This is a genomic window from Ruegeria sp. BHSC026 (assembly GCF_059613065.1).
Map to the genome: position 1 here is coordinate 1 of NZ_JBXWRV010000012.1, position 56,989 is coordinate 56,989.

The 56,989-nt window shown below is 63.3% G+C and carries 55 protein-coding genes (1 of these 55 cut by a window edge); 27 read left to right on the forward strand and 28 right to left on the reverse strand.

Going from position 1 to position 56,989, the window contains the following annotated elements:
* Positions 1–489, reverse strand: a 489-nt coding sequence (locus tag AC2FME_RS13955) for a TRAP transporter small permease subunit (RefSeq protein WP_496800744.1), incomplete at its 3' end; no start/stop codon positions are given.
* Between the two features lie 57 nt (positions 490–546).
* The gene (locus AC2FME_RS13960; RefSeq protein WP_496687122.1) at positions 547–1,563 is read right to left on the reverse strand and encodes a C4-dicarboxylate TRAP transporter substrate-binding protein; all 1,017 of its coding nucleotides are present in this window, start codon (positions 1,561–1,563) and stop codon (positions 547–549) included.
* A gap of 429 nt (positions 1,564–1,992) precedes the next feature.
* Here AC2FME_RS13960 and acs point away from each other — a divergent pair, with 429 nt between their 5' ends.
* The 9 genes from acs (at position 1,993) to AC2FME_RS14005 (ending at position 12,123) form a co-directional block, all read left to right on the forward strand.
* The gene (acs, locus tag AC2FME_RS13965; protein ID WP_496687121.1) at positions 1,993–3,957 is read left to right on the forward strand and encodes an acetate--CoA ligase; all 1,965 of its coding nucleotides are present in this window, start codon (positions 1,993–1,995) and stop codon (positions 3,955–3,957) included.
* Between the two features lie 7 nt (positions 3,958–3,964).
* Positions 3,965–4,648, forward strand: a complete 684-nt coding sequence (locus tag AC2FME_RS13970) for an adenylate kinase (protein ID WP_496679711.1) — start codon at positions 3,965–3,967, stop codon at positions 4,646–4,648.
* A 170-nt stretch (positions 4,649–4,818) separates the two neighbouring features.
* Entirely contained in the window at positions 4,819–5,103 is a 285-nt protein-coding gene (locus AC2FME_RS13975) for a DUF4212 domain-containing protein (RefSeq protein ID WP_496679710.1), read from the forward strand.
* Positions 5,104–5,118: 15 nt separating this feature from the next.
* Positions 5,119–6,903, forward strand: coding sequence for a sodium:solute symporter family protein (locus AC2FME_RS13980; protein WP_496679709.1), 1,785 nt, complete (start codon positions 5,119–5,121; stop codon positions 6,901–6,903).
* Positions 6,904–7,011: 108 nt separating this feature from the next.
* A complete protein-coding gene (locus tag AC2FME_RS13985; RefSeq protein ID WP_496800745.1) occupies positions 7,012–8,835 on the forward strand; it encodes a DUF294 nucleotidyltransferase-like domain-containing protein in 1,824 nt (607 codons plus the stop codon).
* A 30-nt stretch (positions 8,836–8,865) separates the two neighbouring features.
* Positions 8,866–9,384: a hypothetical protein gene (locus AC2FME_RS13990; RefSeq protein ID WP_496800746.1), complete on the forward strand. Its 519-nt coding sequence runs from the start codon at positions 8,866–8,868 to the stop codon at positions 9,382–9,384.
* A gap of 2 nt (positions 9,385–9,386) precedes the next feature.
* A complete protein-coding gene (locus tag AC2FME_RS13995; protein ID WP_496679704.1) occupies positions 9,387–10,799 on the forward strand; it encodes a 3'-5' exonuclease in 1,413 nt (470 codons plus the stop codon).
* A gap of 86 nt (positions 10,800–10,885) precedes the next feature.
* Positions 10,886–11,386: a flavin reductase family protein gene (locus AC2FME_RS14000; protein WP_496795908.1), complete on the forward strand. Its 501-nt coding sequence runs from the start codon at positions 10,886–10,888 to the stop codon at positions 11,384–11,386.
* Between the two features lie 41 nt (positions 11,387–11,427).
* On the forward strand, positions 11,428–12,123 hold the full coding sequence (locus AC2FME_RS14005; protein ID WP_496800747.1) for a sulfotransferase family 2 domain-containing protein: 696 nt from the start codon (positions 11,428–11,430) through the stop codon (positions 12,121–12,123).
* 37 nt (positions 12,124–12,160) lie between these two features.
* Here AC2FME_RS14005 and AC2FME_RS14010 read toward each other — a convergent pair whose 3' ends face one another.
* Genes AC2FME_RS14010 through AC2FME_RS14025 form a run of 4 tightly spaced genes read right to left on the reverse strand, consistent with a single transcriptional unit; the run spans position 12,161 to position 14,587 of the window.
* Positions 12,161–12,640 (reverse strand): DUF6505 family protein, encoded by a 480-nt coding sequence (locus AC2FME_RS14010; protein ID WP_170437244.1) that lies wholly within the window; start codon positions 12,638–12,640, stop codon positions 12,161–12,163.
* Complete coding sequence (locus AC2FME_RS14015) at positions 12,637–13,335, reverse strand: biotin/lipoate--protein ligase family protein (protein ID WP_496800748.1); 699 nt, start codon at positions 13,333–13,335, stop codon at positions 12,637–12,639. Before AC2FME_RS14015 ends, AC2FME_RS14010 begins: the two co-directional genes overlap by 4 nt.
* A complete protein-coding gene (locus tag AC2FME_RS14020; protein ID WP_496800749.1) occupies positions 13,332–14,393 on the reverse strand; it encodes an Mrp/NBP35 family ATP-binding protein in 1,062 nt (353 codons plus the stop codon). Before AC2FME_RS14020 ends, AC2FME_RS14015 begins: the two co-directional genes overlap by 4 nt.
* Positions 14,390–14,587, reverse strand: a complete 198-nt coding sequence (locus AC2FME_RS14025) for a DUF6494 family protein (RefSeq protein WP_496800750.1) — start codon at positions 14,585–14,587, stop codon at positions 14,390–14,392. The genes AC2FME_RS14020 and AC2FME_RS14025 overlap by 4 nt, the downstream gene beginning before the upstream one ends.
* Before the next feature lie 64 nt (positions 14,588–14,651).
* Between AC2FME_RS14025 and AC2FME_RS14030 the strand changes: the two genes are divergently transcribed.
* Positions 14,652–15,380, forward strand: coding sequence for a c-type cytochrome (locus tag AC2FME_RS14030; protein WP_496687114.1), 729 nt, complete (start codon positions 14,652–14,654; stop codon positions 15,378–15,380).
* Here AC2FME_RS14030 and AC2FME_RS14035 read toward each other — a convergent pair.
* Positions 15,374–17,329, reverse strand: a complete 1,956-nt coding sequence (locus tag AC2FME_RS14035; RefSeq protein WP_496800751.1) for a 4Fe-4S binding protein — start codon at positions 17,327–17,329, stop codon at positions 15,374–15,376. The genes AC2FME_RS14030 and AC2FME_RS14035 overlap by 7 nt on opposite strands.
* A 252-nt stretch (positions 17,330–17,581) precedes the next feature.
* On the opposite strand from AC2FME_RS14035, the gene AC2FME_RS14040 reads away from it, so the two are divergent.
* The 9 genes from AC2FME_RS14040 to AC2FME_RS14080 all read left to right on the forward strand — a co-directional run bounded on the left by AC2FME_RS14040 (position 17,582) and on the right by AC2FME_RS14080 (position 26,746).
* Positions 17,582–18,136 carry a DUF3305 domain-containing protein gene (locus AC2FME_RS14040; protein WP_496800752.1) on the forward strand — a complete coding sequence of 185 codons (555 nt, stop codon included), beginning with the start codon at positions 17,582–17,584 and terminating at the stop codon, positions 18,134–18,136.
* Entirely contained in the window at positions 18,133–18,702 is a 570-nt protein-coding gene (locus AC2FME_RS14045) for a DUF3306 domain-containing protein (RefSeq protein ID WP_496800753.1), read from the forward strand. The genes AC2FME_RS14040 and AC2FME_RS14045 overlap by 4 nt, the downstream gene beginning before the upstream one ends.
* Positions 18,703–18,706: 4 nt before the next feature.
* Positions 18,707–19,318, forward strand: a complete 612-nt coding sequence (locus AC2FME_RS14050; protein WP_496800754.1) for a TorD/DmsD family molecular chaperone — start codon at positions 18,707–18,709, stop codon at positions 19,316–19,318.
* A 61-nt stretch (positions 19,319–19,379) separates the two neighbouring features.
* Positions 19,380–19,568: a twin-arginine translocation signal domain-containing protein gene (locus AC2FME_RS14055; protein WP_496679683.1), complete on the forward strand. Its 189-nt coding sequence runs from the start codon at positions 19,380–19,382 to the stop codon at positions 19,566–19,568.
* A 129-nt stretch (positions 19,569–19,697) separates the two neighbouring features.
* Positions 19,698–22,592, forward strand: coding sequence for a formate dehydrogenase subunit alpha (locus AC2FME_RS14060; protein WP_496800755.1), 2,895 nt, complete (start codon positions 19,698–19,700; stop codon positions 22,590–22,592).
* 11 nt (positions 22,593–22,603) lie between these two features.
* Complete coding sequence (gene fdh3B, locus AC2FME_RS14065) at positions 22,604–23,197, forward strand: formate dehydrogenase FDH3 subunit beta (RefSeq protein WP_005983764.1); 594 nt, start codon at positions 22,604–22,606, stop codon at positions 23,195–23,197.
* Between the two features lie 71 nt (positions 23,198–23,268).
* Entirely contained in the window at positions 23,269–24,477 is a 1,209-nt protein-coding gene (locus tag AC2FME_RS14070) for a formate dehydrogenase subunit gamma (protein WP_496800756.1), read from the forward strand.
* On the forward strand, positions 24,478–25,740 hold the full coding sequence (locus AC2FME_RS14075) for a c-type cytochrome (RefSeq protein ID WP_496800757.1): 1,263 nt from the start codon (positions 24,478–24,480) through the stop codon (positions 25,738–25,740).
* A gap of 133 nt (positions 25,741–25,873) precedes the next feature.
* Positions 25,874–26,746, forward strand: a complete 873-nt coding sequence (locus tag AC2FME_RS14080) for a substrate-binding domain-containing protein (protein WP_496679677.1) — start codon at positions 25,874–25,876, stop codon at positions 26,744–26,746.
* Between the two features lie 7 nt (positions 26,747–26,753).
* On the opposite strand, the gene AC2FME_RS14085 is transcribed toward AC2FME_RS14080, so the two are convergent.
* From AC2FME_RS14085 to AC2FME_RS14130, 10 genes are all read right to left on the reverse strand, one after another.
* On the reverse strand, positions 26,754–27,569 hold the full coding sequence (locus AC2FME_RS14085; protein WP_496687105.1) for an ABC transporter substrate-binding protein: 816 nt from the start codon (positions 27,567–27,569) through the stop codon (positions 26,754–26,756).
* Positions 27,570–27,588: 19 nt separating this feature from the next.
* Positions 27,589–28,323 (reverse strand): ATP-binding cassette domain-containing protein, encoded by a 735-nt coding sequence (locus AC2FME_RS14090; RefSeq protein ID WP_496800758.1) that lies wholly within the window; start codon positions 28,321–28,323, stop codon positions 27,589–27,591.
* Positions 28,316–29,029, reverse strand: coding sequence for an ABC transporter permease (locus AC2FME_RS14095; RefSeq protein WP_496800759.1), 714 nt, complete (start codon positions 29,027–29,029; stop codon positions 28,316–28,318). Before AC2FME_RS14095 ends, AC2FME_RS14090 begins: the two co-directional genes overlap by 8 nt.
* Positions 29,030–29,183: 154 nt before the next feature.
* Positions 29,184–30,173, reverse strand: a complete 990-nt coding sequence (locus AC2FME_RS14100) for an ABC transporter substrate-binding protein (RefSeq protein WP_496800760.1) — start codon at positions 30,171–30,173, stop codon at positions 29,184–29,186.
* A gap of 53 nt (positions 30,174–30,226) precedes the next feature.
* A complete protein-coding gene (locus AC2FME_RS14105; protein WP_170403663.1) occupies positions 30,227–31,072 on the reverse strand; it encodes an ABC transporter permease in 846 nt (281 codons plus the stop codon).
* Positions 31,069–31,986 carry an ABC transporter permease gene (locus tag AC2FME_RS14110; RefSeq protein ID WP_496800761.1) on the reverse strand — a complete coding sequence of 306 codons (918 nt, stop codon included), beginning with the start codon at positions 31,984–31,986 and terminating at the stop codon, positions 31,069–31,071. Before AC2FME_RS14110 ends, AC2FME_RS14105 begins: the two co-directional genes overlap by 4 nt.
* Complete coding sequence (locus AC2FME_RS14115) at positions 31,983–32,414, reverse strand: GNAT family N-acetyltransferase (protein ID WP_496687101.1); 432 nt, start codon at positions 32,412–32,414, stop codon at positions 31,983–31,985. The genes AC2FME_RS14110 and AC2FME_RS14115 overlap by 4 nt, the downstream gene beginning before the upstream one ends.
* A complete protein-coding gene (locus tag AC2FME_RS14120) occupies positions 32,414–33,211 on the reverse strand; it encodes an ABC transporter ATP-binding protein (protein WP_496710881.1) in 798 nt (265 codons plus the stop codon). Before AC2FME_RS14120 ends, AC2FME_RS14115 begins: the two co-directional genes overlap by 1 nt.
* A gap of 50 nt (positions 33,212–33,261) precedes the next feature.
* Positions 33,262–34,716, reverse strand: a complete 1,455-nt coding sequence (gene hydA / locus AC2FME_RS14125; RefSeq protein ID WP_496679661.1) for a dihydropyrimidinase — start codon at positions 34,714–34,716, stop codon at positions 33,262–33,264.
* Between the two features lie 72 nt (positions 34,717–34,788).
* Positions 34,789–36,039: a Zn-dependent hydrolase gene (locus AC2FME_RS14130; protein ID WP_170538339.1), complete on the reverse strand. Its 1,251-nt coding sequence runs from the start codon at positions 36,037–36,039 to the stop codon at positions 34,789–34,791.
* Between the two features lie 171 nt (positions 36,040–36,210).
* Here AC2FME_RS14130 and AC2FME_RS14135 point away from each other — a divergent pair, with 171 nt between their 5' ends.
* Positions 36,211–36,819, forward strand: a complete 609-nt coding sequence (locus AC2FME_RS14135; RefSeq protein WP_496800762.1) for a TetR family transcriptional regulator C-terminal domain-containing protein — start codon at positions 36,211–36,213, stop codon at positions 36,817–36,819.
* A gap of 43 nt (positions 36,820–36,862) precedes the next feature.
* On the opposite strand, the gene preA is transcribed toward AC2FME_RS14135, so the two are convergent.
* From preA to AC2FME_RS14150, 3 genes are all read right to left on the reverse strand, one after another.
* Positions 36,863–38,167 (reverse strand): NAD-dependent dihydropyrimidine dehydrogenase subunit PreA, encoded by a 1,305-nt coding sequence (preA, locus tag AC2FME_RS14140; protein ID WP_496800763.1) that lies wholly within the window; start codon positions 38,165–38,167, stop codon positions 36,863–36,865.
* Between the two features lie 69 nt (positions 38,168–38,236).
* Positions 38,237–39,571, reverse strand: a complete 1,335-nt coding sequence (locus AC2FME_RS14145; protein WP_496795892.1) for an NAD(P)-dependent oxidoreductase — start codon at positions 39,569–39,571, stop codon at positions 38,237–38,239.
* A 160-nt stretch (positions 39,572–39,731) separates the two neighbouring features.
* Positions 39,732–40,364: a cupin domain-containing protein gene (locus AC2FME_RS14150; protein WP_496800791.1), complete on the reverse strand. Its 633-nt coding sequence runs from the start codon at positions 40,362–40,364 to the stop codon at positions 39,732–39,734.
* A gap of 151 nt (positions 40,365–40,515) precedes the next feature.
* Between AC2FME_RS14150 and AC2FME_RS14155 the strand changes: the two genes are divergently transcribed.
* From AC2FME_RS14155 to AC2FME_RS14165, 3 genes are all read left to right on the forward strand, one after another.
* Positions 40,516–41,511, forward strand: coding sequence for a GT-B fold glycosyltransferase domain-containing protein (locus AC2FME_RS14155; RefSeq protein WP_496800764.1), 996 nt, complete (start codon positions 40,516–40,518; stop codon positions 41,509–41,511).
* 72 nt (positions 41,512–41,583) lie between these two features.
* Positions 41,584–42,876, forward strand: a complete 1,293-nt coding sequence (locus AC2FME_RS14160; RefSeq protein WP_496679651.1) for an O-acetylhomoserine aminocarboxypropyltransferase/cysteine synthase family protein — start codon at positions 41,584–41,586, stop codon at positions 42,874–42,876.
* Between the two features lie 6 nt (positions 42,877–42,882).
* Positions 42,883–43,593 (forward strand): GNAT family N-acetyltransferase, encoded by a 711-nt coding sequence (locus AC2FME_RS14165; RefSeq protein ID WP_496800765.1) that lies wholly within the window; start codon positions 42,883–42,885, stop codon positions 43,591–43,593.
* Between the two features lie 2 nt (positions 43,594–43,595).
* Here the strand turns inward: AC2FME_RS14165 and AC2FME_RS14170 are convergent, their stop codons facing one another.
* Positions 43,596–44,291, reverse strand: coding sequence for an SIMPL domain-containing protein (locus AC2FME_RS14170; RefSeq protein WP_496800766.1), 696 nt, complete (start codon positions 44,289–44,291; stop codon positions 43,596–43,598).
* Positions 44,292–44,455: 164 nt separating this feature from the next.
* On the opposite strand from AC2FME_RS14170, the gene AC2FME_RS14175 reads away from it, so the two are divergent.
* A complete protein-coding gene (locus AC2FME_RS14175) occupies positions 44,456–46,525 on the forward strand; it encodes a hypothetical protein (protein WP_496800767.1) in 2,070 nt (689 codons plus the stop codon).
* A 54-nt stretch (positions 46,526–46,579) separates the two neighbouring features.
* Here the strand turns inward: AC2FME_RS14175 and hppD are convergent, their stop codons facing one another.
* Positions 46,580–47,677, reverse strand: coding sequence for a 4-hydroxyphenylpyruvate dioxygenase (hppD, locus tag AC2FME_RS14180; RefSeq protein WP_496679642.1), 1,098 nt, complete (start codon positions 47,675–47,677; stop codon positions 46,580–46,582).
* A gap of 146 nt (positions 47,678–47,823) precedes the next feature.
* Here hppD and AC2FME_RS14185 point away from each other — a divergent pair, with 146 nt between their 5' ends.
* Together AC2FME_RS14185 and AC2FME_RS14190 are read left to right on the forward strand one after the other, a co-directional pair.
* Positions 47,824–48,279: an Lrp/AsnC family transcriptional regulator gene (locus tag AC2FME_RS14185; RefSeq protein ID WP_496679641.1), complete on the forward strand. Its 456-nt coding sequence runs from the start codon at positions 47,824–47,826 to the stop codon at positions 48,277–48,279.
* 19 nt (positions 48,280–48,298) lie between these two features.
* Entirely contained in the window at positions 48,299–50,176 is a 1,878-nt protein-coding gene (locus AC2FME_RS14190; protein ID WP_496679638.1) for a monovalent cation:proton antiporter-2 (CPA2) family protein, read from the forward strand.
* Between the two features lie 28 nt (positions 50,177–50,204).
* Here AC2FME_RS14190 and cobT read toward each other — a convergent pair whose 3' ends face one another.
* Complete coding sequence (gene cobT / locus AC2FME_RS14195) at positions 50,205–51,218, reverse strand: nicotinate-nucleotide--dimethylbenzimidazole phosphoribosyltransferase (protein WP_496800768.1); 1,014 nt, start codon at positions 51,216–51,218, stop codon at positions 50,205–50,207.
* A 79-nt stretch (positions 51,219–51,297) separates the two neighbouring features.
* Between cobT and cobS the strand changes: the two genes are divergently transcribed.
* On the forward strand, positions 51,298–52,062 hold the full coding sequence (cobS, locus tag AC2FME_RS14200; RefSeq protein WP_496800769.1) for an adenosylcobinamide-GDP ribazoletransferase: 765 nt from the start codon (positions 51,298–51,300) through the stop codon (positions 52,060–52,062).
* On the opposite strand, the gene AC2FME_RS14205 is transcribed toward cobS, so the two are convergent.
* From AC2FME_RS14205 to AC2FME_RS14225, 5 genes are all read right to left on the reverse strand, one after another.
* On the reverse strand, positions 52,059–52,820 hold the full coding sequence (locus AC2FME_RS14205; protein ID WP_496741846.1) for an ion channel: 762 nt from the start codon (positions 52,818–52,820) through the stop codon (positions 52,059–52,061). The genes cobS and AC2FME_RS14205 overlap by 4 nt on opposite strands.
* Before the next feature lie 122 nt (positions 52,821–52,942).
* On the reverse strand, positions 52,943–53,452 hold the full coding sequence (locus AC2FME_RS14210) for a CarD family transcriptional regulator (protein ID WP_149775807.1): 510 nt from the start codon (positions 53,450–53,452) through the stop codon (positions 52,943–52,945).
* 268 nt (positions 53,453–53,720) lie between these two features.
* Positions 53,721–54,059, reverse strand: a complete 339-nt coding sequence (fdxA, locus tag AC2FME_RS14215) for a ferredoxin FdxA (protein WP_149775806.1) — start codon at positions 54,057–54,059, stop codon at positions 53,721–53,723.
* Between the two features lie 65 nt (positions 54,060–54,124).
* Positions 54,125–54,496 (reverse strand): RNA-binding S4 domain-containing protein, encoded by a 372-nt coding sequence (locus AC2FME_RS14220; RefSeq protein ID WP_496800770.1) that lies wholly within the window; start codon positions 54,494–54,496, stop codon positions 54,125–54,127.
* Positions 54,497–54,502: 6 nt separating this feature from the next.
* On the reverse strand, positions 54,503–56,989 hold the 3' portion of the coding sequence (locus AC2FME_RS14225) for a helicase-related protein (protein WP_496800771.1). 336 nt of this gene lie beyond the right edge of the window; the window shows 2,487 of its 2,823 coding nt (coding positions 337–2,823); its start codon lies off the right edge, out of view; its stop codon occupies positions 54,503–54,505.

Here is a 56,989-nt window from a genome sequence, read left to right on the forward strand (position 1 = left end):
GAGGACGGAAAACGCAACGGGCGCCAACAGCTTGGCGGGCCAGATCGGGATACCGATGTCGATTGAACTGTCGCGGCTCCACATCGGGACGCCGAAATCGAAGGACCGGTCGAAATGCGCCCAACTGCCCCAGACCAGCGCCACCATAAGGACAAGGATCAGAACAACCGAGACGAGTTCGAACAGCCACAGTGCACGACCGTGCAGGCGCGCAATGACGATGTCCATTCGGATATGCCCGCCCTCTCGCTGCACATACGAGATCCCAAGGAAGGCAATCAGCGGCATGGCCTGCTCGATCCAGTCGACATAGCCCGGCAAGGGGGCATTGACCGCGTTTCGGCCGCTGACGGAAATCACGGCCAGTACCATCAATCCGAACACGGCAACCCCACTGAGCAAGGCCAGAAAACGTTCGAGTTTCAGCAAATGCCGGTCAAGACGACTAAGCAAACTGCCGTCTTCCAGCACGGTGGCCTGTCCTGCCATCCGGTCGTCCCCTATCTGGAAAAAAACCGGGGGCCGATGCGCCCCCGGTCAGTGGTGTCAGTTGCCGCCGCGCTGCTGCTTGAGCGTGGATTGCACCAGGTCATACAGCTCTTGCGCCGGAAGGCCCTGGGCCGACATGTCGGCGATCCACTGTTCGCGGATCGGGTCGGCCGCCTTGGCCCGGAACTCGGCCAGAACCGCGTCGTCGATCATCACCTTCTGCACGCCCTTTTCTTCCAGAACGCTGTCCCATTTCTTGAGCAACTCGCCATAGTTCGCGAGATAATGCGCAATGGCTTCGTCGATCGAGCTGTCCAGAGCCTCGCGATGTTCCGACGGCAGCGCCTCGTAGGCGTCGATATTCACCACGACCGGGCAATTCACCGTGCCCGGGTTCAGGTTCGCGGTCCACCAGTCCGCCTCGTTGATGGTGCCGAAGGACAGATGCGCATGCTGGGCGAAGGCCACGGTATCGACGACGCCGGACTGCATCGCGTTGTAGGCTTCGGTAGCGGGCACCGACGTGGGCACCGCGCCTACCGACTCGAACGCGTTGCCGATGCCACCGGTCGCGCGCACGCGCATGCCTTCAAACTCAGACAGCTCATCCCGTGGCTCACCCTTGCCGACCAGATTGTACTGCGGCATCGGCGAGGTCATTAGGATGCGTGCATTCCACTGTGCCATCTCGTCCTTGACCGCAGGGTGGTCATAGACCGCATGGCTGACCGCGACCTCTTCGTCCAGCGTGTTCACACCCAGGAACGGCAGTTCCAGCACCGTGATCGCGCGGTTCTTGTCGCGGTGATAACCCGCGCAGAACTGGGCCATCTCGAAGGCGCCGATCTCGATCCCGTCCAAGTTTTCCCTGGGTTTGGACAGGCCACCATAGCTGACGTTGATGGTAAAGGCGCCATCGGTCTTCTCGCTGACCAGTTCGGCCAGCTTTTCCACATGTTCGGTGAAAGCACGGCGCTTGCCCCAGACCGACGCGTTCCATTCCGTCGCGGCCGCTTCGGTCACGAAAGACACGGCCAAGGCGGCGATCGCCGCGCCGCTCAACATCTTGTTCATCATAATCTCTCCCTTTGGCACACCCCCTCCCGGGGCGCTTGGGGTCAAGCTAGCGCCAACATGTGAATGTGCCAAGCCCCCGTTCCGACCAGCGCTCCAACAGTCGGGCAATGGACACGCCGTGCGGGAATTGCACCGGGGCAGGCTTCCCCATGACGGGAAGAAACTGCACGATGACATCGTTTACAAAATCACGGAGAAAATTTCGTTGTTTTACAGATACCCAGATCTTGGGAACATAGACAATTTTTACAATTCGCAACTGTATCGAGAAATTTGTTTACAAACAAATCCAAGGATTACGGCAATTTATTTCTTTCTTTTCGTGATGCCGTATTATCCATCGCGGGGAAGAAGCGGATCGACGATGCCCAAGGAAGGGGCAAACTTGATCCATCGAAGTATCCAGTCAGAGGGAGGAGCCTCAGTATGACCAGCGCTGCCCAGGCAGAAACCAAGGTTTATCCGCCATCCGCCGAAACCGTAGCCCGCGCCCATGTGGACGCCGAAAAATACGCCCGGATGTATGAGGAGTCGGTCAGCGACCCCGAGGCATTCTGGGGCGAGCACGGCAAGCGGATCGATTGGATCAAGCCCTATTCCAAGGTCAAGGACGTCAACTACGATTTCGGCTCGGTCAAGATCAACTGGTTCGCTGACGGCACGCTGAACGTCTCGGCCAACTGCCTGGACCGACACCTCAAGACCCGGGGCGATCAGACCGCGATCATCTGGGAACCGGACGATCCGAATGACGAAGCCCAGCACATCACCTATGCCGAGCTGCACCGCCGCACCTGCCGGATGGCCAACATTCTGGAGTCGATGGGCGTGCGCAAGGGCGACCGGGTGGTGATCTATCTGCCGATGATCCCCGAGGCCGCCTATGCCATGCTGGCCTGCGCCCGCATCGGCGCGATCCACTCGATCGTGTTTGCCGGCTTCTCGCCCGACGCGCTGGCGGCCCGGGTCAATGGCTGTGACGCCAAGGTCATCATCACCGCCGACGAGGCGCCGCGCGGTGGCCGCAAGACCCCGCTGAAGTCGAATGCCGACGCTGCCCTGCTGCACTGCAAGGACACGGTGAAGTGCCTGGTGGTCAAGCGCACCGGTGGCCAGACCACCTGGATCGAGGGGCGCGACTTTGACTACAACGAAATGGCGCTGGAGGCCGACGATTACTGTGCCCCGGCCGAGATGAACGCCGAAGATCCCCTGTTCATCCTCTACACCTCGGGCTCGACCGGCCAGCCCAAAGGCGTGGTGCATACCACCGGCGGCTATCTGGTCTATGCCTCGATGACGCATGAGATCACCTTCGATTGCCATGACGGCGACATCTATTGGTGTACGGCGGACGTGGGCTGGGTCACCGGGCACAGCTATATCGTCTATGGCCCGCTGGCCAATGGCGCGACCACGCTGATGTTCGAAGGCGTGCCGACCTATCCCGACGCCTCGCGGTTCTGGCAGGTCTGCGAAAAGCACAAGGTCAACCAGTTCTACACCGCCCCCACCGCGATCCGCGCGCTAATGGGTCAGGGCAACGAGTTCGTCGAGAAATGCGACCTGTCCAGCCTGCGCATCTTGGGAACCGTGGGCGAGCCGATCAACCCCGAGGCCTGGACCTGGTACCACGAGGTCGTCGGCAAGGGGAAATGCCCGATCGTGGACACCTGGTGGCAGACCGAGACCGGCGGCCACATGATGACCCCCCTGCCCGGCGCGCATGCGACCAAACCCGGGTCGGCGATGAAACCTTTCTTTGGTGTTCAGCCCGTCGTGCTGGACCCGCAGTCTGGCGTCGAGATCACCGGCAACGGGGTCGAAGGCGTGCTGTGCATCAAGGACAGCTGGCCGGGCCAGATGCGTACCGTCTGGGGCGATCATGAGCGGTTCGAGAAGACCTATTTCTCGGACTACAAGGGCTATTACTTTACCGGTGACGGCTGCCGCCGCGACGAGGACGGGGATTACTGGATCACCGGCCGCGTCGATGACGTGATCAACGTCTCGGGCCACCGCATGGGCACCGCCGAGGTCGAAAGCGCGCTGGTGGCGCACCCGGCCGTGGCCGAAGCCGCCGTGGTGGGCTATCCACACGACATCAAGGGACAGGGCATCTATTGCTACGTCACCCTGATGAACGATCGCGAGCCCACGGAGGAGCTGCGCAAGGAGTTGCGCCAGTGGGTCCGCACGGAGATCGGCCCGATCGCCAGCCCCGACGTAATCCAGTGGGCCCCGGGCCTGCCCAAGACGCGCTCGGGCAAGATCATGCGCCGCATCCTGCGCAAGATCGCCGAAAACGACTTTGGTTCGCTAGGCGACACCTCGACCCTGGCCGATCCTTCGGTGGTCGAAGATCTGATCGAAAACCGGGCCAACAAGTGAGGGCATGATGCAGGCTGATACGATCACCAAGCCCGCCGTCCTGATCCTTCTCGGCCCTCCGGGCGCCGGGAAGGGCACGCAGGCCCGCATGCTCGAAGATAAATTCGGTCTGGTGCAACTCAGCACCGGCGACCTGCTGCGCGCCGCCGTGGCCGCCGGAACCGAGGCTGGCAAGGCCGCCAAGGCGGTGATGGAGGCCGGTGGCCTGGTCAGCGACGACATCGTCATCGCGATCCTGCGCGACCGTCTGGCCGAACCCGACTGCGCGCGCGGTGTCATCCTTGACGGCTTTCCGCGCACCACGGTTCAGGCCGAGTCGCTGGACAAGCTGCTGTCGGAAAACGGCCAGAAGGTGAACGCGGCCATCAGCCTCGAGGTCGAGGACGCCGAGATGGTGACCCGTATCGCCGGCCGCTATACCTGCGCCAATTGCGGCGAGGGCTATCACGACCAGTTCAAGCAGCCAAAGGTCGAAGGCGTCTGCGACAAGTGCGGCGGCACCGCCTTCAGCCGGCGTGCCGACGACAACGCGGAAACCGTTGCCTCGCGGCTGGCGGCCTATCACGAACAGACCGCGCCCCTGATCGACTATTACCAGCGTCAGGGCGTATTGAAGCGGCTGAATGCCATGGGTCAGATCGAAGAGATCGCCCGCGGCCTTGAAGGCATCGTGGGGGAGGCGATGCGCTAAAGGGGAAAGGCAAGCCCCCGAATTACGTTTCTTCACTGGAACCGCCTTGGCGGACCAGAGGAGCTTTGCCTGACGCCGCCCCCGGCGGTCAGGCCCAATCGAAGGGTGGCCCGGCGTTTCGGAGGACAAGGGCAATGGACCACCCAGGAGGAAGCAAGGAGGAAACCGCAATGGCGGATCATTCAACAAACTCCGCGCAGACTGCCGAAGCCGGCAAGGGCTATTGGCAGGCAAACCTGCGTCTCATCTACATCAGCCTCATCATCTGGGCGCTGGTGTCGTTCGGGTTCGGCATTCTGCTGCGCCCCCTGCTGGCAGGTATCGCCGTCGGCGGCACCGATCTGGGCTTCTGGTTCGCGCAGCAAGGCTCGATCCTGGTCTTTCTGGCGCTGATCTTCTTCTACGCCTGGCGCATGAACAAGCTGGATGCCGAATTCGGCGTCGACGAAGAATAAGGGAGCGAGGGGACAATGGATCAGTTTACCATCAACCTGCTGTTTGTGGGCGCGTCGTTCGCGCTCTACATCGGCATCGCGATCTGGGCCCGCGCAGGGTCCACATCGGAATTCTACGCCGCCGGTCGCGGCGTTCACCCGGTCACCAACGGCATGGCCACGGCGGCCGACTGGATGTCGGCGGCCTCGTTCATCTCGATGGCGGGTCTGATTGCCTTTACTGGCTATGACAACAGCTCATTCCTGATGGGCTGGACCGGCGGCTATGTGCTGCTGGCGCTTCTGCTTGCGCCCTATCTGCGCAAGTTTGGCAAGTTCACCGTGTCCGAGTTCATCGGCGATCGCTTCTACAGCCAGACCGCGCGCGTCGTGGCGGTGATCTGTCTGATCGTGGCCTCGGTCACCTACGTGATCGGCCAGATGACCGGCGTGGGCGTGGCCTTTGGCCGGTTCCTTGAGGTGTCGAACACCACCGGTCTGCTGATCGGCGCGGGCGTCGTGTTCGCCTACGCGGTGTTCGGCGGCATGAAGGGCGTGACTTATACTCAGGTCGCTCAGTACTGCGTGCTGATCACCGCCTACACGATCCCGGCGATCTTCATCTCGCTGCAGCTGACAGGTAACCCGATCCCGGCCCTGGGCCTGTTCGGCGACACCGCCGGCGGTGAGCCGCTGCTGACCAAGCTGGACGCCATCGTGGCCGAGCTAGGCTTTGCCGAATACACCGCCCATCACGCGAACACGTTGAACATGGTTCTATTTACCCTGTCGCTGATGATCGGCACCGCCGGCCTGCCCCACGTCATCATGCGCTTCTTCACCGTTCCCAAAGTGTCGGACGCCCGCTGGTCGGCGGGTTGGGCGCTGGTGTTCATCGCGCTGCTGTACCTGACCGCCCCCGCGGTTGGCGCCATGGCCCGTCTGAACATCACCGACATGATGTGGCCGAACGGTGGCATCGAAGGCGGCGCTGTATCGCTGGAGCAGATCGACAACGATGCCCGGTATGACTGGATGGCGACCTGGCAGAAAACCGGCCTGCTGGACTGGGAAGACAAGAACGGCGACGGCAAGATCCAGTACTACAACGATCAGAACGCCGACATGCAGGCGCTTGCCGAGGAAAAAGGCTGGGTCGGCAACGAGTTGACCAACTTCAACCGCGACATCCTGGTTCTGGCCAACCCCGAAATCGCCAACTTGCCGGGTTGGGTGATCGGTCTGGTCGCGGCCGGTGGTCTTGCGGCTGCGCTTTCGACCGCTGCGGGCCTGCTGCTGGCAATCTCGTCGGCGGTGTCGCACGACCTGATCAAGGGCTCGATCAACCCGAGCATCTCGGAAAAGGGCGAGCTTCTGGCGGCGCGGATCGCAATGGCCGTGGCCATCGTGGTTGCCACCTATCTGGGCCTCAACCCTCCGGGCTTTGCGGCGCAAACCGTGGCGCTGGCCTTCGGTCTGGCGGCGGCCTCGATCTTCCCGGCGCTGATGATGGGGATCTTCTCGACCCGCATCAACAACACCGGCGCGGTCGCGGGCATGCTGGCTGGTCTGACCGTCACCCTGGTCTACATCTTCCTGCACAAGGGCTGGCTGTTCATTCCGGGCACCAACTCGTTCACCGATGCAGACCCGCTGCTGGGTCCGATCAAATCGACCTCGTTCGGTGCGATCGGCGCCATGGTCAACTTCGGCGTCGCCTATGTGGTGGCCGGCATGACCAAGGAAACCCCGCAGGAGATCAAGGATCTGGTCGAAAGCGTACGCATTCCCCGTGGTGCGGGCGCGGCTCAGGATCACTGAGCCGGATGCGGTTCGCGATGATGCATCACGGGCCGTTTCCCTCGACCAACTTTTCCCGCCCGGCTAAACCCCGGGCGGGGCTTTTCATTCCAGCGGACGGGCGAACCCATGGCGCTTTCACCTGATCAGATTACCCGGTTCCTGAAATCCGTGCACCCCTATGACGCGCTGCCGGTCGAGGAACTGGCCGACATCGCGGCCCGGATCGAAGCGCGCGAAATCCCAAAGGGCACCGTCATCTATCACCGCAGCGCGCAGTTGCCCGGCCTGTTCATCATCTACGAAGGCCAGGTCGAGATCACCGACGAAAACGGCGCGGTCGTATCCCATCTGGGCCTGCGCAACTCGTTTGGCGAGCGTGGGCTGATGCGCGACGGACGCGCGGTGACCATGGCAACGGCTGACGCGCCCTCGGTTCTGCTGATTATCCCCACCGACCTGTTTTCAGAGCTGCTCAAGCGCCACGTCGTCGTCGCCAAATTCTTCAACCGGGCCCGCCCCTTGCGGCCCGAACAGCAATCGCTGGCCACCACACGGGTGGAAACCCTGATGGCGCGCAAGCCGGCCACCTGCACCCCGGACACGACCGTTCAGGAAGCCGCGCGCCTGATGCGTGACCGGGGCATTTCGTCGGTCTGCATCACCCAGCGCGGTGCGCTGCGCGGCATTGCCACGGTTCGGGACCTGTCGGGCAAGGTCGTGGCGGGCGCCCTGCCCCCGACGACCCCGGTGTCACAGATCATGACCCCGGACCCGCTGACCCTGTCGCCCGGCGCTATCGGCTCGGACGTTCTGCACGCGATGCTGGAATGCGGTATCGGCCATATCCCCATCACCGAAGGCGGGCGCCTGGTCGGGATCGTTACCCAGACCGACCTGACCCGGTTCCAGGCCGTCAGCTCGGCCGAGCTGGTCAGCCGCATCGCGCAGGCCAGGTCGGCGACCGAGATGGCCGCGGTCACGGCCGAGATCCCGAACCTGCTGGTGCAACTGGTGGCGGCGGGCAACCGGCACGAGATCGTTACCCGCCTGATCACCGACATCGCCGACGCCGCGACGCGCCGGTTGCTGGCGCTGGCCGAGCAGAAACTCGGCCCGGCGCCCGTCCCCTATCTGTGGCTGGCTTGTGGCTCGCAGGGTCGACAGGAACAGACGGGCGTATCCGATCAGGACAATTGCCTTATGTTAGATGACAGCGTCACCGATGCCGACCTGCCCTATTTCGAGGCGCTTGCGAAGTTCGTGTCCGACGGGCTGGATACCTGTGGGTATTTTTATTGCCCCGGTGACATGATGGCGACCAATCCGCGCTGGCGGCAGCCGGTCCGGGTCTGGCGCGAATATTTCAAAGGCTGGATCGCCAAGCCCAATCCCGAGGCGCAAATGCTGGCCTCGGTAATGTTCGACCTGCGCCCCATCGGTGGCCGGTTCGAGCTGTTTTCCGACCTGCAGGCCGAAACCCTGCGCGCGGCCCGGGCGAACTCGATCTTCGTGGCGCACATGATCTCAAATTCTCTGAAGCACACGCCGCCACTGGGCCTGCTGCGCGGGATCGCCACGATCCGCTCGGGCGAGCACCGCAACACGCTGGACCTCAAGCACAACGGCGTGGTGCCGGTGGTCGATCTGGGCCGCGTCTACAGCCTGCAGGGTGAATTGACCGAGGTAAACACCCGCGCGCGCCTCAAGGCAGCCGAGGCCGCAGGGGTGCTCAGCCCGTCGGGCGCGCGGGACCTGCTGGATGCCTACGACCTGATCGCGGAAACCCGGTTGAACCATCAGGTCAAACAGATCAGGAATGGCGACAAGCCCGACAACTATCTTGCGCCGTCGGAACTGTCGGACTTTGAGCGAAGTCATCTTCGGGACGCGTTTGTCGTGGTAAAAACGATGCAATCCGCGGTCGGGCACGGCAAGGGGATGCTGGGGTAAAGACCCCGGCAGGAAGAACGGAGGAGGAAGATGTTTCTTGAGCTGATCGGCACGATCTTTGCGGGCTTTGCCATCGCGGGCCTCGTGATGGGGCTGAACCGACTGACCGGTGGCCGTCTGCCGAAATGGTCGGCTCCGGTTGCGGCCGGTTTGGGCATGATCGCGGTCACGATCGTCAGCGAGTATTCCTGGTACGACCGCACCCGTGACGCCCTGCCCGAGGGCCTGACCGTCGTGCAAGAGGTCGAAAGCCGCGCGCTCTATCGCCCCTGGACCTATGCCGTTCCGTATGTCGACAGGTTTGCCGCCGTGGATACGGCAACGCTGAGGACCAATCCCAAGGTGCCCGAACAACGGCTGGTCGAGATGTATTTCTTTGGCCGCTGGGCCCCGATATCCAACATGCCTATTGCCGTTGACTGCGCCAACCACAGACGGGCCAGCTTGGCGGACGGCGCCGCGTTTGACGCCGACGGTCGGTTGATCGGCGCCGACTGGCTTCCGGTCGGAGCGGATGATCCCGTCGTGTCTGCCACCTGCGGAGCCTGACCATGCTGACCCGCCTGAGCCTGCGCCTGAGAATTTTTCTGTTCTTCTGCTTGCTTGCCGCGGGAGGCATCGCCATCACCCTGATCGCGCTTTGGCTTGGCCTGCGCCGGGCCGACCCCGCGGACATGACCAGCGCCTTCGTGTTCAGCGGCCTGATGATCTCGTTTGGCTTGCTGGGGCTGGTCGCTGGTGTCTGGCTGCTGTTCGACGACAACGTGGCCAAACCGATCGAACGCCTGTCGGCGCAGTTGCGCGCACGTGCACATGCGGGGGTGGATACCGATCTCGACCTGCAGGCGGCGCGCTATCTGGGTGATCTGGCCCCCGCCGCCGCCAGCCTGGCCGAACGACTGGCCAGCACCGCCCTGTCCACCGCCGAGGCCGTGGCTGCCGAAACCGCTCATCTCGCCTCGGAAAAAGAGCACTTGACCGCGCTCCTGTCCGAGATCCCGGTCGCAATGCTTCTGGCGGGGCCAAACCACCAAATCGTTCTGTACGACGCGCAGGCCGCCGAGGTTCTGGCGCAGATCGCCCATCCCCGTCTGAACGCCTCGCTGTTCGACTATCTCGAACGCAAACCTCTGCTGGACGCTTATGAGAAGCTGGCGAAAACCGGCATGGATGTCTATTGCACCCTCGCCAGCGTGGACGGACGGCAGACCTACACGGCACGCATGAAGCCGTTGGGCGATGCGCCAGGCTATATGCTGATCTTCGAAGACAGCGTCGCCCGCATCCCGCCCGAGGCCGCGCGCCCTCTGGTCTATGATTTCGACCTTCTGGACACCCCCGGCGACGAAGCTTTTGAGAACCGCCCCCTGTCGCAACTGTGCTTTGTGGTCTTCGACACCGAAACCACCGGTTTGCTGCCGCACAAGGACGAGATCGTGCAGATCGGCGCCGTCCGTGTCGTCAAGGGGCGCATCGTCGAGGGCGAGCAGTTCGACACGCTGGTCAATCCGGGCGTTCCGATTCCACCCGCTTCGACCAAGGTCCACAAGGTCAGCGACCGCATGGTGCAGGATGCACCAGATATCGTGACCGCCGGCCGCAAGTTCCACCATTTTGCCCGCGACGCGGTGGTCGTGGCCCATAACGCCCCCTTCGACATGGCCTTTCTGAGGCGCCACGCGAAGCGGATGCAGGTCGAGTGGGATCACCCCATTCTTGACACTGTTCTGCTGTCGGCGGTCCTGTTCGGAGCCAGCGAAACCCATACGCTCGACGCTTTGTGCGAAAGACTGGGCGTGGAAATCCCCGAGACGCTCCGTCACACGGCTTTGGGGGATGCGGTTGCGACGGCTGAAGCGTTGGTGCGCATGCTGCCTATGCTGGCCGCGCGCGGAATGCAGACCTTCGGCGACGTGATTGCAGAAACCCGCAAGCACGGTCGGTTGCTGGAAGACCTGAACTGACTCAGCCTATTGATCGCGATACAGCTTTTCGTGGACAATTCCGCTTCGGCATGGCACCCCGGGGCCGAGCACTGGACGCGCATGAAATGACAGCAAAGACATTCAAACCCGGCCCCGAGAACTCCCTGGCCTTTCGCGAGGCGCTGGGCTGTTTCGGCACGGGCGTCACCGTCGTCACAACCGCAACTCCTAGCGGTCCGGCGGCGATAACCGTCAACTCCTTTGCTTCGGTCTCTCTGGATCCGCCTTTGGTGCTGTGGTGTTTGGGCAATGAATCGAACCGGTTCGAAGCCTTCCATGACGCGCAGCACTATGCGATCCATGTGATGGCGCAGGATCAACAGGAGCTTGCCTTGCGATTTGCCCGCGATGGCCGGGATTTCTCGCATACCGAATGGCATGCGGACGATCGCGGTCGTCCCCTGCTGGACACCTGCCTTGCCCGGTTCGACTGTTCGCTGTTCGCCCGTCATCCGGCCGGCGACCACGCGATCCTCGTCGGCCTGGTCGAAAACGTCATGGTCCGGCCTGGCAAAGGACTGATATTCAAGCGCGGCCAGTTCGGAGGATTCGACGATCTGATGTGATCCGCGTCCCGAGCAACCTGAAGAAACTTCGGAAATAGCTTATGATCAGCACCAAAAAACAGTTCATCTTCGTACACATCCCGAAAACGGCGGGAAGCTCCGTCAGCTATTGCTTGCGTCATTCGCTTGATCGGGCCTCGATGTACCATCGGTGGGCGAACAGTGTGAGCAAACGCGTAATCGGTCGGCGGGTCTTTGATCCGGACAGCTTCCAGCCCCTTGCAAACCACGCAACCGCCCAAGAGTATCTTGAGCATTTCGGCGATCACTACTGGCAAATGAAGAGCTTCGCCTTCGTCCGCAATCCCTATGACCTGCTTGTTTCGCTGTTTTCATATATGCAGCAGACCAGCATTCACCCGAGACATAAAGAAGTGCAGGGCATGACCTTTCGCGACTACATTCTGGACACGTTCAATCCCGATCGGCCCGTACGATTTCAAACCCAGTTCTTGATGGACAAAAAAAAACGGCAACTGGTGAGCCGGATTGGACGATTCGAGACGATCAGCGAAAGCTTTGACGAGATCGCCGGATTTATCGGGGTGAAGACCCGGCTGCCGCATGTGAACAAATCGAAACGTGGACACTATATGGATTACTATGAACCCGAAACCATCGAGCGCGTTGCGCATGTGTTTCGCCACGAGTTCGAATTGCTCGGCTACAGCACTGACCCAACGTGCACCGAGTTCGGGCCAATCAAGCTTGAGCGTCACCCCAAGCTTGTGGATTGAGCCGCCACCCGGCATGATTGACAGGCCCGAACTCTGTTCATTCGTCCAATGACCCGTGCACGGCAAAGGCCTCCAACTCGGCCTCTTGCGGCGTGATGACCCGAAAAGCCTCGTGAACACCGGACTCGGTCAGGCTGCGGGCAACGGTCAGCAGGGTGTTGGGTGCATGATCGTCACACATCTCGGACATATGGGCCAACTCGGCACGGGCCACGTCCAGCGCCGCCTCGACCGACGGCGCGCCGTAAAGGCGCACGAAATGCTCGGCCAGGTTGGTGGCCAGCCGCTCCATCTCGGCCGGTTCGATCTGCGTCACCGCCACGAAGGTCACGCGCCCGAAGGTTTCAAGCCCCAGCCACCCATTGGCAAATGCCTGACGCGCCTTGCCGGCCAGGTCGGCCTCGCCCCAGTTCGAAAATTCGAACCCGCCCGAGATGCACCACTCGCCCGTTCGGGCGGGCGAGTGAAAGACGTTCAGGTCGCTTTCGTCGAAATGAATGGCGCGGGCCAGGTTCAATGGGCGTCCTCCAACAGATGGGTCAACGGAACAAGCTGCGTGTCCGCCCCGTTCCGCAACAGCATGCCGAACCGCTCATCGGCCCCGAGAAACACGCCGCGATCACCATAAGGCTCTCCGACGCCCTGCAGCAAGCCCATCCATTCCCCGTGCAACGGCGCGTTGCCATCCTCGGACCAGCGGTTCAGCCAGGTCAGCATGTGACGCGACCAGCTTTCGACCAGCTGCACCGGGGACACTTCCGCGCAGCCTTCATCATACAGGGCCGTCACATCGGGCGACTTGCCGGGCTCGTCCCCGGTTTGCAGCAAAGCCAGTTCCCAGCCGACGACCAGCCAGTCGGGCACGGTTTCCGGATCGGATGTCGACGCGGCCACACGAAATCGGCCGCAGCGGGCCCCGTTGACGAAAATCGGACCATCCCAGCCCAGATGCACCGCCACCTCGGGCGGAGCCAGCGCGCCCAGCGCGTTCTGAAACCCGACGGCGCACAGCGGCAGCATGGCCATGGCGTCCTGCAATGGCACCTCTGGCGCAAACACGATGGCCGCGCGCACGCGATCCGCCTGGATGTTGTAGACGACGCTGCCCGCATCGCAGCCCAGCGCCGCCATGGCCTGCGCATGGTCGAACGGATCTTCCCCACCCTGCACCGGGTGCCCGGACAGCAACGGCGGAAAGACCGGCTGCGTCATGCCTTGCCCTTAGCGATCAGATCGCGGGCGATCTTGCGGAAGGCCTCGGCCTGCGGGCTATCGGGTTTGCTGACCACGATCGGTGCCCCGCCATCAGCGGCCACGCGGATATCCAGATGCAGCGGAATTTCCCCCAGCAACGGCACCCCCAGTTCGGCGGCTTCTGCGGCGACACCCCCATGGCCGAACACGTGTTCCTCGTGCCCGCAGTGCGAGCAGATATGCGTGGACATGTTCTCGATCATGCCGACGATCGGCGTTTTCAGCTGGCGGAACATGTCGATGCCTTTGCGCGCGTCGATCAGGGCCACGTCTTGCGGGGTCGAGACGACGATGGCGCCGTCTACCTTGAACTTCTGGCTCAGCGTCAGCTGCACGTCACCGGTGCCGGGCGGCAGGTCGACGATCAGCACGTCCAACGCGCCCCACTGCACCTGGCTCATCATCTGCTGCAACGCGCCCATAAGCATCGGACCGCGCCAGACCACCGCCTGACCTTCGTTGGTCATCAACCCCATCGACATCATGGTGACGCCGTGATTGCGCAGCGGCAGGATGGTCTTGCCATCGGGGCTGGCCGGCCGTCCCGACACGCCCAGCATGCGCGGCTGCGAAGGGCCGTACACATCGGCATCCAGCAGACCAACCCGCCGCCCTTCGGCCGCCAGCGCACAGGCCAGGTTGGCCGAGACGGTCGACTTTCCGACCCCGCCCTTGCCCGAGGCCACGGCGATGATCCGGTCAACCCCCGGCACCGCCTGCGGCCCTGTCTGCGAGGGTTTGGGCTTGGGTTTCAAATCCGGCGGCGCCTTGTCGGAGTGCGCAGTCAGCAGGGCTGAGACCTTGGTCACCCCGTCGACCATTTGCGCCGCCTTTTCGGCGGTGGCGCGCACCGGTTCCATCTTCTCGGCATTCCTCGGGTCGATTTCCAGTACGAAGCGCACGGTATCGCCCTCAACATTCAGCGCGCGAACAACACCCGCGCTTACGATGTCCTGCCCCGACACCGGGTCTGTGATCTTTTTCAGGTTCGCCAGAACCGCGTCGCGGATGCTCATGCGTCGCCGTCCTTGATCTGGCCGGTCACCACGTGTTCGACATCCAGACCGTCGATCGTCAGGACCATCTTGGCCTCAAAGCTTTTGCCCGCCGGATCGCCCGCTTTGCGCAGCGCGTCTTCGATGGCCTGCTGGCTGGTCACGCCAACCTGTTTGAGGAATTTGCGCATCGACATGTTGTAATCGCTGCTCATCGCCGTGTGTCTCCGTCTTGTTCGTTCATTTGACGCATTCACCCTGTCGCCGTTAGGCTGGGCCATGCGCTTTGTTCTTTTGTGCCTCAGCCTGACGCTCTTCGCCAGCCCCTCTTGGTCGCAGGAGGAGATTGGCTTGGCCGCGCCCGAGGATGTCGCACGCTCGGGTCTTTTGAAACATATTCTTCCGCGCTTCTCGCTCAAGACCGGAATTCGCGTTGTCGCGGTTGATGCGGGCGCGATGGTTCTGGCGGTCGGGCCACCGGGGCAGCCGGTGTTTCAGCGCGGCGGCGACATCTATCATCTGCGCATTCAGGACGACCCGCGGCAGGCCCGCTTTCAGGATTGGCTGTTGTCCGACGTGGGCAAGCGCACCGTCGAAAGCTTTGCACCGGCCGAGGGCGGCCCGTTCTCGGCCAGTTTCGAAACGGTCGCTGCGCCCGAGTCGGATGCCATCGAAGGCGACGCCTTGCTGGGCGAAAAGTTGTCGCTGACCCATTGCGGGCGCTGTCATGTGATTGGCCCGCAGAACCGGATGAACGGGTTGGGCTCCACGCCGTCCTTTGCGGTGCTGCGCGCGATGCCGGATTGGTCGAACCGGTTCCAGGCGTTCTTCGCCCTGAACCCGCACCCGTCCTTTACCCAGATCGAGGGGATCACTGCGCCCTTCGACCCCGAACGCCCCTCGCCCATTCACCCGCTGAGGCTGACGCAAGACGAGCTTGAGGCGATCCTCGCCTATGTCTCGGTCATCCGCGCGGCCGATCTGGGGGCCCCGCTCAAACTTCAGTGATCCTTGCGCTTGCTGAAGTAGTCATCGGTGGTGACGACCTTGGGCTTGGGCTTTGAGGCAAATGGGTTATCCTCGCTGTGAAACTGCGCCTGCACACGGCAATCGTCACACATCTGGATCATCTTCGCCTGCTCGGACGAGGCGAACATCGGGTGGCTGCCGGCCAGCTTCTCCATGATCCGCTCGACCGTCGATTTCACCCCGAACAGAGCACCGCATTCGATGCAGGCAAAGGGCTCTTCCTCGTTCAGAACACGCGGCGACAGCGCACGGTCGCTCAGGTCCAGTTCGGGCACCAGGGTGATCGCGCTTTCGGGACAGATGGTCTTGCACAGCCCGCATTGCAGGCAGGCATCCTGCTGAAAGTTAAGCTGTGGCATGTCGGGATTGTCGATCAATGCGCCTGACGGGCACAGCGACACGCAACTCAGGCACAGGGTGCAGGCCTCGGTGTCCACCGCCACCGCGCCATAGGGTGCGTGTTCCGGCAGAGGAATCGGCTGAGACGCATCGGGGCGCAGCGCCTTCGCCGCCAACCGCGTAATCTGGCGCCGGTTGCCCAGCGGCAGAACCGGCTGGGCCAATGGCTGCGGCACGTCCTGCGCATAGAGCAGATCGGCCAGCGCATCGGGATCGGATTCATCGATCACTCCAACGACGTCGGTTCCGGCGATGGCCAGCGCCAGCGGCAGTTCGCGCTCCAACGCATCCCGCTCGGTCGTCGGGGCCAGCAGGATGTCGACCCGGGCAAAGCCATGAGCCAAGGCAGCCAGCATCTCGGCATGTCCAAAGCCGGACACCACACCCAGTTCCAGCGGAATCACATCGGCGGGCAGCCCGCGCCCGAACCTCGCGGCCAGTCGGATCATCTCGGCCCCGTGGGCATCATGCACCAACAGGCGCGGAGCACGCCCTCCGGCCCGACGGTAGGCCGCCGCCAAGGTCTGCATCCGCGCCAGCAGGGCCGCCACCGGCGGATCCTCGTAGCTGATCGCGGTCGAGGGGCACAAGGCCGCGCATTCACCGCAGCCCGCGCAGACCATCGGATCGATGGCCACGTGATCTCCGGCCGGGGTGATGGCACCGGTGGGACAGATGTCCAGACAGTTGGAACAGCCCACCTGCCCGGCCCGTGAATGGGCGCACAATGTTTCTTCGAGCCGGACATACAGCGGTTTTTCGAAGGTCCCGACCAGCTGCGCCGCGTCAAAGGTCTGTCGGGCAACCGCCACAGCATCGCGCGGATCGGCGCGCAGGTAACCTTCGCGCTTGTCGGGAGCCGTCACGAAAGGCGTACCCCCCGCCAGGTCGATCAGCACATCGCAGGCCGACACCGCACCGTCGCGCGGCGGGGTCCAGGCAAACGCGCCGCGTCCGGCCGGATCAATCTGCTGCAACGCATCCAACCGCAGGGTGAACCCGCCCAGCGCCCCCGAGACCGACCGGACCCGCGCGCGCACCACGTCATAGGCCCGGCTGTCAGGCTGCGCATCATCGGTGACGACCACCGTCACCGCCATCGTGTCCGACAGTCGCTGGGCCAGGTCAAACGCAACCGCACCCGGCCCGATTATGCAGGCAGTCCCTTCGCTGATGACATCCACGCTGGGCGTGATCGGCTGCTGCAACAGAGCCTCGGCCGCCAGGGCGGCCATCTTGGGCAACGCCGCCCGCCCCTGCTCGGACCAGCCGGCCCGGTCGCGCAAATCGACAAAGCCAGGGTGATCCACGCCCAGTTCCTCGGCCAGTTCGCGGAACACTTGAGCCTCTTGCCCACAGGCGATGACGATCTGGTCATCCAACTGCATCAGCTTTGCCGCAGCGGTCAGTTCGGTGGTGCACAGGGCCGTATGGACCTTGCTGCATTCAGCGCCGCAAGCAGCCGATATCCCCTGCCCGTCCAGGGCCTGACTTCCGGCGCAATTGCACAAGACCAGTTTGGTGACCATGTTCCCCCCGCATTTCTTCCTTGCCCCTAACCTTAGACCCAAACGCCGCTCATGCAACGTGTGGCGGCCGGTTCCGGTCAGAAACTGTGTATCGTCCGCCATCGCCGGCTGATCGTCGCCGCGACCCATTTGCGACGACTTTTTTTCCAAATCACCACCCTTCAGGCCGCTGCGGGCTTGGCACGTGGCCCATTTGTGTACCATAGTGAACCAAAGGGAAAGCAGGGGAGAGCTTTTCCGGGGAGGATCAAAGTGGCCGAGGCCGCAAAACAGATCGAAATGCCGGTTGGCGTCGTCGTGCGCAAGACACCGGGGGTTACGCGCTGGGCCCGGTGGAATTGGCGCGCGGTCGCGGTGCTGCCTGGCGCCCCACCCGCTGACTGGGTCGAACTGCGCCGCGAGGGCGACGCGGTCGAATACCACGCCGCCACCCTGCCCTTGAAACTCTGGTCCGACGAAACCGAGGCCTATATGGCCAATCTCTCGGACAGCCAGCCGTCCGTTTACCTTGTCCTGCGCGAAGATGCCGAAGGCGATCGTCCGCTGAACGCGTTTTTGATCACCGCCTCGCCCTACGAGGGGCAGGACTATGCAGATACCGGCGAAGAGATCGTGGAAAAGATCCCGATGACCGAAGGCCTGATTGCCTGGGTGCGCGATTTCACTCTGGCCCATCACCGCGATGAGGTGTTCGTCAAACGCCGCCGCGACAAGAAACGGGTGGATCTTGTGGAAGACGGCAAGGGCGATTCGCGCATCCGGCAGGCCTCGGATGTCTACCGCGCCCCGCGGAGGGCCGTGCAATGAGCGCTCGACAGGATTTCTGGTCCCGCCGCAAGGCCGCCGTGCAGGCCGAAGCGCTCGCCGAACAAGAGGCCCTGACCGCGCAGGAGATCGCCGCGCAGCAGGCCGAACTGGAAGAAAAGACCGACGCCGAGATTTTGGCCGAGCTTGACCTGCCCGACCCCGACTTGCTGCAGGCGGGCGACGATGTTTCGGGCTTCATGGCCAAGGCAGTGCCAGACCGTCTGCGCCGCCGCGCGTTGCGGCGCTTGTGGAGGTTGAACCCGGTGCTGGCGAATGTGGACGGGTTGGTCGACTACGGCGAGGACTACACCGACGCCGCCTGCGTGGTCGAAAACCTGCAGACGGCTTATCAGGTGGGCAAAGGCATGTTGCGCCACATCGAGGCGCTGGCCGAGCAGAAGCAAGCCGAGGAACAACCGGTCGAGGCCGAAGCCGTGCCGGCAACCGAACCGCTCGAACCTGAAGCCGAGCCCGCGCCCCTTGTCGAAGTGGCAGACGCCATCCAACCGGATGAGGACGAGCGCACCCCGGCCCCGCGGCGCATGAAATTCGAATTCGAAGGATGACCCGATGAACATTCGCGACCCGCAGGCGTTCGAGATTTCCCCCGAGGACCGTCTGCGCGCGGATTTCTACAACTTCCTGGGCCTGCTGCTAGCCACACCGCCCGACCAGACCCTGCTGAGCCAGATCGCGGCGCTGTCGGGGGACGAGACCGATCTGGGCCAGGCCATTCAGGCCATGGCCCGCGTGGCCAAAGTGACCAAGCCCGAAGCTGCCGAGCGCGAGTTCAACGCATTGTTCATCGGGCTTGGGCGCGGAGAACTGCTGCCCTATGCCAGCTTCTACCTGACCGGTTTCCTGAACGAGAAACCGCTTGCGCAGTTGCGCAACGACATGGCTGCGCGGGGCATCACCCGGGCGGCAAACGTGTTCGAACCCGAAGACAACATCGCCTCGCTGATGGAGATGATGGGCGGCATGATCGTCGGCCGTTTCGGCGGCCCGGCCGCGTTGGAAGATCAAAAGACGTTCTGGAACAAGCATATCGGTCCCTGGGCCGAGCACTTTTTCTCGGACCTGGAAGCAGCCGAGCATTCGGTTCTCTATGCCTCGGTCGGCACAGCCGGCCGGGTTTTCATGGAGATCGAACGCGAGGCCTTCCGCATGACGACGCATTAGGCGGCCGTCATTCGCTGGCGCCCCGGCGGGCGCTGAACCGCAAATGGGAAAGGAGGATCCCATGAGCAAGACCAAGGAGAGCGGCGCCAGCCGCCGCGACTTCCTGAAACTGGCGGGCACCGCGGCCCCGGCAGCCGTTGCAGCGGCCAGCCTGGGAACCGAGGTCGAAGCGGCCGAGCAACCCTCGGACGAGACCCGCATTCAGGACACGGCGCATACCCGCGCCTATTTCGACAGCGCGCGCTTCTAGGCCGCCTCGGCGACGCCCGGCGCAGGTCCGGACGTGGTCACACTCGGCTGACGGTTGCGATTGGCCCTGACGTCGATTTCGAAACACCAAGCCAGCCATGATCAGCATGGCCAGCAAGGGAGGAAGGAAATGCTTAGGAAAAAGACCAACGGGGTTGCGAGACGCCCCCAGCGGACAAGTATCCTGTCCCAAATCGGCGAAAAGAGCGTCGATCGCCGCGCGTTCCTGCGTGGCTCGGGCCTGACGATCGGCGGCCTGGCCGCGATCAGCGCCACGGGTGGAACCGTGTCGCCCGCCAGCGCCCAGACCGCAGCCAATACGGCTGTCAAGAACATCAAATCCGTCTGCACGCATTGCTCGGTCGGCTGTACCGTGGTTGCCGAGGTGCAGAACGGCGTGTGGATTGGGCAGGAACCCGGTTGGGACAGCCCGTTTAACCTTGGTGCTCACTGTGCCAAGGGGGCTTCGGTCCGGGAACACGCCCACGGCGAACGCCGCCTGAAATACCCGATGAAGAAAGAGGGTGGTGAGTGGAAGCGCATCAGCTGGGAACAGGCGATCGACGAGATCGGCGACGGCATGATGAGCATCCGCGAGGAAAGCGGGCCTGACAGCGTCTATTGGTTGGGTTCGGCCAAGCACAACAACGAACAGGCCTATCTGTTCCGCAAGTTCGCGGCCTACTGGGGCACCAACAACGTGGACCACCAGGCGCGGATTTGCCACTCGACCACCGTTGCGGGTGTTGCGAATACATGGGGCTACGGCGCCATGACCAACAGCTACAACGACATCCACAATTCCAAGGCGATCTTCATCATCGGCGGCAACCCGGCCGAGGCTCACCCCGTCTCGCTGCTGCACGTCCTGCGCGCGAAAGAGCAGAACAATGCCCCGCTGATCGTCTGTGACCCGCGCTTCACGCGCACCGCGGCCCATGCCGACGAATATGTCCGCTTCCGCCCCGGCACCGACGTGGCGCTGATCTGGGGCATCTTGTGGCACATCTTCGACAACGGCTGGGAAGACAAAGAGTTCATCCGCACCCGTGTCTGGGGTATGGACCAGATCCGCGAAGAGGTCGCCAACTGGACCCCCGACGAGACCGAGCGCGTCACCGGCGTGCCGGGATCGCAGCTCAAGCGTGTGGCGCGGACGCTGGCCAACAACCGTCCTGGCACCGTGATCTGGTGCATGGGCGGAACCCAGCACACCAACGGCAACAACAACACGCGCGCCTATTGCGTGCTGCAGTTGGCGTTGGGCAACATGGGCACCTCTGGCGGCGGCACCAACATCTTCCGCGGCCATGACAACGTGCAGGGCGCAACCGACCTTGGCGTTCTGTCCCACACCCTGCCCGGCTATTACGGCCTGTCTGCAGGCGCATGGGGTCACTGGGCGCGTGTCTGGGGCGAGGATCTGGACTGGCTGAAAGGACAGTTCGACACGATCAAGGACAAGGACGGCAAGGACAAGCCGCTGATGAACGAGCGTGGCATCCCGGTGTCGCGCTGGATCGACGGTGTTCTGGAAGATCCCGAAAACATGGATCAGCCAAACAATGTCCGCGCCATGGTTCTGTGGGGCCACGCGCCCAACTCGCAGACCCGGATGGTCGAAATGAAGACGGCGATGGAAAAGCTGGACATGCTGGTCGTGATCGACCCGTATCCCACCGTTTCCGCCGTCCTGCATGACCGGACCGATGGCGTCTATCTGCTGCCGGCCTGCACGCAGTTCGAAACCCGTGGCTCGGTCACGGCGTCGAACCGGTCGTTGCAGTGGCGCGACAAGGTGGTCGATCCGCTGTTCGAAAGCCTGCCGGACGAGGTCATCATGGCCAAGTTCGCCAACAAGTTCGGCTGGGCCGACCGGCTCTTCCGCAATATCGAGATGGAGGACCCCGAAACCCCGAATGTGGAAAGCATCACGCGCGAGTTCAACGCGGGGCTGTGGACGATCGGCTATACCGGTCAGTCGCCAGAGCGGATCAAAAGCCATATGGCCAACCAGCACACGTTCGACAGAACGACGCTGCAGGCCGTGGGCGGTCCGAATGACGGCGAATACTACGGCCTGCCTTGGCCCTGCTGGGGCACCGCCGAGATGGGGCATCCGGGGACGCCAAACCTCTATGACATGTCCAAACCGGTGGCCGAGGGCGGCCTGACCTTCCGCGCACGTTTCGGCGTCGAGCGTGACGGGCAGAACCTGCTGGCCGAAGGGGTCTACAGCGTCGGTTCCGAGATTCAGGACGGTTATCCTGAATTTACCATGCAGATGCTGATGGATCTGGGCTGGGATGGCGACCTGACGGCCGAGGAACGCGCGGCCATCGACGCCGTGGCCGGGCCCAAGACCAACTGGAAGACCGACCTGTCGGGCGGCATCCAGCGGGTGGCCATCAAGCATGGCTGTGCGCCCTTCGGCAACGCCAAGGCCCGTACAGTGGTCTGGACCTTCCCGGATCCGATCCCGCTGCACCGTGAGCCGCTGTACACGCCACGGCGCGATCTGGTGGCCGACTATCCCACCTACGAGGATCGGCACGACTATCGCTTGCCGACCTTGTATGCTTCGATCCAGAAGAACGACTTTTCAAAGGATTACCCGATAATCCTGACGTCAGGTCGTCTGGTCGAATATGAAGGTGGCGGCGACGAGACACGGTCGAACCCGTGGCTGGCTGAACTGCAGCAGGACATGTTCGTCGAGATCAATCCGCGTGACGCCAACAACCTTGGCATTCGCGACGGATCGCAGGTCTGGGTCGAAGGTCCCGAGGGCGGCAAGGTCAAGGTGATGGCGATGCTGACCGAAAGGGTCGGTGCCGGCGTGGCCTTCATGCCCTTCCACTTTGGCGGCCATTTCCAGGGCGCGGACCTGAGGGAGAAATACCCGAAAGGCGCCGACCCGTACGTACTGGGTGAAAGCACGAACACCGCCCAGACCTATGGCTATGATTCAGTGACCCAGATGCAGGAGACCAAAGCGACTCTCTGCAAGATCTGGGCAGCGTAAGGAGGACGATAATGGCTAGAGCAAAGTTTCTCTGCGACGCTGAACGCTGCATCGAGTGCAACGCTTGCGTGACCGCGTGCAAGAACGAACACGAGGTCCCGTGGGGCATCAACCGCCGCCGGGTGGTGACGATCAATGACGGCAAACCGGGTGAGCGTTCGATCTCGGTCGCCTGTATGCATTGTTCGGATGCGCCTTGCATGGCGGTGTGCCCGGTCGACTGCTTCTATCAGAACGAAGAAGGCGTCGTCCTGCATTCCAAGGACCTGTGCATCGGCTGCGGCTATTGCTTCTATGCGTGCCCGTTCGGCGCGCCGCAATACCCGCAGGCGGGCAACTTCGGATCGCGCGGCAAGATGGACAAATGTACCTTCTGCGCCGGCGGCCCCGAGGAAACGCACTCGACCGCAGAGTTCGCCAAATACGGCCGCAACCGGATCGCCGAGGGCAAACTGCCCATCTGCGCCGAGATGTGTTCGACCAAGGCCCTGCTCGCCGGTGACGGCGACGTGGTCTCGGCCATCTACCGCGAACGCGTCGTGGCGCGCGGGTTCGGCTCAGGCGCTTGGGGTTGGGGCACGGCCTACGACCAGAAGGACGGCTGAGACCTCAGCCTGACAACACGGGTGACCCGCCCCGGTGGGTCACCCGATTATGGATTAATACCGAGGTTCCGATGCTGCGCATTTTTCTGGCTTTGATGTTGACACTTGGGATCGCGCACGGCGCGCTTGCACAAGACACGACCGGCACAGACGAACCAGCCGCTGCCCCGCGCGCGCAGACCGGTGGCGCCACGACACTCGAGGATATTCTGGCCCGGCAACGCGGCGAGAAAGTCGACAACAGCTATCGTGCGCAGAATACCGGGCAAGGCAATGCCGAAGGGCTGTTGGGTCAGTTGGGCACGCGCGGCGTCGCCTCGGACAGCGATGTGTATCGCGCCATCCGCTATGGCTCGGCCGATGTCACCGTGTCGACCAAGGGGCCTGCTGCCGGCGTGCTGATCCAGGACGGCGGCATGTGGTGGTGGACTTTCCGCACCGGTCCGCTGCGCGAGTACGGAACCTATATTCTGGGCGGGATGCTGGTCGTTCTGCTGTTGTTTTTCCTGATCCGCGGCCGCATCCGCATCGACGGTGAGAAAACTGGCCGCACGGTCACCCGGTTTTCAGGATTTGAAAGGTTCGGGCACTGGCTGTTTGCTGGCTCGTTCCTGATCCTTGGATTAACCGGCCTGCTGTCGCTGTACGGCCGCGATTTCCTGATCCCGCTGTTCGGCAAAGAAGGGTTCGCCACCATCGCGCAAGGCTGCAAGTGGCTGCACAACAATCTGGCCTGGGCCTTCATGCTGGGATTGATCATCATCACCGTGAACTGGATCGCCCACAACATCCCCAACCGGACCGACCTGAAATGGCTGGCGGCCGGCGGCGGATTGTTCACCAAAGGCAGCCACCCCCCGGCCAAGAAGTTCAACGCCGGTCAAAAGATCATTTTCTGGCTGTGCATCCTGATGGGCGTCTCGATCAGCCTGTCGGGCCTGTCGCTGCTGTTCCCGTTCGAACTGCCGATGTTCGCTAAGACGTTTTCAATCGCCAACGCGACCGGGTTGCCGCAGCTGCTGGGACTGGACCTGCCCACGCAAATGTCTCCGCAGGAAGAAATGCAATATGCCCAGGTCTGGCACGTCATGGTCGCCTATGCCTTCATCGCCATCATACTGGCGCATATCTACCTCGGCTCGGTCGGCATGGAAGGCGCGTTTGACGCCATGGGTACCGGCGAGGTCGAAGAGCAATGGGCGCGCGAGCACCATTCGCTGTGGCTGGAAGAGGTAAAGGCACAGGAGGCCAGCGACGGCGCGGCCTCGCCTGCCGAATAGATGCGCGGGCTGGCTCTGGCGCTGGCCCTGCTACCGCTGCCGCTGGCGGCGGATTTCTACACGCTCAAGGGCCATGGCGGACCGATCATGGACATCGCCACGGCCCCGGACGGGCGCATTGCCACCGCCAGTTTCGACAATTCCGTGGGCCTGTGGTCCGGACAGCAGCCGGACTGGCTCGAGGGTCACGAGGCTGCCGTGAACGCGGTGGTTTTCAACGGCACCGCGATCTATTCGGCCGGCGACGACTTTACCCTGCGCCGTTGGCCCGGTGGACAGGTCGTAGGTCAGCACAAGGGCAAGGTCGTCGGACTCGCTGCCTCAAAGACCCTCGTGGCGACTGCCAGTTGGGACGGGACCATCGGTCTTTGGCCAACCGAGGGCGGTGCGGCCAAGTCGCTGGGTCCAACGGGCAGCGGAGTCAATGCGGTGGCCTTCGCGCCGGACGGGCGGACGCTGTTCTCCGCTGGGGTCGACGGCAGCCTGCGGGTCTGGGACGTCACGACAGGAACCGAAACCGCGCGGCTGGTCGAGCATGGTTTCGGCATCAACGAATTGGTCCTGAACGCGCAAGACGGTTGGATCGCCTATGGCGCGGTCGATGGCGTGACCCGCATTCTTGACCTTACCACCGGGGCCGAGCGCGATTTCACGCTGGACCGTCGCCCGATCCTTGCGCTCGCCCTCAGCCCGGATCGGTCGCTGCTGGCGGTGGGCGACGGCGAGGGCTACATCATGGTCATTGACACGCAAGATTGGCGGATCGCGCAGGATTTCCGCGCAACGCTGCGCGGCCCGGTCTGGGCACTGGCCTTTTCGCCCGATGGTGAAAACCTGCACGCAGGCGGGCTGGATCAGGCCATGTATAGCTGGCCGGTGGCCGCGCTGGGGTCGCAGGAACGAATGGTCGGCCAAGAGCCGAGTTTCCTGAAGGACCCCGACGACATGCAAAACGGAGAACGGCAGTTCGCCCGGAAATGCTCGATCTGCCACAGCCTGACGCCGGACAATCAGCGCCGGGCCGGGCCGACCCTGCATGGCGTGTTCGGGCGGCGGGCCGGGACACTGCCCGGGTACACTTACTCGGAAACGCTGCAAGGGTCTGATATCATTTGGACTGAACAGACGATAAACGCTCTTTTCGATCAGGGACCGGACCACTACATTCCGGGGTCGAAAATGCCGATGCAGAGGATTGCGCAGGCGCAGGACCGCGCCGACCTGATCGAATTCCTGCGCGGCGCCACGGCGCCCGCGGACTAACCAGGAGGACCAGATGAAAGCCTTTCTTGCCGCAGTTGCCACGATGGCCGTCGTGACGGTCGCCGCCCCATTCTTGCTGACCCAGATGGGCCTGTCCTCGGCCGAACGCGGCGCGGCCGTGCGGCTGGAGTGAATGCCCGACTTCCTGACCACGCGCGAGTTGGCCGACCTGCTGCGAATCGGCGAGCGCAAGGCCTATGATCTGGCCGCATCGGGCGAGGTGCCCTGCGTGCGGGCTATGGGCAAACTGCTGTTTCCTCGGGCCGAGGTGCTGGCTTGGCTGAATGCGTCGCGCTCGGGCCCGCAGACGGCTGAACCGCCCCTGCCCCCGATCGTGGCCGGCAGCCACGATCCGCTGCTGGACTGGGCGCTGCGCGAAAGCGGCTCGGGGCTGGCTACCTACTACGACGGATCGTTTGACGGACTGCGGCGGCTGGCTGACCGCAAGGCGCAGGCCGCGGTTCTGCATATCCACGAGCCTGACGGCTTCAACACCGGCGCGCTGCGCGACACGCTGGGCGAAGCGCCCGTGGTTCTGGTCCAGATCGCCCATCGCCAGCGCGGCCTGCTGTTGTCGCCCGGAACGCAAGGCATCGGCGAGTTTGTCGACCTGAAGGGCCGCCGCGTTCTGCTGCGGCAGGACAGCGCCGCCAGCCAACATCTGTTCGACCGACACTTGGCCGAACACGACCTGAGCCGCGACGACCTGGACACCTTGCCCAATTGCGCCCGCACCGAAGAGGAACTGGCCATCGCCCTACACGACGGCAAGGCCGAGGCCGGGTTCGGGCTGGGGGCTCTGGCCAGTCTTTATGGGCTGGGCTTCGTGCCGACCCACTCCGAACGTCTGGATCTGGCGATCTGGCGTAGGGCGTATTTCGAACCGCCCTTGCAGAAGCTGCTGTCCTTTCTGCACTCGGACGGGTTTGCCGCCCGCGCGGCCGAGATGGGCGGCTATGACCTGACCGACTTGGGCGCGATCCGCCACAACGGCGCCAGCGGCTGAGGGCCGGTCACCTGGCGTTGGGAAAGAACAGCTGTTCGCCCTCCAACCGATAGGACGCAATGGCCGCCTGACCATCCGGTCCGGTGAGCCAGTCGATGAACCTCTGGCCCGCGGCGGCGCGAACGCCGGGGTGTTTTTCCGGGTTCACGAGGATCACGCCATATTGATTGAACAGGCCCGGATCGCCCTCGACCAGAACCGCAAGATCGCCCTTGTTGCCGAAGGCCAGCCATGTCGCCCGGTCGGTCAGCGCATAGGCCCCCATCCCCGCCGCCAGATTCAGCGTGGCGCCCATGCCCGAGCCGGTCTCGCGGTACCAAGTGCCCGAGTCAGCGGTCGGGTCGAGGCCGGAGGCTTGCCACAGGCGCATCTCGGCCTGATGGGTACCGCTGTCATCCGCGCGCGAGGCGAAGGTCGACCTGGCATTCGCGATGGCGACCAGGGCGGCGGCGGCATCGGTCATTCCCTTGATGCGCGCCGGGTCGGACTTGGGCCCGACGATGACGAAATCGTTGTACATCACGTCGCGGCGCTCGATGCCCCAGCCCTCGGCCACGAACGCCTCCTCGGCCGGTTTGGCATGAACCAGCAAAACGTCGCCGTCGCCGTTCTTGGCATTGCGGATCGCCTGCCCCGTTCCCACGGCCACTACGCGCACCTCGATTCCGGTTTCGGCCTCGAAGCCCGGAAGAATGAAGTCCAGCAGGCCCGAGTTCTGCGTCGAGGTCGTTGACTGCACAATGATGAACGCCTCCTCGGCCGTCGCCGGGTTGGCGACAAGTCCGAACAGGACCAGGGCGCTTGTGAGTACTGCGCGAAACATGGATTGCCTCCGATTTTTGTTATGTGACCAACCAGCCTGCCAAATACTGGCGCGAGGCTTGGCATTCCGGCGCCTCAAGCACCTGTCTGGCGGTGCCGTGTTCGACGACGCGCCCGCCTTGCATCATCACGATGTCCGCCGCCAGACGCCGGGCCTGCCCGACGTCATGCGTGACCATCACTATCCGCACCCCGCGCGCCGAAGCGCGCAGGATCATCGCCTCGATCGCCTGCGTGGCGGTGGGGTCCAGTGCGCTAGTGGGCTCGTCCAGAAACAGCGTCTCGGGGTCCAGCGCCAGCGCGCGCAGGATAGCCAGACGCTGCGCCTCGCCGCCCGACAGAGATCGCGCCGATTGCCGGGCCTTGCTGTCCAGCCCACCTTCGGCCAGCAGGTCGGCAATCCGCGCCTTGCGCGCAGCACGGCCCAGCCGTTTGCGTTTCAAAACGAAATCAAGATTGGCCGCCACCGACCGGCGCAGCAGAACCGGCTGCTGGAACACCATGGCCTGCCGGGCCTTGTGATCGGCGGTCAGGTCCAGACCATCCTGCAGGACCCGACCCCTGTCGGCCTGAATCAGCCCATGCAGACAGCGCAACAGCAGGCTTTTTCCCGCACCGTTCGGCCCCAGGATCAGCGTCGGCCCGGGCCCGTCCAGCGACAGCCGGGGAACATCCAGCAGGACCCGCCCCTTGCGTTCGATGGCAAGGCCCGAAATTTCCAGCTGGTTCGGCATGTCGGGCATCAGGTCACGCATGGCGCAGCCCTTCCTGTTCGGCCCGCAGGGTCAGGGCGCTGACCATGGCATTCACGGCCACGGCAATCCCGATCAGGATCGCACCAAGCGCCAGCGCCAGGGCCAGATTGCCCTTTGAGGTCTCGAGCGCGATCGTCGTCGTCATCACACGGGTCACGTGATTGATGTTGCCGCCCACGATAATCACCGCGCCGACCTCTGCGATGGCCCGTCCGAAACCGGCCAGCAAGGCGGTGACCAGGGCCAGCCGCGCATCCCAAAGCAGCACCGGCACCGAGGCCAGCCGCGACACCCCCAGCGACCGCAGCTGTTCCGAATACTCCTCGGCCAGCAATTCCACCACCTGCCGCGTCAGCGCCGCGATGATCGGCGTGACCAGCACGGTCTGGGCAATGATCATGGCGGTCGGCGTGTACAAAAGCTCGAGCACGCCCAGCGGGCCGGACCGTGACAGCATCAGATAGACCAGCAGGCCGACGACGACGGGCGGAAACCCCATCAACGCGTTCATCAGGATGATCAGCGCCCGCCGCCCGGGAAACCGCGCCACGGCCAGAGCGGCCCCGACCGGCATCCCGATCACGGCTGAAATCAGCACCGCACAGACCGAGACCTGCAGCGACAAGACCACGATCGCCCACAGGTCGGGGTCTCCTGTCAGGACAAGCTGCGCCGCGTGGTTGAATTCTGATGCAAAATCTTGCACTTTCTCCGACCCGGTCTGAGTTTCGTAGAAAACTCGGGGAATTACAGAAGAATACTAGCGCAAATCGCTCTTCGACCCCACAGAAATCCGACACTCACAACGACAAACGCGGCCCCTGTCGAGGGCCGCGTTTTCATCCTGAACGTTCGTCGGATCAGTTCAAAGCCGCATCCGTGATCTGGTGGGTCCAGGCGCCTTCGGGTTTTTTGGTGATCACCGGGTCCGAGCCCCCGGCCAGAAGCGTGTTCACCGTGCGCTCGTAGTCGGCCAGGTCCAGCGCACCGTTCGAGCCCGCGGTCAGCTTGGCGATCTCGCGCATCATGCGCTTCTGGTGTTCCTCGGTCTGGGCACCGGTCGCATCGTTTTCCAGCACGATTTCGGCGGCCTCGTCCGGATTCTCCTCGGCGTATTTCCAGCCCTTCATCGTGGCGCGCACGAAGCGGACCATCTTGTCGACAAAGGCCGGATGGCTCAGGTTGTCCTCGAGCACATAGAGCCCGTCTTCCAGCGTGGCCACGCCCTGATCCTCATACTTGAAGGTCACCAACTCGTCAGGGCTGACGCCGGCATCGATCACCTGCCAGTATTCATTGTAGGTCATGGTGCTGATGCAATCGGCCTGGCGCTGCAGCAGCGGGTCGACGTTGAAGCCCTGCTTCAATACCTCGACGCCGTTCTCGCTCTTGCCGCTGGTGTCGATGCCCAGCTGGCTCATCCAGCTCATGAACGGGAATTCATTGCCGAAGAACCAGACGCCCAGCGTGCGGTTCTTCAGATCCTCAGGCGAGGAAATGCCCGCGTCCTTCCAGCAGGTCAGCATCATGCCCGAGCTTTTGAATGGCTGCGCGATGTTGACCAGCGGCAGGCCCTTTTCGCGCGCGGCCAGCGCTGCGGGCATCCATTCCACGGTGACGTCAGCGCCGCCGCCCGCGATCACCTGCGTGGGCGCGATGTCGGGGCCGCCGGGCAAGATGGTGACGTCCAGCCCCTCTTCTTCGTAGAATCCTTTGTCCTTCGCGACGTAATAGCCCGCGAACTGGGCCTGCGTGACCCATTTCAATTGCAGCGTCACCTCGTCCGCCGCAAAGGCCGATCCGGCCGTCAGGGCCAGGGCCGTGATTGCCCCGCTGATCAACTTTTTCATCTTCATTTCTCCTAGTTGTTGTTGCGCCCCGTTTTCGGGGTCTTTTGAATGATTTATCCCCGCTGCGAGGGGTGCCAGAAGGTCACCAGTTTCTCGATCATGGCGACCAGACCGTAGAACGCGGTCCCGGCCAGCGCCGCGACCACGATTTCCGCCCAGACCATGTCCAGCGACAATTGCCCGACACTGGTCGAGATCCGGAACCCCATGCCCAAAGTGGGCGAGCCGAAGAACTCTGCCACGATAGCGCCGATCAGGGCCAGCGTGGTGGAAATTTTCAACCCGTTGAAAATAAACGGCATGGCCGCAGGCAAACGCAGCTTCAGAAAGCTTTGCCAATAGGTTGCGGCATAGGTCTCCATCAGGTCGCGTTGCATGGCGGTGGCCTCGCGCAGGCCGGCCACCGTGTTGACCAGCATCGGGAAAAAGACCATCACCACGACCACGGCAGCCTTCGAGTGCCAGTCGAACCCGAACCACATCACAAGGATCGGCGCGGTACCCACGATCGGAAGCGCGGCCACGAAATTGCCCACCGGCAGCAGGCCCAGGCGAAGGAAGTCCCACCGGTCCACGGCGATTGCCATCAGGAAGGCGGCGCCGCATCCGATGACATAGCCGCTGAGCGCGCCCTTGATGATGGTCTGCACGAAATCGGCCCACAGGATCGGCAGGCTGTCCCAGAACCGGTCCCAGATCACCGAAGGCGCGGGCAGGATGACCAGAGGCACCTCGAGCCCGCGCACCAGCAGTTCCCACACCCCGATGACGGTCAGGCCGAAGATCAGCGGCGCAAGAATGCGCACCGCCCGCGTGTCGGCATAGGGTCCGCTGGCCAGGCGGGTGTTCAGCCACCAACCGGCCAGCCACAAAAGGATTGCCAGACCGACCATCATCATTGCGCCATCCCCATGCGTTTCAACACCGCGCGTTCGATCAGGCCCAGCAGGCCCACCAGGCAAGCCGCCAGAATGGCCGCGGCAAACAACGCCGACCAGATCTGCACCGTCTGGCCGTAATAGCTGCCAGCCAGCAGCCGCGCACCCAGCCCGGCCACAGCGCCGGTCGGCAGTTCACCAACGATAGCGCCCACCAGCGACGCGGCGATCCCGATCTTGAGCGAGGCGAACAGATAGGGCATCGAGGCCGGCAGGCGCAGTTTCCAGAACGCCTGCCCGTTGCTTGCATTGTAGGTGCGCAGCAGGTCGAGTTGCATCGCATCAGGGCTGCGCAGGCCCTTGACCATGCCCACGACCACCGGGAAAAAGCTCAGATAGGCCGAGATCACCGCCTTGGGGATGATCCCCTGAATGCCGATCGAATACAGCACCACGATGATCATCGGCGCCAACGCGATAATGGGGATGGTCTGGCTGACGATGGCCCAGGGCATGACCGACAGGTCCATCACCCGGCTGTGCACGATCCCCACCGCCAGCAGGATGCCCAGCCCCGTGCCGATGGCAAAGCCCAGAATCGTCGCGCTGAGCGTCACCCAGCTGTGATAGACCAGCGAGCGTTTCGAGGTGATCTTCTTCTGAACCGTGGTCTCCCACAGCTCGATCGCGACCTGATGCGGCGCGGGCAGACGCGGCCGATCCTGCGCCCAGGTCGCCGGAATGGCAAAGCTGTTGCGCAGCGCCAGGCCGATTTCCCCCATGTCGCGGCGGTCTTTGGCCGAGGGCGGAACCACTTCGGCCCCGGCCCGTTCCTGTTCGGTCAGAACACCCTTGATGTTCATCGGAATGCAGGCCGCGTACCAGATGACGACGATGGCCAGCAGAACGGTCAGAACGGCGACAAGCTGCTTCATGCGTGCCACTCCATCCGCACCACGGGGACGGTCTCGGGCGGCGTTGCGGCCTCGGTCCCGGTCTCGACAAAACCCTCGCGGCGATAGAACCGTTGCGCTGCGGCATTCGGTTGATGGGCCGTCAGCCACAGAAAGCTGCGTCCCTGTTTTGCTTGGTCCAGCAGGCGCTTGCCGATCCCCTGCCCGGTCCGCAGGCAATACAGCGCCCCGACCTTCTGCGCCTCAGGATCGACCGACATGTAGCAATCGACGGGTTCGCCGACGACCCACATCTCACGGTCCGGGAAGGCCTGTGCGATCAGCGCCTCCAATTCCGGTTGGGGCAGTTCATCCGTCATCCACTCGGTCTGGCGGGCCCAAGAGGAGACCACCGCCGCGCAGGCCGGCACATCCCCCTCGGTCGCGCGTCTGATGTCACCCCTGCCCATCACACATCGTCCCCGTGCCCGGCGCGCAGCCCTTCGCGCACGCGGTGCGCGACCTCGATGAATTCGGGCGTGTCGCGGATGTCCAGCGGCCGCTCCTTGGGCAGAGGGCTGTCAATCACATCGGTGATCCGCCCGGGGCGCGGGCTCATGACCACGATCTTGGTGCTCAGATACACCGCCTCGGGGATCGAGTGGGTGACGAAGCCGATCGTCTTGCCGGTGCGCGCCCACAGCGCCAAAAGCTGTTCGTTCAGGTGATCGCGCACGATCTCGTCCAGCGCGCCGAAAGGCTCGTCCATCAACAGGATATCGGCGTCGAAGGCCAGCGCCCGGGCGATGCTGGCCCGTTGCTGCATCCCACCCGACAGCTGCCAGGGGAACTTGCCACCAAACCCTGCAAGATCAACAAGTTCCAGAACGCTCTTTACACGTTCTTCCTGCTCCTGCGCCGAGTATCCCATGATCTCGAGCGGCAGTTTGATGTTCTTGGCAATGGTCCGCCACGGGTACAGGCCCGCCGCCTGGAACACATAGCCATAGGCACGGTTCCGGCGGGCCTCGTCCGGGCTCATGCCGTTGACGGTCAGTGTGCCGCCCGTAGGCGTTTCCAGTGCAGCGACACAGCGCAGAAAGGTCGTCTTGCCGCAGCCCGAAGGGCCGATGAAACTGACGAATTCGCCCTTGTCGATGGCCAGGTTCACGTCCTTGAGGGCGTGCACGGGTCCGTCATTGGTTTGGAAGGTCAGGTCGAGGTTCTTTGCCTCGATCACGGGCCGGGTATTGCTTTCAGATGTCATCCTACTGCCTTGAAGTTTGGCTTTTTTGCCCGGTCGGCAACCTTCGAGCATCACACCCCCGTCGCCGGGATGCCCGACCGCTCTATCGGGCGCGGGGCGGTCAGCTCTTTCCAGGTGCTCAGCGCTTTGTTCACGGTGGTGTTGGCCTCGCGCGCGACGAATTTGCCTTGGCCTTCCTGCGTTCGGATCTCGCCATCATGCACCGCCACCTGTCCACGGGTTAGGGTAAAGCGCGGCAAGCCCTTGACCTCGTGCCCCTCGAACACGTTGTAGTCGATCGCCGACTGCTGCGTCGCCGCGCTGATGGTCTTGGTCTTGTCCGGGTCCCACACCACCAGATCGGCATCTGCACCCACCAGTACGGCACCTTTTTTCGGATAGCAATTCAATATTTTGGCGATATTTGTTGAAGTCACGGCCACAAATTCGTTCGGCGTTAGCCGCCCGGTCGCTACGCCGTGGGTCCATAGCATCGGCATCCGATCCTCAAGGCCGCCCGTTCCGTTCGGGATCTTGGTGAAATCGCCCACGCCAAACCGCTTCTGCTCGGTTGTGAAGGCGCAGTGATCGGTGGCAACCACGCTCAGCGAGCCCGACTGCAACCCCGCCCACAGGCTGTCCTGGTGCTGTTTGTTGCGGAACGGCGGGCTCATCACCCGGCGCGCGGCGTGGTCCCAATCGGGATGTGCATATTCGCTGTCGTCCAGCGTCAGGTGCTGGATCAGCGGCTCGCCCCAGACGCGCTTGCCCTGCATCCGGGCACGGCGGATGGCCTCATGCGCCTCTTCGCACGAGGTGTGCACCACATAGAGCGGCACCCCGGCCATGTCGGCGATCATGATGGCGCGGTTGGTGGCCTCGCCCTCAACCTGCGGCGGGCGCGAATAGGCATGGGCCTCGGGGCCGGTATTGCCTTCGGCCAGCAGCTTGGCCTGCAACTCGGCCACCACGTCGCCGTTCTCGGCATGGACCATCGCGATCCCGCCCAGCTCGGCCAGCCGCTTGAACGAGGCGAACAGCTCGTCGTCATTGACCATCAGGGCGCCTTTGTAGGCCATGAAATGCTTGAACGTGTTAATGCCGCGCTGTTCGATGACGGTCTTCATGTCATCGAACACCTGCTCGCCCCACCATGTCACGGCCATGTGGAAGGAATAGTCGCAATTGGCGCGGGTCGATTTGTTGTCCCAACGTTTGAGCGCATCCAGCAGGCTTTCGCCCGGGTTCGGCAGTGCGAAATCCACCACCATGGTCGTGCCGCCGGCCAGCGCCGCGCGGGTGCCGCTTTCGAAATCATCGCTGGAATAGGTCCCCATGAACGGCATTTCCAGATGCGTGTGCGGGTCAATCCCGCCGGGCATGACGTAACAGCCGGTCGCGTCCAGTTGCTCGTCCCCCTTCAGATCCGGCCCGATCTCGGTGATCACGCCGCCTTCGATCTTGACGTCGGCCTTGTAAGTCAGATCCGCGGTGACGACGGTTCCGTTCTTGATGACTGTGGTCATGTTCAACTCCCTGCGAGCGCGTCTGTTGCGCCTCTCTTGATTTTCCTGCGGGTTGGGGGCGCGCGGCCCCGGCTACTCCACGATCTCGGCGGTTTCGACGACCGCGTGGAAAAGGACGTCGGCCCCGGCGGTTGCCCATTCCTTGCTGATTTCCTCGGCCTCGTTGTGGCTTAGGCCATCCACGCAGGGGCACATCACCATCGCGGTCGGCGCCACACGGTTGATCCAGCAGGCATCGTGCCCTGCGCCCGAGATGATGTTGGTGTGCGAATAGCCCAGCCGCTCAGCCGCGTTGCGTACGGCGGCGACGCAGGTCTCGTCGAATTTCACCGGGTCAAACCCGCCGACCTTCTCGAACTCGACCTGCAGGCCCATCTCATCCACGATGTCCTCGGCGGCGACACGCAGACGGTTTTCCATATCCTTGATGACGTCCAACTCGGGAGAGCGGAAATCGACCGTGAACACCACCTTGCCCGGGATCACGTTACGCGAGTTCGGATAGACGTCGATATGCCCGGCAGCCCCCACGGCATGAGGCGCATGCGACCATGCGATCTCGTCCACCTTTTCGAGAATGCGCGCCATCGCCAGCCCGGCATTCTTGCGCATCGGCATCGGGGTTGATCCGGTATGCGCGTCCTTGCCGGTCACGGTCACCTGGGTCCAGCTCAGGCCCTGCCCATGGGTGACAACGCCGATATCCTTGCCTTCTGCCTCGAGGATCGGGCCCTGTTCGATATGCAGTTCGAAGAAGGCATGCATCTTACGGGCCCCGACCTCTTCGTCGCCGCGCCAGCCGATGCGCTGCAACTCGTCGCCGAACTTCTTGCCTTCGGCATCCTCGCGGTCATAGGCCCAATCCTGCGTGTGCATCCCCGCGAACACGCCCGACGCCAGCATGGCGGGGGCGAACCGGGTGCCCTCTTCGTTGGTCCAGTTGGTGGCCACGATCGGGTGTTTCGTCTTGATGCCCAGATCGTTCAGGGTTCGGATGATCTCGAGCGCACCCAGAACCCCCAGCACCCCGTCATACTTGCCGCCCGTCGGCTGCGTATCCAGGTGCGAGCCTACATAGACCGGCAGCGCATCGGGGTCCGTGCCGGGGCGCATGGCGAACATATTGCCCATCTGGTCGAGGCCCATGGTACACCCGGCTTCTTCGCACCATTTCTGGAACAGCGCGCGGCCTTCGGCATCTTCGTCGGTCAGGGTCTGGCGGTTGTTGCCGCCGGCAACGCCCGGACCGATCTTGGCCATCTCCATCAGGCTGTCCCACAACCTGTCGCCATTAATCCTGAGATTCTGCGCCGGAGCTGCCATGTTCGTCTTCCCTGTTGCTTGCGATTTAGCTCGCTTTTGGTGTCTTGATTTGACCATCTGGTCAAACTCACGCTATCACGGGTTCAACATCAGTCAAGAAATTGCATCGCGCCGATGCAAAAATCGGCATATTCAACACCTGCTTGTTCGAAAAAGAGACGCCCTGAATACATGCCCAAAGACCGCGCCCCGACCCGAATTCAGAAAAAGAACCGCACCGCGATTCTCGAGGCTGCGCTGAACGTGTTTTCGGCCCATGGCTTTCGCGGGGCGACCGTCGATCAGATCGCGGCCGAGGCCGGGCTGAGCAAGCCAAATCTTTTGTATTATTTCCCGTCAAAAGAGGCGATCCACACCGCGCTTCTGTCCGGCCTTCTGGAAACCTGGCTGGCGCCGCTGCACGACCTTGATGAAAACGGCGAGCCGATGGAGGAGATCCTCTCGTACATCAAGCGCAAGCTGCAGATGAGCCGCGAGTTGCCGCGCGAAAGCCGCCTGTTTGCGAACGAGCTGGTGCAGGGCGCGCCTCGCATCCATGACGCCCTGTCGAACGATCTGAAGGCGCTGGTCGATCAGAAGGCGGCCGTTCTGATGCATTGGATGGATCAGGGCAAAATCGCCCGCCTGCACCCGCATCACCTGATCTTTTCGATCTGGGCGTTGACCCAGCATTATGCGGATTTCGATGTTCAGGTACGGGCGATCCTGGGCGACGAAGACCCGTTCGAAGGGGCTGCGCCCTTCATCGACACCCTGTACCGAAAACTGCTGACCCCATGAAAAAAGGGCCGCAGCGCGGCCCCTTTTGGTGATCTGACGCCGATCACTCGGCGGCTTTGGCCATCGGGTTGTTCGGGTGGGTTGTCCAGTTGGCATAGTCCGGCTGAACCACCTTGCCGGTGCGCGGGTCGACTTCGCCCGCCGCCATCGGCACCATCGAGATGCAGCCCTCGACCGGGCAGACATCCACGCACAGGTTGCAGGCCACGCATTCCTCGTCGATCACCTCGAACACTCGGTCGGGCGACATGGAGATAGCTTGATGGCTGGTGTCCTCGCAGGCCGCGTAGCAGCGGCCGCACTTGATGCACTGATCCTGATCGATCTTGGCCTTGGCAACGTAGTTCAGGTTCAGATATTGCCAGTCGGTCACATTCGGGACGGCGCGCCCGACGATCTCCGATACGTTGGAGTATCCCTTATCGTCCATCCACTGTGACAGTCCCGCCGTCAGTTCATCGATGATCTTGAACCCATAGGTCATCGCCGCCGTGCATACCTGGACCGTGCCGCAGCCCAACGCCATGAACTCGGCCGCGTCGCGCCATGTGGTCACCCCGCCGATGCCCGAGATCGGCAGGCCATGGGTCGCCTCGGCGCGGGCGATCTCGGAGACCATCGACAGGGCGATGGGCTTGACCGCAGGGCCGCAATAGCCGCCATGACTGCCCTTGCCGTCGATCGAGGGCTCGGGGCTGAACGTGTCCAGATTGACACTGGTGATCGAGTTTATCGTGTTGATCAGCGACACCGCATCGGCCCCGCCATTCTTGGCCGCAGCCGCCGGCTTGCGAATGTCGGTGATGTTGGGCGTCAGCTTCACGATCACCGGGCGGTCATAGTATTTCTTGCACCAGCGGGTGACCATTTCGATGTATTCGGGCACTTGCCCCACGGCCGAGCCCATACCGCGCTCGCTCATCCCGTGCGGGCAGCCGAAGTTCAGTTCGATCCCGTCGGCGCCGGTTTCAGCGACGCGCGGCAGGATGGCTTTCCAGGCCTCCTCCTCGCACGGCACCATGATCGAGGCGATCAGTGCGCGATCCGGGTAATCCGCCTTGACGCGGGCCATCTCCTCGAGGTTCACCTCGAGCGGCCGGTCGGTGATCAGTTCGATGTTGTTGAGGCCCAGCAGACGCCGGTCGGCCCCGTAGATCGCCCCGTACCGGGGGCCGTTCACGTTGACCACCGGCGGGCCTTCCGCGCCCAGCGTTTTCCACACGACGCCACCCCATCCGGCCTCGAAGGCACGGCGGACGTTGTATTCCTTGTCGGTCGGCGGCGCCGAGGCCAGCCAATAGGGGTTGGGGCTTTCGATGCCCAGAAAGTTCGTTTTCAAATCAGCCATTTATCCGGCCTCCCTGATGCGAAGATGCATCTTCGTCTTGTCACACAAATTCACGCGCCGACGCCTCGCTCAGGCGCTCAGGCTGGCGTGAATGTCCATAGCGGCATCGCGGCCCTCGGCTACGGCGGTCACGGTCAGATCCTCGCCACCCGCAGCACAGTCTCCGCCGGCCCAGACCCCCGGAACCGAGGTGCGTCCAGCCGCATCGACAGCGATCTTGTTGCCGTCGAGCACCAGCCCCTCGGGCGCGCCGTTCAGCGTCTGGCCGATGGCCTTCAACACCTGATCGGCGGCCAGACGGATGGTATCGCCCGTGCCGGTCAGCTTGCCGTCCACGGTGGCAGTATACTCCAATTCGATCTCGGCCGCTGCCCCGTTGCCATGGATGGCGACGGGCTGGACATTGCATAGGATGCGCACCCCCTTCGAGGCCGCCAGATCCTGTTCGTATTTACTGGCGCTCATCGCCGCGCGCCCGCGCCGATAGGCGATGGTCACGTTCTCGGCGCCCAGCAGTTTGCACTTGACCGCGGCATCGACCGCCGTCATCCCGCCGCCGATCACCACTACGTTCCGGCCCACCGGAACCTGAGCCAAATCAGCGGCCTGGCGGACCTCGGCGATGAAATCGACCGCGTCGCGCACGCCCGGCAGGTCTTCGCCCTGGGCCCGCAGCGCGTTCACACCAGCCAGACCGATCGACAGGAACACCGCATCATAGTCGTTGCGCAGACTGTCCAGAGTGACAGTCTGGCCCAGCGCCTCGCCGGTTCGGATGCTGATGCCGCCGATCTTCAGCAGCCAGTCCACCTCGGCCTGAGCAAAGTCATTGGTCGCCTTGTAGGCGGCGATCCCGTATTCGTTCAGCCCGCCCGGCTTGGGCTTTGCCTCAAAGATCACGACGTCATGGCCCAGCATCGCCAGCCGATGCGCACAGGCCAGCCCCGCGGGCCCTGCCCCGATCACGGCAACGGTCTTGCCGGTGGGGGCCGCACGTTTGAACGGATGCACACCGGCCTGCATCAGCGTATCGGTCGCATACCGCTGCAAGCGCCCGATCTCGACCGGCTTGCCCTCGGCCGTTTCGCGCACGCAGGCTTCCTCGCACAGCGTTTCGGTCGGGCACACACGGGCGCACATGCCGCCCAGGATGTTCTGATCGAAGATCGTCTTTGCCGCTGATTCCGGTTGCCCGGCCTGAATCTGCCGAATGAACAGCGGAATATCGATATCGGTTGGACAGGCCGTCACGCACGGCGCGTCATAGCAGAAATAACACCGATCGGCGGCCACGGCAGCCTCGTGCGGCGCCAGAGGCGGATGCAGATCGGTGAAATTCGAGGTCAGCTCATCGCTGGAAAGCCGCCCGGCGACGATGCCGGGTGCCATCTGGCCCTGTGCCATCACTCTACTCCCTGTAGATATGTTTGTTATTGAGACCAGCTTGCCACAAACAGATTTTTTATCAATTGGTAAAATTTGCCAAATGGTCAAAAAAGCGAAAACCGGGCCGAATGACCCGGTTCTTTGGTGGCATTTGCCCGTTTTTCAGGCGAAACCGGCCTCAGACCATGACGGACAGGTGCCCTGACTTCATCCAGACGCGGGCGCCATCCGGACCTGCCCACAATTCAGTGCGCGTTCCGGGCGGCAGACGCAGCCAGTCCCATCGCGCGAATTCCTCGCCTTGTTCGGTGAAGCCGCCGTCGATCACGAAGACCTCAGCCCCGCCGGGCGCGTCAATCGGCACGACCTGATCGGGCGGCCAACTGTGCACTTCAACCGTTTCGTGGTCGTCCTTGAACAGCGGCACTTGGTCCGCACCGTTGATCGAGCGGCGCACGGTGGTGCGGTCGTTTGGGTCGAATTGATGCAGTTTGACCAAGATCGTCGCGCCTTGGCTGGCCGATGGCGTATGCGACGAGGTCGGCGGGTTGCGGACATAGCTGCCCACCGGGAAATCTCCGGTCTCGTCCTGAAAAACGCCGTCCAGAACCAGGTATTCCTCGCCCCCGTCATGGGTGTGGGCGGCAAAAGCGCTGCCGGGCGCAAAGCGCACGATGGTGGTGGCGCGCGCCACCTCGTCGCCGATCCGGTCCAGCATCTTGCGCTCGACCCCGGCGGCGGGCGAGGCCACCCACTCGGTCTGGTCGAAGTGAACCGCCACCCGCTGGGTGAAATCCGCATTGATCCGCATGTCGCGCTCCTGTCTGATCTCCTCCATCAACATGGGCGTGCCGGGCCCGATTTCAAACACGCGGCGTCAACGGTTTTGACGCAGGTTCAGCGATGCTGTAGGTCGAAACCAACGGCAAGGGGCGGGCAAGCGCCCTGAACGGAAGGCGCAGATGCAGGCAGACCGGCAGAAATTCAACATCCTCATCATCGGGCAGAACAACCGCCTGCAATACGAAGCCGTCCTGTTCGCCGCCTCACTTCGCCACTCCGCGCCCGGATTTTCGGGCCGCCTGTTCGTAGGCGTTCCGCAACCCGGCCCGCGCTGGAGCCAGGACCCAAGCATCCGCAACGAGGATGTTCTGAAGGCGCTGAAACAGCTGGACGCCGAGATCCTGCCCTTTTCGTCCGAGGTGTTCGGCGAAAGCTATCCCTACGGCAACAAGATCGAGGCGCTGGCCGCCCTGCCCGAGGGTGAGCCGTTCGTGTTCTTCGACACCGACACGCTGATTACAGGCGACCTGGCCGCCGTGCCGTTCGATTTCGACCGGCCCGGTGCGTCGCAGAAGGTCGAGGGCACCTGGCCCAAGCCGACCCTGTACGGGCCGGGGTTCGATGGCATCTGGCGGGCGCTCTATGACCGGTTCGGGCTGGATTTCCAAAGCTCGATCGACCCTACCCAACCGGCGGAATACTGGCGGCGGTATCTGTATTTCAATGCGGGCTATTTCTTCTACAAATGCCCCCGGCAATTCGGCACGCGGTTTCTGGACTATGCGCGCACCATCCGGGATGAAGAGATCCCCGCCCTGACCGGCCAGAACCTGGACCCGTGGCTGGACCAGGCGGCTCTGCCGCTGGTCATCCACGCGCTTGGCGGCGGGCGCGAAGTTCTGCCCGCGGGCCTGCTGGATGGCTCGGTCAGCTGCCACTATCGCCTGTTCCCGCTGCTTTACGCACGCGAAAGCGACCGGGTGGTCGACGTGCTGGAAACTGTTGCCGCGCCCAATAAGGTCAAGAAGGTGCTCAAGAACTACGATCCGCTGAAACGGCTGGTGTATCAGGGCAAGGGCGCCAAGATCCGCGCCATGTTCGACCGGGACAACCTGCCCCAGCGCGAGCAGGCCATCCGCAAGGTCATCAAGAACAAGGGGCTGTGGCTGCGCTGACGCGGACATTGTGCCGGGCCCGGCAATCGCCTAGAGATTCTGCAACGCATATACCCAACAGGAGAGTGACGTATGTCCGACGGCCCCACCTATGGTTTTGATACGCTGCAAATTCACGCAGGCGCCCGCCCCGATCCGGCGACTGGCGCGCGCCAGACCCCGATCTATCAGACCACGGCCTATGTGTTCCGCGATGCCGATCACGCGGCCGCTTTGTTCAACCTGCAAGAGGTCGGCTATATCTACTCGCGCCTGACCAACCCCACGGTGGCAGTTCTGCAAGAGCGGGTGGCGACGCTGGAAGGTGGCGTTGGCGCAGTGTGCTGTTCTTCGGGTCACGCGGCGCAGATCATGGCTCTGTTCCCGCTGATGGGGCCGGGTTGCAACGTGGTCGCCTCGACCCGGCTGTATGGTGGAACGGTCACGCAGTTCAGCCAGACCATCAAGCGCTTTGGCTGGTCGGCCAAGTTCGTTGATACCGATGATCTGGATGCTGTGAAGGCCGCCATCGATGACAACACCCGCGCGGTGTTCTGCGAATCCATCGCAAACCCGGGCGGCTATGTCACCGATATCCGCGCGCTGGCCGATGTGGCCGATGCCGCCGGCATTCCGCTGATCGTCGACAACACCTCGGCCACGCCTTATCTGTGCCGCCCGATCGAGCATGGTGCCACGCTGGTCGTGCATTCGACCACCAAGTACCTGACCGGCAATGGCACGGTGACCGGCGGCTGCATCGTGGATTCGGGCAAGTTCGACTGGTCCGCCAGCGACAAGTTTCCCTCGCTCAGCGCGCCGGAGCCCGCCTATCACGGCCTCAAATTCCACGAAACTTTCGGCCCACTGGCCTTCACCTTCCACGGTATCGCCGTGGGCCTGCGCGACCTGGGCATGACGATGAACCCGCAGGCTGCGCATTACACGCTGATGGGGATCGAGACGCTGAGCCTGCGCATGCAGCGCCATGTCGAAAACGCCGAAAAGATCGCCGCTTGGCTCGAGAAAGACGACCGCGTGGACTATGTGACCTATGCGGGCTTGCCCTCGTCGCCCTATCACGACCGGGTCAAGAAATATTACCCCAAGGGCGCAGGGGCCCTGTTCACCTTTGCGGTCAAGGGTGGCTATGACGCCTGCGTCAAGCTGGTGAACGCGCTCGAGATCTTCAGCCACGTCGCCAACTTGGGCGATGCGCGGTCGCTGATCATCCATTCGGCCTCGACCACGCACCGGCAGCTGACCCCCGAACAGCAAGAGGCCGCCGGTGCCGGGCCGAACGTGGTGCGGGTGTCGATCGGGATCGAGGATGCCGATGACCTGATCGCCGATCTCGATCAGGCGCTATCCAAGGCTTGCGCCTAGTCCGAAATGCCGGGGCACCGGATCAACGCATTGGGCCAGCCCGTGGGCCTGCCGGTTGCGGGGGAGTTCCCCCGCCCGGCCCCACCGAGCGCGCCCATGCAGGGGCGGTTTTGCCACGTGGTGCCCTTTGATGCGAATGCGCATGCGCCCGGCCTGTTCCGGGCGTTTGCCGCCGATACCGACGGGCGCAACTGGACCTACCTGCCCTACGGCCCGTTCGACTCGCAAGCGGGGTTCGCCGCCTGGCTGGCGCAGACCTGCACGGGGGACGATCCGCTGTTCCACACGGTTCTGGACCAAGGCGGACAGCCCGTCGGGATGGCATCCTACCTGCGTATCGACCGCAATGCCGGCGCAATCGAGGTGGGGCACATCCATTTCTCGCCGCTGATGCAGCGCACGCCGGTCGCAACCGAAACGATGTTCCTGATGATGCGCCGCGTCTTCGATGAACTGGGCTATCGCAGGTACGAATGGAAATGCGATGCGCTGAATGCCCCGTCGCGCCGGGCCGCCGAACGGCTGGGTTTTGTCTTCGAAGGCGAATTTCGGCAGGCCACCCATTACAAGGGGCGCAACCGCGACACGGCGTGGTTTTCGATCATCGATACGGACTGGCCACGCATCCGGCAGGCGTTCGAAACCTGGTTGTCACCGGAGAATTTCGATGCCTCGGGCCAACAGCGGAAACCGCTGATGGCCCGCAGCGAAAGATGACGTTAGTCGGAAATGTCAAACTCCATCGACACGGTGACCGAAACAGAAACCTCGCCACCGGCGACCGGGACCCCGCCCGAATCGGCCATGGCCATCTCGCGCATCTGCATCACCGGCCGCAGGCCGCCGCTCTGCTCGTCGATCGAGTGAACCGGCCCCAGGGTAACGCCGGCGGCCTGCGCCAGTTGCCGGGCTTTCTCGATCGCGTCAGCCACGGCCTCGGCCCGCGCTTCGGCCTCCAGCGGCTCGGGCTCCTGCAGGCCAAAGCTCAGGCCGCCGAAATCATTTGCACCATCTTCCATGACCCCATCCAGAATCGCGCCCAACGCGCCCAGGTCGCGCACCCGCACAACCACCCGGTTCGAGGCCACGAAGCCGGTGATCCGTGGGGTGCCGTCGCCCGAATAGCCCCGCCCGCTCCAGACCGGCGACACCGATAGGTCGCGCGTCTGCACGTCACGCGGCGCGATGCCCATGTCGTCCAGCCGGGCCAGAACCTTCGTGACGGCGGCGGAGGTCGCGCGCATTGCGGCCGAGGCCGCCTTGTCTTCGTTCGTGACCCCCAGCATGATGGTGGCCATGTCGGGCGCGGCCTCGGCCGTTCCGGTCGCGGACACACGGATGCGACGTTCTTCCGCATGGGCGGCGCCGGCCGCGGTCGCCGCCAGCATTGCCGCCAAAAAAGCAAATGTCTTCAAGGTGATCCCTCCGGTTTCCTGTCTCGGACAATGGGCCGGCAGACCCTTGCCGAGCAAGGGGAGAATCCGGCTTTGCCTTTCCCTCGGCGGGTTCCTGCTTTAACCTCGTTGGGCGGACGCATGGGCGTTTGCTTTGGTTCTGGCAATTACGGCATCTTCGGATCATGATACCCGCCTTCGCGTTGTCCCTTTCGGAAAACGGCATCACGCTTCTGCACCAGTCCGATGGCGAATGGTTCGAGATCGGATCCGTTACGCTGGACGATCCGGATTTTTCCGAAAACCTGACCGAACTGCGCAAACAGGCCTTTGCGCTGGCCAACGACCTAAGCTGCATCGTCGTGATCCCGGCCGAGCATGTCCGCTATCTTGGGATTCCAGCCGATGACGCCGGTTTGGGCGATCCGACCGCGCGGATCGAGGCCGAACTGGCCGCGGCGACGCCCTATGCGGCGAACGAGCTGCTCCATGATTCTCAGCGTCGGGACGGTGTTCTGCAAGTTGCCGCAATCGCCCGCGAAACTCTGGACGAGGCGCGAAGATTTACCGTTCAATACGGGTTCGTACCCCTGTGTATTGCGGCCCCTCCGCAGGGTGAGTCCTGGCCCGGATCCTTCGAGTTTCGTTTCGACGGAGCACCTGGCAATACGACGGCGGAAACCGCGCCGATTGCAACCGACCTGCCCGCGCGCCCAGAGGGCACTGAACCGACCGAGCCGGCACCGGCACCCTCGCCCGAAGTGACCGCCGCAGAGCCCTCGGTCGCAGTCCACCCCGTTGCTGAACCGCACGGCGCGGCGACGTTTCGCCCGCAGAACACCTTGGACGGACCCTCGGCACGCACCTTGTGGCACGACCGCCGCCTGCGCCGTGCGGTGCCGGTGGCCGTCGTTGCAGTACTGGCCGGTGTGGCATTTGGCATTCTGAACCGCTCGGATGACGCCCCTGCCCCGAACCCTGCCCCTCCCGCGCCTGTGGTTGCCGAGGCCCCCGTACTGGACCAACCCGAAGATCAGGTTCCTCGGACCACTGCGCCCGTGTCCACGCCTGAGGAGCCGGCTCCGCCTTCCCTCGAGCAGGCGGCGACCACGGGACCCGAACGCGCGCCCGTTGAATTGCCGCCTGTTCCTTCCGAAACCGACCCCGAGGCCCTGGCCGATCTGGTCTCGGCGCCGGTTGAAACCCCGGACGCACCCACACCCGGGCCGGACCCGATCGACACCGCCGTTCTGGATGCGCTGACGGTCGCGCCATCGCCGGTCGAACAGGTCCAGCGCGACCCCGAAAGCCAGGAGGTGTTCCAAGAGGTCACCGGCCTGACCATCGTTGCGCCAGAGGCCCCGCCGACACCGCCACTGGAGGACCCGGACCAACTCTATCTTGCATCCATCGACTCGACCGACCTGTCACAGGATGCGATTGCACTGCCCGATGTCCTGAGTTTTGCATCCGACGCACCGGTCGATCAGGTCAGCGCTCCCGCGGCGCCGGGCACGCGGTTCGCGCTGGACGCGCGCGGGTTGGTGACGCCGACCCCCGAGGGGACGCTGAACCAGGACGGCGTCATGGTGTATCTGGGACGGCCAGCGCGGGTGCCGCCGGCGGTGCCCGTTCGATTCGAAACCGACCCGACGGTCACCCAGGCCGACGAACGGCTGGCCGGCCTTCGCCCCAAGACGCGCCCGGCCGATCTGATCGACAGGTTCGAGCGGGAACAGCTTGGGGGGCGGTCATTGACCGAACTGGCCGGCATACGCCCGAAAGCCCGCCCCAAGTCCGTCCAAGACAGGGCGCAGACAGATCAAACCCCCACCGCACAGGCGGTGGTCCGGGTCCCGCGCCCACGGGTGCGCCCATCGACGGTTGCCGCACTGGCCGCCCAACGGCAAAAGACCGGCGGCGCCACGCTGGGCTCGGTCGCTGCGGTGGAGGAATCGGATGACGACGCGGGGTCGTTCCAGCCAAAATCCGTGGCGCCAAAGATCCCCAGCACCGCATCGGTTGCCCGGCAAGCGACGATGGACAACGCGATCAACCTCAGACGACTGAACCTGATCGGGGTCTATGGCACCCCGGCCAACCGCCGCGCCCTGGTCCGGCTGCCCAGCGGCCGGTACAAGAAGCTGAAGATCGGCGACCGGATCGACGGCGGCAAGGTCGTTGCGATCGGTGACAGCGAGCTTCGTTATCAGAAGCAGGGGCGCAACCTGACCCTGACAATGCCCAAGGGATGAGACACCGAGAAGTCCGGAACCCTCAGCGGGTTCCGAAAGGCCTATCGCCGAAAATCAGGCGGCGTCGATTTCACCGGACTCGATCTGTTCGCGCTCGATCGATTCGAACAGTGCCTTGAAGTTGCCCTCGCCGAAGCCATCGTCGCCCTTGCGCTGGATGAACTCGAAGAAGATCGGCCCGATCACGGTTTTCGAGAAGATCTGCAACAGGATCTTGGTCTCGCCACCATCAACAACCCCTTCTCCGTCGATCAGGATGCCGTGCTTCTTCATCCGGTCCACCGGCTCGTCATGGCCCTTCACGCGGTCGAAGGACATCTGGTAGTAGGCATCGTTGGGGCCGGGCATGAACTTCAGCCCCCGCTCGGCGATCGCATCGGTCGAGTCATAGATGTTCTCGGTGCCGACGGCGATGTGCTGGATGCCCTCGCCTTTGTATTTCTTCAGATAGGACACGATCTGCCCGGTCTCGCCGCGGTCCTCGTTGATCGGAATGCGGATCCGGCCGCAGGGCGAAGTCAGCGCGCGGCTGAACAGACCAGTGTATTTACCCTGGATGTCGAAGAAGCGGATTTCACGGAAATTGAACAGGTCGCCGTAGAACTTGAACCACTTGTCCATGTTGCCCTTGTAGACATTGTGGGTCAGGTGATCGAGGTAATAGAAGCCCACGCCGCGCGGCTTGGACTGCTTCAGCCACTCGAATTCCTCGTTGTAGGGCGAGGTCTCGTAATATTGGTCGATAAAATAGATCAGCGATCCACCGATGCCCTTGATCGCGGGCACGTCCATGGTCTTGTCGGCGCCATCATAGGGTTCGGCCCCTTTTGAGACCGCGTGTTCATAGGCCTTTTGTGCATCGACTACGCGCCACCCCATCGACGGGGCGCAGGGCCCGTGCTCAGCCACGAATTTCGCGGCAAAACTGTCTGGATCGGCGTTCAGGATATAGGTGATGTCGCCCTGCTGCCACAGCTCGATTGCAGGCTTGTCCTTGTGGCGGGCAACCATTTCAAAACCCATTTTCGCGAAAAGATCGCGCAACTCCTGCGGCTCGGGATGGGCGAATTCGACGAACTCGAATCCGTCAGTCCCGGCGGGGTTTTCTGCGCTGACAACGGATTTCGGGGCATTGTGGGGGAAAGGACCCATGGCGTGTCTCCTCGACGAAAGGAATTTCTTTGCTGATTCAAGAATACGCATTTTTTCACACTGTTTTTGCGCATATTTTTCATGTAAACTTCTAATTGATGCGTGAAATTCGCGCGAAAATAATAAAGATTGAAAAAAACTCGCACATGCTGGATGCAATCGACACACGCCTGCTAGCGGCCCTGCAAAAGGATGCCCATCTGACGGCCCATCAGTTGGGCGAGTTGCTGAACCTGTCGCCCAGCCAGGCGGGCCGCCGTCGTCAGCGGCTTGAGGCCGAGGGCTATATCACCGGCTATGCTGCCAAGCTGGACCCCTTGAAACTGGGCCTGCACGTGCAGGGTTTCATCCAGGTTCACCTGGGCACGCACGGCCCCGAGCAATCGGCCAGCTTTGCCCGCATGGTCAATTCCCGCCCCGAGATCACCAGCGCCTGGACGATGACCGGCGAGGCGGATTACCTGCTGCACGTCTATTGTGCGGATCTTTCTGCGCTCAACGCCTTGCTGCACGAGGTGATCCTGCCGCATCCTGCCGTGGCCCGCGTGCAAAGCCAAATCGTGATGGATCAGCTCAAGCGCGACGCCCCGCTGCCCACTTGACGGCCTCGAAAGGAACGAGATGAACGAATTTCTGTACCAGGCCTCGATCTATCTGGCGGCGGCGGTGATCGCCGTGCCCCTGTCGGCGCGGTTGGGGCTGGGGTCGGTTCTGGGCTACCTCGCCGCCGGCCTTGCCATCGGGCCGATTCTGGGCTTGGTGGGGGCGGAAACCAAAGACCTGCAGCATGTGGCCGAATTCGGCGTGGTCATGATGCTGTTCCTGATCGGGCTTGAACTGGAACCGCGCGCGCTGTGGGACATGCGGCACAAGCTGCTGGGGCTGGGCGGGCTGCAGATTTCAATCTCGACCGCGGCCATCGCGGCCGTGACCTATTATACCGGGCAACCGTGGACGGTCGCCCTGGCGGTTGGGCTGACCCTGTCGCTGTCTTCGACGGCGATTGTGCTTCAGACCTTGTCCGAAAAAGGGTTGATGCGCACCAATGGTGGCCGGGCGACGTTCTCGGTTCTGTTGACGCAGGACATCGCAGTGATCCCGATCCTGGCCTTTCTGCCGCTGCTGGCCATGCCGGCCAGCATCTTCATCGAGGATGATGGCTCGATCACGCGCGGTGGCGACGGGCACGGCGACGCGAACCATGCGCTGTCGCTGGTCGACGGCCTGCCCGGCTGGGCGGTGACGCTGGTGACATTGGGCGCGATCGCGGTCGTGATCCTGGTCGGCGTCTACCTGACCCGCCCCCTGTTCCGGTTCATCCACGCGACCCGCTTGCGCGAGATGTATACGGCGCTGGCCCTGATGATCGTGGTCGGGATCTCGTTCCTGATGACGCTGGTGGGCCTGTCGCCGGCGCTGGGGGCCTTTCTGGCGGGCGTCGTCCTGGCCAGTTCCGAGTTCCGGCACGAAATGGAAAGCGATCTGGAGCCGTTCAAGGGGTTGCTGCTGGGTCTGTTCTTCATCACCGTCGGGGCTGGCATTGACGTAGGGTATTTCTTCAACGATCCCTTCGACCTGATCGGGCTGGCGCTGCTGGTGATCCTGATCAAGGGCATCATCCTCTACATCGTCGGGCGCGCCTTCAATCTACGTGGGCGCGATCATTGGCTTTTCACATTGGGCCTGGCACAGGCGGGCGAATTCGGCTTCGTGCTATTGGCTTTTTCGACCAAGCAGAGCGTGATCCCGCCTGCCCTTGGACAAAAGCTGTTGATGATCATCGCGCTGACGATGCTGATCACGCCGCTGTTGTTCATCCTGTATGATGTCCTGTCGCGCCGCATCCGCGACCGGGCCCCTCAGGTCGAACCCGAGGACATCGACGAACAGGGGCCCGTCATCATCGCCGGGATCGGCCGGTTCGGCCAGATCGTCAATCGTCTGGTCCGCGCCAGCGGGTTCAAGACGGTGGTTCTGGACCACAACATCGAGACCATCCAGTTGATGCGGCGCTTTGGCGTCAAGGGGTTTCTGGGCGACCCGACTCGGCCCGAACTGCTGCGGGCGGCGGGGCTGGAAAAGGCCTCAGTCCTGGTGGCCGCGATGGACAACCCCAAAGAAGTGACCCGGCTGGTTGCCTATGCCCGGCGGCAGCGCCCCGATCTGCACATCGTCGCGCGCGCTCATGACCGCACCCATGTGTACGAACTCTACCAGGCCGGCGCCGATGATATCGTCCGCGAGCTGTTCGACAGTTCGCTTCGGGCGGGCCGCTATGTGCTGGAAAATATCGGGCTGAGCGAATACGAAGCCGCGCAGGCCCAACAGACATTCTATCACCACGACCGGCAGGCAATCCGCGAATTGGCCGAGCTGTGGGTTCCCGGCCAGCCGACGGCCGAGAACAAGAAATACATCGAAAAGGCGCGCGAATTGGAGAAGGACCTGGAAACCGCGCTGCTGGAACTGGCCGAGAAGAAGGAAAAGAAATCCGCCTGATCCGGCGCGGGGCCGGATCAGATGGGCGTCATCCTTCCGACACGCCGGCCTCGGCAAAGGTGGCCATGCCCGAATGGCAGGCAACGGCGCTTTTCAGGATGTTGATCGCCAGCGCGCCACCCGACCCTTCGCCCAGCCGCAGCCCGAGGTTCAGCAAGGGGGCCTTGTCCAGCTTTGCCAGCATGGCGGCGTGGGCGCCCTCGGCGCTTTGATGGCCGGCCACGGCATGATCCAGCGCCTCGGGCGCCACACGATCCAGGCAGGCGGCGGCCGCCGTGCAGATGAACCCATCCAGAATGACAGGTATCCGTAACACCCGTGCCGCCGCGATCGCCCCGGCCATGGCCGCAAGTTCCCGCCCACCCAGGCAGCGCAGGATCTCAAGCCCATCACCCGAGGACCCGTGCAGTGCAACACCTTCGGCCACGACGCGCGTCTTGTTGGCAAGCCCGGCATCGTCCACACCGGTGCCACGCCCGGTCCAGTCGGCGGCCTCTCCGCCGAACAGGGCACAGGCTATCGCCGCCGCCGGGGTCGTATTGCCGATGCCCATTTCGCCGACCACAAGCAGGTCTGCATCGGGGTCGACCGCCCGCCACCCGGTGCGCAGCGCGTCCAGAAGTTCGGCCTCGGTCATGGCCGGGCCTTTCGTGAAATCCGCCGTCGGTCGATCGAGATCCAGCGCATGCACCGTCATCTTGGCCCCGGCCGCCTTGGCCAGTTGGTTGATTGCGGCGCCGCCATGTTCGAAATTCAGGACCATCTGCGCGGTGACTTCGGGCGGAAAGGCCGAAACCCCCTGCGCTGTCACCCCGTGATTGCCGGCAAACACGATCACCTGCGGCGCCTCGATCCGCGGCTGCGCGTCGCCGCGCCAGCCAGCATACCAGATCGCCAGTTCCTCGAGCCGACCCAGGGCTCCCGGCGGCTTGGTCAATTGGCCGTTGCGGTCGGAAGCGCTCCGCAGCGCGTCCCCGTCCGGACCGGGCGCAGTACGCAAAGCATCCCGGAAAGTATTCAGATCATCGAGTTCGGGCAGCATTCAAAGCCTCGTTGCATCACAGTCGTCCTGCGTGTTTAACCGAACGCGAGGCTCCAACAACCCCTTGAAAGGCGCGCAGGTGCACAAAAACGACACACGGCTGTTTTCGCCCCGGGACATACCGCTGGCGCTGGTTCTTCTCACGCGGTTGCCCCTGCCCCGGCTGCCGGATGAGGTTTTCGCCCGTCAGGCGCACGCGGTCTGGGCCTTTCCACTCGCGGGACTGGTCGTTGGCCTGCTGGCCGGTCTGGTCGGCTGGGTGGCGTCGGGTGCCGGTCTGCCGCCCTGGTGCACGGCCTCCCTGATCGCCGCAACCCTGACCATCGTGACCGGCGCCATGCACGAAGACGGGCTGGCCGACACCGCTGATGGGCTGTGGGGCGGCTATTCGGTCGAGCGGCGGCTCGAGATCATGAAGGACAGCCACATCGGCACGTTCGGTGTGTTGGCGTTGGTTTTTTCACAGTTAATGCGGGTGGCCGCGATCGTCGCCCTTCTGACCGGCGGAGGGCTTGCGTGCCTCGTGGCAGCGGCGGTGGTCTCGCGCGCGATGATGCCGCCGTTGATGGCGGGGCTGCCCAATGCGCGCGGCGCGGGGTTGAGCCATCAGGTCGGAACGCCTCCGGGCTCGGCGGTGATCGCGGGGTTGGTTCTGGCCTGCTTTCTGGGCATGGCCCTGGCGGGCTGGCCCGCGATTGCCGCGACGGTGTGCGCGGGCCTGGCGGTGATGACGGTCGCTGCAATTACCAAGGCAAAGATCGGTGGCCAGACCGGCGACATCCTGGGCGCCACCCAGCAAGTGTCCGAGATCGTGTTTCTTCTGGTCCTGGCCGCTGCGGCCTAGGTCACGCCACCTGTTTCGATCCGCAAGGTTGCGCCGCAATGCTTGCAGTGCACCGCATCCGGGTCATGCCGGAACAATCCGCAGCTGCGGCATTTGTATCGGACCTTTTGCGGCATGAAGACGGCCTGCGCCAGGCGCACGAACAGCGCCACCCCGACGACCATGATGAACACCGAAAACAGCTTGCCGCCCGGCGTGGGCAGGGTGATGTCTCCGAACCCCGTGGTGGTCAGAGTAGCCATCGTGAAATACAGCGCGTCGATATAGGGAGTTTCGCTGCTGGATGGAATGAAGAACACCAAAACGGCGGTTGACGTTGCAAACACGAAGACCAAAAGGTTCACCGCCGCAATCACCGCATCTTCATGCGTGCGAAAGAACGTGCTGTCTCGCCGCAGATCCCGCAGCAGATGGTAGGAATGGATCAGCCGCAGCGCCCGCAGAACCCTTAGGAAGGCCAGGCTGCCGGTCAGAAACGGATCGAGGACGATCGACAAGATCACCACCAGATCGGCCATCGTGTAGATCTTGAACAACAGTTTCCGGCGATCCTTGGCGATCCACAATCGGGCCAGGAAATCCAGCAGGATGATCAGCCCCACGCCCCAGCTGACCGCGATCAGCGCCGGCCCGTGGGGTATGTTGGCCGTGGAAACGAAGAACACGATCGAGGCGAAATCGAATAAGATGAGGAAATACCGAAACCACACCGAAACCGCCGCGCGACCGACATACAGTGCCCTAACCGTTTGTTTCATCACCGCCTCTCGATCAGTACCATCCCCGAAAACCTAACCCGCAACCGGTCGCCCGACCAAGGCGCGCCCATGAAAAAACCGCCCCGTAACCGGGGCGGTCAAATCTGTCGGATCACATCGGATCAGGCTGCGCGCGAGGTCAAGGCTTCGTCAACCTGCTTGGCAGCGGCAATCTCGTCGGACCCCGAGACAGCCGCGACTTCTCGGGTCAGCCGGTCAAGCGCGGCCTCGTACAGCTGACGCTCGGAGTAGCTCTGCTCGCGTTGTTCGTCGGTGCGATGCAGGTCACGGACCACTTCGGCGATCGAGATCAGGTCTCCGGAATTGATTTTCTGTTCATATTCTTGTGCCCGGCGCGACCACATGGCCCGTTTGACTTTGGCCTTGCCCTTCAGGGTCTTCATGGCCTGGCTGATCACGTCCGGCGAGCTCAGCGACCGCAGCCCCGACTCGGTGGCCTTGTTGGTCGGCACCCGCAGTGTCATCTTGTCCTTTTCGAACGAGATCACGAATAGTTCCAACTTGAATCCCGCAACTTCCTGTTCTTCGATCGATATGATCTTCCCAACCCCATGGGCCGGGTAGACAACAAAATCGTTCGGGCGAAACTCGAGCTTCTTCGATTTTGACATGCACTTGCTTCCTTGGTTTCAGAGCGGGAACAGACGGCAAAAGCCGAACCGGGGTCTGTAATGACCCCCGTCGGGTTGCCGGCTTTATTGATTTCAGCACTCCAAAGCGAACATACTTACGGAGTCATCCCCATCTCGGTCGATTTCTGAGTTTGATCATATCACAAAAATACGACATCTGGAAGCCGGCCTAACAGAGACAGGCAAGATATCGAGGTTTTTCAGAGCTTTGATGACCTGAAAGCCGCGATTGCGACGGCCGAATCGCTTAGCCGCCTTCGCCCGGGGCTTCCGAGAAATACTTCTCCATCTTGCCCTCTTCGCCGTCGTGCTTCTCGGCATCGGGCAGCGGATCCTTCTTCGACACGATCACCGGCCAGATCTCGGCGTATTTCCGGTTGAATTCGACCCACTCTTCCATGCCCGGCTCGGTATCGGGGCGGATCGCGTCAGCAGGGCACTCCGGCTCGCACACACCGCAGTCGATGCACTCGTCGGGATGGATGACCAGCGTGTTCTCACCCTCGTAGAAGCAATCGACCGGACAAACCTCGACGCAGTCGGTGTATTTGCAGGCAATGCAGTTCTCGGTGACAACATAGGTCATGGTCGAATTCCCATATCGGTTTCGGCGACTAGCTAATTCAACCCGCACCGGTCTTCAAGAGAAGATCACCCCCTTGGGGTGCGAGAAAGATCAAGCGCACGCCGATCCTTCTTGGTCGGACGACCTTTTCCCTCGAAACCCGGATTTCCCGGCAGAGCGTTCTGCGCGGGCATCAGATCGGTGTACAGCGTCTGCGCCTCGGACGCGGGGCCGCGACGCTCGCCCAGGATTTCGACGCGGACGACCCGGACCACTCGCCCCTGCACAAAGGTCACGACATCCCCGGGCCCGACGGTCTGCGCCGGCTTCTGGGCCCGGTCTCCGTTTATGCGCACATGGCCAGCGCTGACCTGTCTGGCAGCCAGGCTGCGGGTCTTGGAGAACCGAGCATGCCACAGCCACTTGTCGATCCGCAGCTTGGCCAGCGCCTCTGCCATGGCGGATCAGTTGCCTTCCTTCAGGCCCATCAGCGCCGCGGCGAAGGGGTTGTCGGGGTCGATGGCCTTTTCCTTTTTCGGTGGGCGCGACGAGAAGGTCTTGGCCCCTTGCGGCTTGCCCCCCTTGCCCCCGTGCGGCTTGCCACGGCCTTCGCGCGGCTTACCGCCCGGCTTGCCCTTGCCGCGCGGCTGCTGTGCATCCCGGCGCGGGCCGCGATTGCCTTGCCGCTGACGGCCCCAAGTGAAGGTATAGAACACCTCGATCTCGGGCTCGTCCGATGCCGGTTCGGCGGCCGGGGCCTCGGCGGGCGCCTCGGCGCTTTCGGTGGCCTCGGCTGACGGCTCGGCGGGTTCGCCTGCCGCATCCACCGGGGCATCAGAAGCTTCGGGTCCCGTCTCTGCCGGCTGCGCGTCGGATTCACCCGTCAGTTGAGGCTCGGCCATCGCTGGCCGGACCTTGACGCGCTCACCGCGTTCAGCCTTGTATCCCAGCCCCTGCATCAGGTCCGCAAATTGCTCCAGCGTCATGCCGGTGATCGACAACATGTCGGGCTTGGCCTCGAACCCGCCACGACTGTCTTCTGCCCGCAGCATGTCGGCCAAGCGCTCCAGCATGTCGATGCGGATGGCGCGCTCGCCCGCGTTGCGGTACCCGCACATGGTGTCATAGCCCTCGGGCGCATCCTTGGCGACGGGGACTGTCACGAGGCCCGGGGGCGGCGCTTCGGGAAACTCCTGCAGGCCGTTGGCCAAGGCCCACAACACCAGACGCAGACGCGTCGGGGCAGGCTTCAACAACAGCGGCATGAAGATGGTGAACTGACCGAACCGGATGCCGTGTTTGCGCAGCGCGCCGCGGGCGTCCTGGTCCAGATCCTTAACTTCTTGGGCGACACCGGCGCGCGGCAGGATGCCCAACGCCTCGACCATGCGGAAGGCAAAGCCCCGGGCCAGGCCCGTCAGCTCTTCGTCGCGCGACAGGTTCAGCAGGGGTTCGAACAGGGTCGCGATCTTGCGGTCGATGAAGTGCTGCAGGCGGCGCTGAACCTTCTGTTCGACCTCCGGCCCTGCGGCCTCGTCCACGAACACCTCGACCATCGGCTTGAGCGGCTCGGCCCCGGCAACCAGCTTGCCGACGGCATATTCGCCCCACATCAGGCCACCCTGTTCGGTAAAATCAATTTCGGTATCGGGCGCGTTGTAGAAGCGATCGGCACGCAGATGGAATTGCGGCGCGAGTGCTTGCAGTGAGGCCGATTTGAGCGCTTTCGCCTCGGTTCCCTGCGCGCTTTTGTCCGGGATGAACCGGAACCCTTCCAGACGACCGACGAATTCGCCTTCGACGGTCACTTCACCCTTGTCATTCACTTCGGCCAAAAGGGCCTCCTTCTGTTTGAGCCGGCGCAGCAGAACAGATGTACGCCGGTCCACAAATCTCTGCGTCAGACGTTCATGCAAAGCGTCCGACACCCTGTCTTCTACAGCGCGGGTTTCCGCGCGCCAATGGGATTCGTCGCGCACCCAGCCGTTTCGTTGCGCAACATATGTCCAGGTGCGAATATACGCCAACCTTTTGGACAACGCATCAATATCGCCGTCGGTTCGGTCGATCCGGCGGATCTGGCGCGCCAGGAAATCCTCGGGGATCGTACCGCGTTCGTGCAGATGCCCAAAAATCGATTCGAGCAGGCTGGCATGTTCGGCATGGCTGATGCCGCGAAAATCGGGGATTCGGCAGACATCCCACAACAGGCGGATCGACGGGCCGTCACTGGCACGGGCCGCAACCTCGGGCACCTGGGCCAGCGATTTCAGCGCGTTCAAATCGTCGGCGGGCCGGGCTTTGACCAAGTGTTCGTTGTCCGGGCTGGCCTCGAGCGAGTCGATCAGCGCCTCGACCGACCCGAACCGCAAGGCGGCATTCCGCCAGTTCAGCTTTTTCATCGGCGTGAACCGGCTGTCCATGATGGCCTGTGCCACGCCCTCGTCCAGCGGCGATGCCTCGCCCGTCACGCCGAAGGTGCCATCCGACATGCCGCGCCCGGCGCGCCCGGCGATCTGGGCCAGTTCGTTCGGAGCCAGCGGCCGCATACGCCGGCCATCGAATTTGGACAGGGACGAAAACGCCACGTGGTTCACATCGAGGTTCAGCCCCATCCCGATGGCGTCGGTGGCGACCAGATAGTCGACCTCGCCATTCTGGTACAGCTCGACCTGCGCATTCCGCGTACGCGGGCTGAGTGCGCCCATGACCACGGCCGCCCCACCCTTTTGCCGCCGCAATAGCTCGGCAATGGCATAGACGTTCTCGACCGAGAACCCGACGATGGCGCTGCGCGGGGGCATGCGGCTGATTTTTTTGGACCCGGTGTAAACCAGTTGCGACATCCGCTCGCGCCGGACGAACTGCGCCTGCGGAACCAGCGCCGCGATCGGGCCGCGCATCGTGTCGGCACCCAGAAACAGCGTCTCGTGCGTGCCGCGCATCCGCAG

Coding starts and splice junctions, on each gene's coding strand:
- AC2FME_RS13960 (WP_496687122.1), bottom strand. CDS start 1,563: ATGAACAAGATGTTGAGCGGCGCGGCGATCGCCGCCTTGGCCGTGTCT.
- acs (WP_496687121.1), top strand. CDS start 1,993: ATGACCAGCGCTGCCCAGGCAGAAACCAAGGTTTATCCGCCATCCGCC.
- AC2FME_RS13970 (WP_496679711.1), top strand. CDS start 3,965: ATGCAGGCTGATACGATCACCAAGCCCGCCGTCCTGATCCTTCTCGGC.
- AC2FME_RS13975 (WP_496679710.1), top strand. CDS start 4,819: ATGGCGGATCATTCAACAAACTCCGCGCAGACTGCCGAAGCCGGCAAG.
- AC2FME_RS13980 (WP_496679709.1), top strand. CDS start 5,119: ATGGATCAGTTTACCATCAACCTGCTGTTTGTGGGCGCGTCGTTCGCG.
- AC2FME_RS13985 (WP_496800745.1), top strand. CDS start 7,012: ATGGCGCTTTCACCTGATCAGATTACCCGGTTCCTGAAATCCGTGCAC.
- AC2FME_RS13990 (WP_496800746.1), top strand. CDS start 8,866: ATGTTTCTTGAGCTGATCGGCACGATCTTTGCGGGCTTTGCCATCGCG.
- AC2FME_RS13995 (WP_496679704.1), top strand. CDS start 9,387: ATGCTGACCCGCCTGAGCCTGCGCCTGAGAATTTTTCTGTTCTTCTGC.
- AC2FME_RS14000 (WP_496795908.1), top strand. CDS start 10,886: ATGACAGCAAAGACATTCAAACCCGGCCCCGAGAACTCCCTGGCCTTT.
- AC2FME_RS14005 (WP_496800747.1), top strand. CDS start 11,428: ATGATCAGCACCAAAAAACAGTTCATCTTCGTACACATCCCGAAAACG.
- AC2FME_RS14015 (WP_496800748.1), bottom strand. CDS start 13,335: ATGACGCAGCCGGTCTTTCCGCCGTTGCTGTCCGGGCACCCGGTGCAG.
- AC2FME_RS14020 (WP_496800749.1), bottom strand. CDS start 14,393: ATGAGCATCCGCGACGCGGTTCTGGCGAACCTGAAAAAGATCACAGAC.
- AC2FME_RS14025 (WP_496800750.1), bottom strand. CDS start 14,587: ATGAGCAGCGATTACAACATGTCGATGCGCAAATTCCTCAAACAGGTT.
- AC2FME_RS14030 (WP_496687114.1), top strand. CDS start 14,652: ATGCGCTTTGTTCTTTTGTGCCTCAGCCTGACGCTCTTCGCCAGCCCC.
- AC2FME_RS14035 (WP_496800751.1), bottom strand. CDS start 17,329: ATGGTCACCAAACTGGTCTTGTGCAATTGCGCCGGAAGTCAGGCCCTG.
- AC2FME_RS14045 (WP_496800753.1), top strand. CDS start 18,133: ATGAGCGCTCGACAGGATTTCTGGTCCCGCCGCAAGGCCGCCGTGCAG.
- AC2FME_RS14050 (WP_496800754.1), top strand. CDS start 18,707: ATGAACATTCGCGACCCGCAGGCGTTCGAGATTTCCCCCGAGGACCGT.
- AC2FME_RS14055 (WP_496679683.1), top strand. CDS start 19,380: ATGAGCAAGACCAAGGAGAGCGGCGCCAGCCGCCGCGACTTCCTGAAA.
- AC2FME_RS14060 (WP_496800755.1), top strand. CDS start 19,698: ATGCTTAGGAAAAAGACCAACGGGGTTGCGAGACGCCCCCAGCGGACA.
- fdh3B (WP_005983764.1), top strand. CDS start 22,604: ATGGCTAGAGCAAAGTTTCTCTGCGACGCTGAACGCTGCATCGAGTGC.
- AC2FME_RS14070 (WP_496800756.1), top strand. CDS start 23,269: ATGCTGCGCATTTTTCTGGCTTTGATGTTGACACTTGGGATCGCGCAC.
- AC2FME_RS14075 (WP_496800757.1), top strand. CDS start 24,478: ATGCGCGGGCTGGCTCTGGCGCTGGCCCTGCTACCGCTGCCGCTGGCG.
- AC2FME_RS14080 (WP_496679677.1), top strand. CDS start 25,874: ATGCCCGACTTCCTGACCACGCGCGAGTTGGCCGACCTGCTGCGAATC.
- AC2FME_RS14085 (WP_496687105.1), bottom strand. CDS start 27,569: ATGTTTCGCGCAGTACTCACAAGCGCCCTGGTCCTGTTCGGACTTGTC.
- AC2FME_RS14090 (WP_496800758.1), bottom strand. CDS start 28,323: ATGCGTGACCTGATGCCCGACATGCCGAACCAGCTGGAAATTTCGGGC.
- AC2FME_RS14100 (WP_496800760.1), bottom strand. CDS start 30,173: ATGAAAAAGTTGATCAGCGGGGCAATCACGGCCCTGGCCCTGACGGCC.
- AC2FME_RS14105 (WP_170403663.1), bottom strand. CDS start 31,072: ATGATGATGGTCGGTCTGGCAATCCTTTTGTGGCTGGCCGGTTGGTGG.
- AC2FME_RS14110 (WP_496800761.1), bottom strand. CDS start 31,986: ATGAAGCAGCTTGTCGCCGTTCTGACCGTTCTGCTGGCCATCGTCGTC.
- AC2FME_RS14115 (WP_496687101.1), bottom strand. CDS start 32,414: ATGGGCAGGGGTGACATCAGACGCGCGACCGAGGGGGATGTGCCGGCC.
- AC2FME_RS14120 (WP_496710881.1), bottom strand. CDS start 33,211: ATGACATCTGAAAGCAATACCCGGCCCGTGATCGAGGCAAAGAACCTC.
- hydA (WP_496679661.1), bottom strand. CDS start 34,716: ATGACCACAGTCATCAAGAACGGAACCGTCGTCACCGCGGATCTGACT.
- AC2FME_RS14130 (WP_170538339.1), bottom strand. CDS start 36,039: ATGGCAGCTCCGGCGCAGAATCTCAGGATTAATGGCGACAGGTTGTGG.
- AC2FME_RS14135 (WP_496800762.1), top strand. CDS start 36,211: ATGCCCAAAGACCGCGCCCCGACCCGAATTCAGAAAAAGAACCGCACC.
- preA (WP_496800763.1), bottom strand. CDS start 38,167: ATGGCTGATTTGAAAACGAACTTTCTGGGCATCGAAAGCCCCAACCCC.
- AC2FME_RS14145 (WP_496795892.1), bottom strand. CDS start 39,571: ATGGCACAGGGCCAGATGGCACCCGGCATCGTCGCCGGGCGGCTTTCC.
- AC2FME_RS14150 (WP_496800791.1), bottom strand. CDS start 40,364: ATGCGGATCAATGCGGATTTCACCCAGCGGGTGGCGGTTCACTTCGAC.
- AC2FME_RS14155 (WP_496800764.1), top strand. CDS start 40,516: ATGCAGGCAGACCGGCAGAAATTCAACATCCTCATCATCGGGCAGAAC.
- AC2FME_RS14160 (WP_496679651.1), top strand. CDS start 41,584: ATGTCCGACGGCCCCACCTATGGTTTTGATACGCTGCAAATTCACGCA.
- AC2FME_RS14165 (WP_496800765.1), top strand. CDS start 42,883: ATGCCGGGGCACCGGATCAACGCATTGGGCCAGCCCGTGGGCCTGCCG.
- AC2FME_RS14175 (WP_496800767.1), top strand. CDS start 44,456: ATGATACCCGCCTTCGCGTTGTCCCTTTCGGAAAACGGCATCACGCTT.
- hppD (WP_496679642.1), bottom strand. CDS start 47,677: ATGGGTCCTTTCCCCCACAATGCCCCGAAATCCGTTGTCAGCGCAGAA.
- AC2FME_RS14185 (WP_496679641.1), top strand. CDS start 47,824: ATGCTGGATGCAATCGACACACGCCTGCTAGCGGCCCTGCAAAAGGAT.
- AC2FME_RS14190 (WP_496679638.1), top strand. CDS start 48,299: ATGAACGAATTTCTGTACCAGGCCTCGATCTATCTGGCGGCGGCGGTG.
- cobT (WP_496800768.1), bottom strand. CDS start 51,218: ATGCTGCCCGAACTCGATGATCTGAATACTTTCCGGGATGCTTTGCGT.
- AC2FME_RS14205 (WP_496741846.1), bottom strand. CDS start 52,820: ATGAAACAAACGGTTAGGGCACTGTATGTCGGTCGCGCGGCGGTTTCG.
- AC2FME_RS14210 (WP_149775807.1), bottom strand. CDS start 53,452: ATGTCAAAATCGAAGAAGCTCGAGTTTCGCCCGAACGATTTTGTTGTC.
- fdxA (WP_149775806.1), bottom strand. CDS start 54,059: ATGACCTATGTTGTCACCGAGAACTGCATTGCCTGCAAATACACCGAC.
- AC2FME_RS14220 (WP_496800770.1), bottom strand. CDS start 54,496: ATGGCAGAGGCGCTGGCCAAGCTGCGGATCGACAAGTGGCTGTGGCAT.